This is a genomic window from Bradyrhizobium sp. 132 (genome assembly GCF_023074185.1).
GTDB lineage: Bacteria > Pseudomonadota > Alphaproteobacteria > Rhizobiales > Xanthobacteraceae > Bradyrhizobium.
Map to the genome: position 1 here is coordinate 1 of NZ_JADPKY010000143.1, position 57,129 is coordinate 57,129.

Annotated in this window: 51 protein-coding genes and 2 pseudogenes (1 of these 53 only partly in view); 31 read left to right on the forward strand and 22 right to left on the reverse strand. The window is 64.3% G+C overall.

Going from position 1 to position 57,129, the window contains the following annotated elements; genetic code table 11:
• Positions 1-413 precede the first annotated feature (413 nt).
• Positions 414-1,703, forward strand: coding sequence for an MFS transporter (locus IVA74_RS31455; protein WP_247350757.1), 1,290 nt, complete (start codon positions 414-416; stop codon positions 1,701-1,703).
• Between the two features lie 101 nt (positions 1,704-1,804).
• Complete coding sequence (locus IVA74_RS31460) at positions 1,805-2,692, forward strand: dienelactone hydrolase family protein (protein WP_247350758.1); 888 nt, start codon at positions 1,805-1,807, stop codon at positions 2,690-2,692.
• 112 nt (positions 2,693-2,804) lie between these two features.
• Here IVA74_RS31460 and IVA74_RS31465 read toward each other — a convergent pair whose 3' ends face one another.
• Entirely contained in the window at positions 2,805-4,067 is a 1,263-nt protein-coding gene (locus IVA74_RS31465; protein WP_247350759.1) for a serine hydrolase domain-containing protein, read from the reverse strand.
• A gap of 120 nt (positions 4,068-4,187) precedes the next feature.
• On the reverse strand, positions 4,188-5,036 hold the full coding sequence (locus IVA74_RS31470; RefSeq protein ID WP_247350760.1) for an SDR family oxidoreductase: 849 nt from the start codon (positions 5,034-5,036) through the stop codon (positions 4,188-4,190).
• 148 nt (positions 5,037-5,184) lie between these two features.
• Between IVA74_RS31470 and IVA74_RS31475 the strand changes: the two genes are divergently transcribed.
• Positions 5,185-5,901 carry an HAD family hydrolase gene (locus tag IVA74_RS31475; protein ID WP_247350761.1) on the forward strand — a complete coding sequence of 239 codons (717 nt, stop codon included), beginning with the start codon at positions 5,185-5,187 and terminating at the stop codon, positions 5,899-5,901.
• A gap of 68 nt (positions 5,902-5,969) precedes the next feature.
• On the opposite strand, the gene IVA74_RS31480 is transcribed toward IVA74_RS31475, so the two are convergent.
• Together IVA74_RS31480 and IVA74_RS31485 are read right to left on the reverse strand one after the other, a co-directional pair.
• On the reverse strand, positions 5,970-6,377 hold the full coding sequence (locus tag IVA74_RS31480) for a nuclear transport factor 2 family protein (protein WP_247350762.1): 408 nt from the start codon (positions 6,375-6,377) through the stop codon (positions 5,970-5,972).
• A gap of 96 nt (positions 6,378-6,473) precedes the next feature.
• A complete protein-coding gene (locus IVA74_RS31485; protein ID WP_247350763.1) occupies positions 6,474-7,958 on the reverse strand; it encodes a mannitol dehydrogenase family protein in 1,485 nt (494 codons plus the stop codon).
• A 129-nt stretch (positions 7,959-8,087) separates the two neighbouring features.
• Here IVA74_RS31485 and IVA74_RS31490 point away from each other — a divergent pair, with 129 nt between their 5' ends.
• The 12 genes from IVA74_RS31490 to IVA74_RS31545 all read left to right on the forward strand — a co-directional run bounded on the left by IVA74_RS31490 (position 8,088) and on the right by IVA74_RS31545 (position 20,347).
• A complete protein-coding gene (locus tag IVA74_RS31490) occupies positions 8,088-8,897 on the forward strand; it encodes a FadR/GntR family transcriptional regulator (RefSeq protein WP_247350764.1) in 810 nt (269 codons plus the stop codon).
• A gap of 69 nt (positions 8,898-8,966) precedes the next feature.
• On the forward strand, positions 8,967-9,944 hold the full coding sequence (locus IVA74_RS31495; protein ID WP_247350766.1) for a sialic acid TRAP transporter substrate-binding protein SiaP: 978 nt from the start codon (positions 8,967-8,969) through the stop codon (positions 9,942-9,944).
• A 71-nt stretch (positions 9,945-10,015) separates the two neighbouring features.
• On the forward strand, positions 10,016-10,594 hold the full coding sequence (locus tag IVA74_RS31500; protein WP_247350768.1) for a TRAP transporter small permease: 579 nt from the start codon (positions 10,016-10,018) through the stop codon (positions 10,592-10,594).
• A 4-nt stretch (positions 10,595-10,598) separates the two neighbouring features.
• The gene (locus IVA74_RS31505) at positions 10,599-12,005 is read left to right on the forward strand and encodes a TRAP transporter large permease (protein WP_247350770.1); all 1,407 of its coding nucleotides are present in this window, start codon (positions 10,599-10,601) and stop codon (positions 12,003-12,005) included.
• Positions 12,002-13,051, forward strand: coding sequence for an L-idonate 5-dehydrogenase (locus tag IVA74_RS31510; RefSeq protein WP_247350772.1), 1,050 nt, complete (start codon positions 12,002-12,004; stop codon positions 13,049-13,051). The genes IVA74_RS31505 and IVA74_RS31510 overlap by 4 nt, the downstream gene beginning before the upstream one ends.
• 14 nt (positions 13,052-13,065) lie before the next feature.
• A complete protein-coding gene (uxuA, locus tag IVA74_RS31515; RefSeq protein ID WP_247350774.1) occupies positions 13,066-14,256 on the forward strand; it encodes a mannonate dehydratase in 1,191 nt (396 codons plus the stop codon).
• A 238-nt stretch (positions 14,257-14,494) separates the two neighbouring features.
• Positions 14,495-16,156, forward strand: a complete 1,662-nt coding sequence (locus IVA74_RS31520) for a thiamine pyrophosphate-binding protein (protein WP_247350776.1) — start codon at positions 14,495-14,497, stop codon at positions 16,154-16,156.
• Positions 16,157-16,159: 3 nt separating this feature from the next.
• Positions 16,160-17,425, forward strand: coding sequence for an FAD-binding oxidoreductase (locus tag IVA74_RS31525; protein ID WP_247350778.1), 1,266 nt, complete (start codon positions 16,160-16,162; stop codon positions 17,423-17,425).
• Positions 17,426-17,434: 9 nt separating this feature from the next.
• Positions 17,435-18,178: an aspartate/glutamate racemase family protein gene (locus IVA74_RS31530; RefSeq protein WP_247350779.1), complete on the forward strand. Its 744-nt coding sequence runs from the start codon at positions 17,435-17,437 to the stop codon at positions 18,176-18,178.
• Between the two features lie 208 nt (positions 18,179-18,386).
• A complete protein-coding gene (locus tag IVA74_RS31535; protein ID WP_247350781.1) occupies positions 18,387-18,929 on the forward strand; it encodes a thiamine pyrophosphate-binding protein in 543 nt (180 codons plus the stop codon).
• Positions 18,929-19,519, forward strand: a complete 591-nt coding sequence (locus tag IVA74_RS31540) for a thiamine pyrophosphate-dependent enzyme (protein ID WP_247350783.1) — start codon at positions 18,929-18,931, stop codon at positions 19,517-19,519. Before IVA74_RS31535 ends, IVA74_RS31540 begins: the two co-directional genes overlap by 1 nt.
• Positions 19,520-19,573: 54 nt before the next feature.
• A complete protein-coding gene (locus tag IVA74_RS31545) occupies positions 19,574-20,347 on the forward strand; it encodes an SDR family oxidoreductase (RefSeq protein ID WP_247350786.1) in 774 nt (257 codons plus the stop codon).
• Position 20,348: 1 nt separating this feature from the next.
• Here IVA74_RS31545 and IVA74_RS31550 read toward each other — a convergent pair whose 3' ends face one another.
• The 4 genes and pseudogenes from IVA74_RS31550 to IVA74_RS31565 all read right to left on the reverse strand — a co-directional run bounded on the left by IVA74_RS31550 (position 20,349) and on the right by IVA74_RS31565 (position 25,775).
• Positions 20,349-21,143 carry an IclR family transcriptional regulator gene (locus tag IVA74_RS31550; RefSeq protein ID WP_247350787.1) on the reverse strand — a complete coding sequence of 265 codons (795 nt, stop codon included), beginning with the start codon at positions 21,141-21,143 and terminating at the stop codon, positions 20,349-20,351.
• 19 nt (positions 21,144-21,162) lie between these two features.
• The gene (locus IVA74_RS31555) at positions 21,163-22,896 is read right to left on the reverse strand and encodes an FAD-dependent oxidoreductase (RefSeq protein WP_247350789.1); all 1,734 of its coding nucleotides are present in this window, start codon (positions 22,894-22,896) and stop codon (positions 21,163-21,165) included.
• Between the two features lie 7 nt (positions 22,897-22,903).
• Positions 22,904-24,118, reverse strand: coding sequence for an ABC transporter substrate-binding protein (locus tag IVA74_RS31560; protein WP_247350791.1), 1,215 nt, complete (start codon positions 24,116-24,118; stop codon positions 22,904-22,906).
• 207 nt (positions 24,119-24,325) lie between these two features.
• A pseudogene (locus IVA74_RS31565) lies at positions 24,326-25,775 on the reverse strand (IS66 family transposase).
• Between the two features lie 263 nt (positions 25,776-26,038).
• On the opposite strand from IVA74_RS31565, the gene IVA74_RS31570 reads away from it, so the two are divergent.
• Positions 26,039-27,340, forward strand: a complete 1,302-nt coding sequence (locus tag IVA74_RS31570) for an MFS transporter (protein ID WP_247350793.1) — start codon at positions 26,039-26,041, stop codon at positions 27,338-27,340.
• 6 nt (positions 27,341-27,346) lie between these two features.
• On the opposite strand, the gene IVA74_RS31575 is transcribed toward IVA74_RS31570, so the two are convergent.
• Positions 27,347-29,623, reverse strand: a complete 2,277-nt coding sequence (locus IVA74_RS31575) for a hypothetical protein (protein ID WP_247350794.1) — start codon at positions 29,621-29,623, stop codon at positions 27,347-27,349.
• On the opposite strand from IVA74_RS31575, the gene IVA74_RS31580 reads away from it, so the two are divergent.
• From IVA74_RS31580 to IVA74_RS31590, 3 genes are all read left to right on the forward strand, one after another.
• On the forward strand, positions 29,535-30,284 hold the full coding sequence (locus IVA74_RS31580) for a fumarylacetoacetate hydrolase family protein (protein WP_346730990.1): 750 nt from the start codon (positions 29,535-29,537) through the stop codon (positions 30,282-30,284). The genes IVA74_RS31575 and IVA74_RS31580 overlap by 89 nt on opposite strands.
• Positions 30,285-30,312: 28 nt before the next feature.
• Positions 30,313-31,104, forward strand: a complete 792-nt coding sequence (locus IVA74_RS31585; RefSeq protein ID WP_247350798.1) for a transporter substrate-binding domain-containing protein — start codon at positions 30,313-30,315, stop codon at positions 31,102-31,104.
• Between the two features lie 151 nt (positions 31,105-31,255).
• Positions 31,256-31,672: a hypothetical protein gene (locus tag IVA74_RS31590; RefSeq protein WP_247350800.1), complete on the forward strand. Its 417-nt coding sequence runs from the start codon at positions 31,256-31,258 to the stop codon at positions 31,670-31,672.
• Positions 31,673-31,679: 7 nt separating this feature from the next.
• Here IVA74_RS31590 and IVA74_RS31595 read toward each other — a convergent pair whose 3' ends face one another.
• The 4 genes and pseudogenes from IVA74_RS31595 to IVA74_RS31610 all read right to left on the reverse strand — a co-directional run bounded on the left by IVA74_RS31595 (position 31,680) and on the right by IVA74_RS31610 (position 34,991).
• The gene (locus IVA74_RS31595) at positions 31,680-32,420 is read right to left on the reverse strand and encodes an IclR family transcriptional regulator (protein ID WP_247350802.1); all 741 of its coding nucleotides are present in this window, start codon (positions 32,418-32,420) and stop codon (positions 31,680-31,682) included.
• A 20-nt stretch (positions 32,421-32,440) separates the two neighbouring features.
• Positions 32,441-33,292: a CoA ester lyase gene (locus IVA74_RS31600; protein WP_247350804.1), complete on the reverse strand. Its 852-nt coding sequence runs from the start codon at positions 33,290-33,292 to the stop codon at positions 32,441-32,443.
• A pseudogene (locus tag IVA74_RS31605) lies at positions 33,292-33,759 on the reverse strand (MaoC family dehydratase); the annotation flags it as partial. The pseudogene IVA74_RS31605 and the gene IVA74_RS31600, both read right to left, overlap by 1 nt.
• A gap of 29 nt (positions 33,760-33,788) precedes the next feature.
• Positions 33,789-34,991, reverse strand: coding sequence for a CoA transferase (locus IVA74_RS31610; RefSeq protein WP_247350808.1), 1,203 nt, complete (start codon positions 34,989-34,991; stop codon positions 33,789-33,791).
• A gap of 226 nt (positions 34,992-35,217) precedes the next feature.
• Between IVA74_RS31610 and dctP the strand changes: the two genes are divergently transcribed.
• From dctP to IVA74_RS31640, 6 genes are read left to right on the forward strand one after another with little or no spacing between them, the layout of a single operon-like run.
• Positions 35,218-36,252 carry a TRAP transporter substrate-binding protein DctP gene (dctP, locus tag IVA74_RS31615; protein ID WP_247350886.1) on the forward strand — a complete coding sequence of 345 codons (1,035 nt, stop codon included), beginning with the start codon at positions 35,218-35,220 and terminating at the stop codon, positions 36,250-36,252.
• 52 nt (positions 36,253-36,304) lie between these two features.
• Positions 36,305-36,859, forward strand: coding sequence for a TRAP transporter small permease (locus tag IVA74_RS31620; RefSeq protein ID WP_247350810.1), 555 nt, complete (start codon positions 36,305-36,307; stop codon positions 36,857-36,859).
• Positions 36,860-36,871: 12 nt separating this feature from the next.
• Positions 36,872-38,161, forward strand: coding sequence for a TRAP transporter large permease (locus IVA74_RS31625; RefSeq protein WP_247350811.1), 1,290 nt, complete (start codon positions 36,872-36,874; stop codon positions 38,159-38,161).
• A 29-nt stretch (positions 38,162-38,190) separates the two neighbouring features.
• On the forward strand, positions 38,191-39,357 hold the full coding sequence (locus IVA74_RS31630) for an acyl-CoA dehydrogenase family protein (RefSeq protein ID WP_247350814.1): 1,167 nt from the start codon (positions 38,191-38,193) through the stop codon (positions 39,355-39,357).
• A gap of 32 nt (positions 39,358-39,389) precedes the next feature.
• On the forward strand, positions 39,390-40,943 hold the full coding sequence (locus IVA74_RS31635; RefSeq protein ID WP_247350816.1) for an AMP-binding protein: 1,554 nt from the start codon (positions 39,390-39,392) through the stop codon (positions 40,941-40,943).
• A gap of 7 nt (positions 40,944-40,950) precedes the next feature.
• The gene (locus tag IVA74_RS31640) at positions 40,951-42,189 is read left to right on the forward strand and encodes an acetyl-CoA hydrolase/transferase C-terminal domain-containing protein (protein ID WP_247350817.1); all 1,239 of its coding nucleotides are present in this window, start codon (positions 40,951-40,953) and stop codon (positions 42,187-42,189) included.
• A 17-nt stretch (positions 42,190-42,206) separates the two neighbouring features.
• Here the strand turns inward: IVA74_RS31640 and IVA74_RS31645 are convergent, their stop codons facing one another.
• From IVA74_RS31645 to IVA74_RS31675, 8 genes are all read right to left on the reverse strand, one after another.
• Positions 42,207-43,793 (reverse strand): AMP-binding protein, encoded by a 1,587-nt coding sequence (locus tag IVA74_RS31645; RefSeq protein ID WP_247350819.1) that lies wholly within the window; start codon positions 43,791-43,793, stop codon positions 42,207-42,209.
• Between the two features lie 33 nt (positions 43,794-43,826).
• Positions 43,827-44,462, reverse strand: a complete 636-nt coding sequence (gene upp / locus IVA74_RS31650) for a uracil phosphoribosyltransferase (RefSeq protein ID WP_247350823.1) — start codon at positions 44,460-44,462, stop codon at positions 43,827-43,829.
• Positions 44,463-44,630: 168 nt separating this feature from the next.
• On the reverse strand, positions 44,631-44,759 hold the full coding sequence (locus tag IVA74_RS41025; protein WP_256467627.1) for a hypothetical protein: 129 nt from the start codon (positions 44,757-44,759) through the stop codon (positions 44,631-44,633).
• A gap of 90 nt (positions 44,760-44,849) precedes the next feature.
• On the reverse strand, positions 44,850-45,251 hold the full coding sequence (locus tag IVA74_RS31655; RefSeq protein WP_247350825.1) for a hypothetical protein: 402 nt from the start codon (positions 45,249-45,251) through the stop codon (positions 44,850-44,852).
• An 18-nt stretch (positions 45,252-45,269) separates the two neighbouring features.
• Positions 45,270-45,461, reverse strand: a complete 192-nt coding sequence (locus IVA74_RS31660; RefSeq protein WP_247350829.1) for a hypothetical protein — start codon at positions 45,459-45,461, stop codon at positions 45,270-45,272.
• Between the two features lie 128 nt (positions 45,462-45,589).
• The gene (gene dapA / locus IVA74_RS31665) at positions 45,590-46,507 is read right to left on the reverse strand and encodes a 4-hydroxy-tetrahydrodipicolinate synthase (protein WP_247350830.1); all 918 of its coding nucleotides are present in this window, start codon (positions 46,505-46,507) and stop codon (positions 45,590-45,592) included.
• Positions 46,508-46,531: 24 nt separating this feature from the next.
• Entirely contained in the window at positions 46,532-46,786 is a 255-nt protein-coding gene (locus IVA74_RS31670) for a hypothetical protein (protein ID WP_247350831.1), read from the reverse strand.
• A gap of 155 nt (positions 46,787-46,941) precedes the next feature.
• Complete coding sequence (locus IVA74_RS31675; RefSeq protein ID WP_247350832.1) at positions 46,942-47,409, reverse strand: hypothetical protein; 468 nt, start codon at positions 47,407-47,409, stop codon at positions 46,942-46,944.
• A gap of 623 nt (positions 47,410-48,032) precedes the next feature.
• Between IVA74_RS31675 and IVA74_RS31680 the strand changes: the two genes are divergently transcribed.
• The 6 genes from IVA74_RS31680 (at position 48,033) to IVA74_RS31705 (ending at position 56,234) form a co-directional block, all read left to right on the forward strand.
• Entirely contained in the window at positions 48,033-48,122 is a 90-nt protein-coding gene (locus tag IVA74_RS31680) for a K(+)-transporting ATPase subunit F (RefSeq protein ID WP_008133410.1), read from the forward strand.
• A 112-nt stretch (positions 48,123-48,234) separates the two neighbouring features.
• Positions 48,235-49,938, forward strand: a complete 1,704-nt coding sequence (kdpA, locus tag IVA74_RS31685; protein ID WP_247350833.1) for a potassium-transporting ATPase subunit KdpA — start codon at positions 48,235-48,237, stop codon at positions 49,936-49,938.
• 17 nt (positions 49,939-49,955) lie between these two features.
• Positions 49,956-52,070, forward strand: a complete 2,115-nt coding sequence (kdpB, locus tag IVA74_RS31690; RefSeq protein ID WP_247350834.1) for a potassium-transporting ATPase subunit KdpB — start codon at positions 49,956-49,958, stop codon at positions 52,068-52,070.
• Positions 52,071-52,178: 108 nt separating this feature from the next.
• Positions 52,179-52,784 (forward strand): K(+)-transporting ATPase subunit C, encoded by a 606-nt coding sequence (locus tag IVA74_RS31695; RefSeq protein ID WP_247350835.1) that lies wholly within the window; start codon positions 52,179-52,181, stop codon positions 52,782-52,784.
• A 40-nt stretch (positions 52,785-52,824) separates the two neighbouring features.
• A complete protein-coding gene (locus IVA74_RS31700) occupies positions 52,825-55,548 on the forward strand; it encodes a sensor histidine kinase KdpD (protein ID WP_247350836.1) in 2,724 nt (907 codons plus the stop codon).
• Positions 55,545-56,234, forward strand: a complete 690-nt coding sequence (locus IVA74_RS31705; protein ID WP_247350837.1) for a response regulator transcription factor — start codon at positions 55,545-55,547, stop codon at positions 56,232-56,234. The genes IVA74_RS31700 and IVA74_RS31705 overlap by 4 nt, the downstream gene beginning before the upstream one ends.
• A gap of 142 nt (positions 56,235-56,376) precedes the next feature.
• Here the strand turns inward: IVA74_RS31705 and IVA74_RS31710 are convergent, their stop codons facing one another.
• Positions 56,377-57,129: the 3' portion of a Ku protein gene (locus IVA74_RS31710; RefSeq protein WP_247350839.1), read on the reverse strand. It continues 132 nt past the right edge of the window; 753 of the gene's 885 nt are visible here — the last part of the coding sequence; its start codon lies off the right edge, out of view; it ends in the stop codon at positions 56,377-56,379.

The following is a 57,129-nucleotide window of genomic DNA, read 5'->3' on the forward strand; positions in this document are numbered from 1 at the left end:
CGCAATGCGCGCCGACAAGACCGACCAGAGCTTCACTTCAATGATCTATCTGGCCGCGGCCGCGATAAACTCCAGATGAATCCCAACAGACCCTAGAGCGTCACGAAGAAAGTTCGAGTAAATCGCCCGGCTCAACTGTTCTGAAAATTTCAGTCAAATAACTGCGATTCGCCTGCAGAATCCCGATAGCGTACGACGGGGAGCAACATGATGTGCCCTTGCGACCACAGCAGAGCCCATTTGTTGCGGCGACGCGGTTCGAATTGCGCGAGCAGGCAGTTGCGCTGCAACTCGTGGCGGCGAAAGTGGAGGCGAGAGAACCACCGTTTTCGGTTAATGGATGTTGCGTCGCAATGCAGGCAGGCGGTTAAGTCCCAAATACGATCGAGCCCGGGAATTCCAGAGTATCGTCTGTGATCGAGCAAGCGAAGCCGTTCAACGTCAAGCGCGCAGCATTGGCCGCCACCGTCGGCAACATGCTCGAATTCTACGACTTCATCACCTACAGCTTCTTCGCCATCCAGATCGGCCATACCTTCTTCCCGACGGGAAGCGAGTACGGCAGCCTGATGTTGTCGCTGGCGACCTTCGGCGCCGGCTTCGTGACGCGGCCGATCGGCGGAATCGTGCTCGGGATCTATTCCGACCGCATCGGCCGGCGCCCCGCCATGCTGCTGAGCTTCGCGCTCATGGGGCTATCCATCCTGACCATCGCGCTCACGCCGTCCTATCAAGCGATCGGTCTTGCCGCGCCCATCATCGTGATCGCGGCGCGTATGACGCAAGGCTTTGCCCTCGGCGGCGAGGTTGGGCCGACCACCGCCTATCTGATCGAGATTGCCCCGCCCGAGCATCGGGCGCTGGTGGTGGCATGGCAGCCGGCGAGCCAGGAGATCGCCGCGACCGCGGGCGCGCTCGTCGGCGTCATCCTGAGCCGGACGATGGCGCCGGAAATGCTCGACGCCTATGGCTGGCGGGTGGCGTTTCTGATCGGGGCGGTCTGCATACCGTTCGGGTTCTGGATGCGCCGAACGCTGCCCGAGACGATCCCGCAGGCCAAAGCCGGTGCCCGCACCGTCGAACACGTCAGTCATCTTTCGCAGGCGAGGCGCCACCTTGGCATCATCGGACTTGCGCTGATGATCCTGGCAAGCGGCACCATCTCGACCTACGTCACCCAGTACATGACGACCTATGCGCAGAACACGTTGCATGTGTCGTCCACACTGGCTTTCGCCGTGTCGCTGGTCAGCAACGGCATTCAGTTTGTCGGCGCACTGGTCGGGGGCTGGCTGGCAGATCGTCTTGGTCGCAAGCCGGTGATGATCTGGCCGCAGCTCGCAACGCTGCTGCTGACTTACCCGACCTTCCTGTGGATCGTCCATGCGCCGGGCGCGTTGTCGCTCCTGGCCGGTTTCGGTGTCTTGTCCGTCATCGGGTCGCTGCCATTCACTGCGTTCTACGCGACCTTCGTCGAGGCGCTGCCCCAGAACATTCGCGGTGGCGTGTTCGCGACCGTCTATGCGGTCGCGATCGCCAGCTTCGGCGGCACGGCGCAGCTCGTGGTCACCTGGCTCCTCCACCTCACCGGCAATCCGCTGGCGCCGGCCTGGTACCTGCTGCTTGCGGCAATCGTTGGACTTGTTGCGATGAGTCTGATGCCCGAGACTGCCCCGGGGAAGCAGCGTCGGGGCAAGGCCTGAAAGCGGCGTGCTCGCAGGCTGGTGATTTGCGTTTCGCCGGCAATTATCGGCGAATGCATCGCCTTGGGGATCAGGGCCAGGCATCAGGAAGGGATGAACCGATGAGCATTGAAACCACCATGACATCCGACGTCGTCGGGCTGACCAAGGCCGCCCCGGTCTCGCGGCGCGGATTCATGAGCGCCACCGCGGCGGTTGCCGCCGGCTACACGCTTGCGGCCGGGCCCGTGCGCGCCGAGGCGATCACGACAGACACCAGCGGTCTCCAGGCCGGCGACGCCAAGATCAAGGTCGGCTCCGAAGAGATGCCTGCCTATTTCGCCCGCCCGGCCGGCAACACCAAGGCGCCGGTGATCATCGTGGCCATGGAGATCTTCGGCCTGCACGAATACATCAAGGACGTGACGCGGCGCCTCGCCAAGCTCGGCGCGTTCGCAGTCGCGCCTGACTATTACTTCCGCAAGGGTACCGATCTGACCAAGATCGCCGAGATCAAGGACCTGCTGCCGATCGTCAATGCCAAGCCGGACGCGGAACTGCTGTCCGATCTCGATGCGACGGTGGCGTGGGCGGGATCGCAAGGCGGCGACACCGCGAAGCTCGGCATCATCGGCTTTTGCCGCGGTGGACGCACCGTCTGGGAATATGCCGCCCACAACGGCACGCTCAAGGCTGGCGTCGCCTTCTACGGTCCGCCGGTCGATGCTCCCAATCCGCTGTGGCCGAAAAGCCCGATGCAGCTGGCGCCCGAGATGAAGGCGCCGGTGCTCGGCCTCTATGGCGGCGCCGATACCGGCATTCCCGTCACCCAGGTCGAGCAGATGAAGGCTGCGCTCGAGCAGAACAAGAAGACGGCCGAATTCAAGATCTATCCGGAAGCGCCGCACGGCTTCCATGCCGACTACCGCGGCAGCTACCGCAAGGACGCCGCGGAAGATGCCTGGAAGCGGGCGCAGGCCTGGTTCAAGAAATACGGCGTTCTGAGCTGACGTCGCAGCATGATCCGGAAAAGCGTGTAGCGGTTTTCCGACAAGATCATGCTCAAACAATTCAAGAGGGCGATCCAATCGGCCGCCCTCTTTCCAATGCGGCGTGCCGATCTCATTTCACCATCGCGCCATAGACGATGTCCTGGACCTGCTCGCGATAAAATTTCCGCAGCTCGCCCGGCGCCGCCGTTCCGACAACCACGACGAGACGCTCCTTGGGATCGCAGAAGAACTGTGTCCCGTACGCGCCATTCCACGTGAACTCGCCGGGATTGCCGGGGACCGACGACAATCCTTCGCCGGTGCGGACAGCGACCGCGAGGCCAAAGCCGAAGCCGGCGCGGTGCGGCTCGATGTTCGCCACGTTGTTCTTGATCTCGGGGCCGAGATGATTGGTCGTCATGTGATGCACGGTCTTGGGACCGAGGACGCGCTGGCCGTCGAGTTCGCCGCCGTTGAGCAGCATCTGCCCGAAGCGGATGTAATCGCCGACGGTTGCGAACGAGCAGGCGCCGCCGCAGTCGGATTTTGTCGGCGTGTCCAAAAGTTTGATGGCTTGCGGCTTGCCGGTCAGCGGATCGTTGGCGAACGGGCGGGCGAGGCGAGGGCGCTGTGCGTCGGTCGGATGGAAGGTCGCGTCCTTCATGCCGAGCGGTTGCCAGACATTGGCGGCGAGATAGTCGCCGAGCTTCTGCTCGCTCACCTTCTCGACCACAGCACCAAGTACGTCGATCGAAAAACCGTATTCGAACTCGGTCGAGGGCTGATGCGCCAGCGGCAGCTTTGTGATGCGGTCGATGAACGCCTGGGTGTCGCCTTCGATCGCCGGCGCGGTGCCTTCAGGATATTGTCGCGCAAGCGTGCTTGAGCTGTCCGGCCGGCCGCCATACATCAGGCCGGACGTGTGCCGGTAGAGATCGTGAATGAAAATCGGCGATGCCTGCGGTTCGAGCTTCAATGAACCGTCGGCCTGCTGAACGCCGACCTTCATGTCGGCAAAGCCAGGATAATAATCGGACAGCTTGGCCTGGAGCGGCAGCTTGCCCTGCTCCATCAATGTCAATCCCGCGACTGCCGCCATCGGCTTGGTCATCGATGCCAGCGCGAAGATCGCGTCAATAGGCATCGGCGTGCCCTTGTCCGGATCCAGCATGCCATAGGCCTTGTAGTGCACAAGCTTTCCGTCACGGGCGATCGCGACGACCGCGCCGGGGACGCGCTTGGCGGCGATCTCACGCGCGAAGAAATTGTCGAGCCGTGCAAGGCCCTGTTTCGAGAAGCCGGCGTCGTCGGGACTGGCTTCGGGCAGCGGCGCGGCGCGCGCTGCAGCAAGCGTGACGACGGCAGCCGCCGCGACCATGGCGATCGTCTTCATTGTATCCTCCCAAGCGCGGGCTCGTTATGCAGTGGCCCGCTGAGTGGTTAGATCACGACCGCACCGGCGCGAAGTCAAGCGCGGGCAGGGCATGTCTGGGACGCCGGGAATGCCGGAACCCTATCGTCCCTCTCCCGCGTGCCATAACGCATCCAGAGCGTGGCGGTAGGTCGGATAAGCAAGTGTGACGCCGAGCTCGCGCTTCAATTTCGCGTTGGAGACACGGGCGCTGCTGGCATAGAAGCTGCGCGCCATCGGCGACATTCCCGCGGTCTCAAAGGCCTCTTCGGGCGGCGGCGCAACGTTCATCAGCTTCGCCGCATGGGCGATCACGTCCTGCGGCGGCGCCGGCTCGTCGTCGCAGACGTTCCAGGTGCCGCCGCTCGGGTGATGAACCGCGGCCGTGATCGTGCTTGCGATGTCGTCGACATGGATGCGGTTGAACAATTGTCCCGGCTTGATGATGCACCGGGCCGTTCCCGCGCGCAGCGTCACCAGCGCGTTACGGCCGGGGCCGTAGATGCCCGCAAGCCGCAGGATCGCGGCGTTGCCGCGCGTTATGTCCGTCCAGGCCTGCTCGGCAGCGACCCGCATACGGGTGCGATCGAGGATGGCCTGCGGCGGTGTGCTCTCGTCGACCCATCCGCCGCCGTGATCGCCATACACGCCGATGGTCGAGAGATAGATGACCTTGCGCCGGCCCGCCGCCAGCACGTCGCCGAACGTGGCGATGGCGGGATCGCCGACGCTGCCGGGCGGGATCGATACGAGAAGGACGTCGGCGTCGCCGATACGTTCGACCGTCTCGCGCGCGGGGCTGCCGCCGGAAAAGGCCTGCATCTCGATGCCGGCGGGGTCATCTCGCTTCGCGGGATCGCGCACGGTGGCGGCGATATGTGAGAAGGTGCCGCCAAACCTGCGGACGAAATGCCCGGCGCTGTAGCCAAGGCCAAGGATGAAGAGCCGCATGTGTCCGCCGTGCTGGTTCCGTTCGCGCCGTTGCGCGCGTCTCCGCTCATAAGGGATTTTTGGGTCCGGCAAAAGATATTGCAATTTTACTCGCACGCTGCCTCGGGCGATGCTCACTTGTCACAGCGGCAGGAGGGACGGATCGATCATGCAGGCAGAAGCGCCCGCCATAGTGCCATGTGACGCCGCTGAGCTGATCCGGCGCGCCGCAGCGCTGATCTTCGATATCGACGGCACCTTGGCCGAAACCGAGGAACTGCATCGGCAGGCCTTCAATTATGCCTTCGTTCGCCACGGTCTCGGCTGGCAGTGGGACCGGGCCGTCTACAAGGACCTGCTGCGGGTCACCGGTGGCAAGGAGCGCATTCGCGTCTTCCATGGACGGCTGAAGATTGCTGCGCCATTGTCGGACGCGAACATCGCGGAACTCCACCGCATCAAGACCGCGCATTACGCCGAACTGGTCGAGACCGGCTGCTGCCCCTTACGGCCCGGCGTGACCGGTCTCCTCATTGCTGCCAAGGCGCGCGGCCAGCGGCTCGCGATCGCGACCACGACGTCCCACGGCAACATCGATGCGCTGCTGTCGCGGGCGCTGGGGACGCGCTGGTCCGCGGATTTTGAGGCGATCGTGGCCGGGGATGATGTGGAGCACAAGAAACCTGCGCCGGACGTCTATTTCGAAATCCTGGCGCGGCTGAAGCTCAAGGCGTCCGACTGCGTCGCGATCGAGGATTCCGCCAACGGCCTGATCGCGGCCTCGCGGGCGAAGATTCCCGTGCTCATCACCCGCAGCATGTTCTTCCGGGACGACGATTTCAGCGCGGCGCGGGTCGTGCTGGATGATTTGTCGGAGCTCGGATGAGGCCGCAGAACAAAAAAACTGAAAAACAACCCCATGCACAGTAGAAAGTGCCTGCGGGCCGGCCGCGTTCAGTGGACGCGGTGGCTCGTTCTATCATCCTCAGCCTGCTCGACAATCTGCGCGATTGGGCTCGACTGATGATGCACCAGCCGCCATCCGTCGCCGACGCGCCGAAAATGGTTGGCAGCAGCCAAAGCGGTGCCGTCAACGATCTCGATGCAGAGCACGCGCGCGCTGTCGCCGTCGACGATGGCCTGCGGTTCGGCGCAGACGATCTGCGGCCGCTGCGGATTTTGCAGGATATCGCGCCAGCTTCCGATCACCGTGGCGCGCCCGATAATCGCCGGCCAGCCGGGATGGATGCAGGAAATGGCGTCGTCATCTGCCCACATCTGTTCCATACCGTCGAAGTCGCCGGTTGAAAAGGCGGCGTAAAAGGCCGCGTTGGCGGCGATGATCTTGCTGTCCTTTGCCATGCCTCTCGGGTGGGGCAATGACAGGCAAAAATCAAGCGCGACTTCCGTCGGCTTTCTGTTCGATCTGGACCGCAGTGCAGCATGCCTGCTTTGTGGTCACGCGGAGAGGTGCGTCTCCACCGCCCGCCGCGCGCCATCCTTAAAGAGACGGCCAAGCGCCGCGGTCACGGCCTCGCGCAGGCGCGGCTCGGCACCCAGCGGCCCGAACACTTTTCCGACGCCGAGCAGTGCGGGCGCCAATCGCTCGGCGACGGGACCTGCCTCGCGCGCCAAGCCAGCGAACTCGGCGGCGAGCGGATCGCGCACGTCGATGGCGCGGCCCTGCTCGTCGAGGCCGGTGACGTAGCGCATCCAGCCGGCCACCGCGAGCGCATGCGTCGCGACCGGTAAATTCTTAAGCAGGCGATCCTGCATCGCGCCAAGCAGCCGCTGCGGCAGCTTTTGCGAGCCATCCATCGCGATCTGCCAGGTACGATGATGCAGCGCCGGATTTGCGAAGCGCTTGAGCAGCGAGGCGCGATAGGCGGCCAGATCGGCACCGGCAGGCATTGTCAGCGTCACCGCGGCCTCCTCCATCACCTGCGCGGCAAAACGCGCGAAATGCGGATCCAGCATGGTGTCGGCGATGGTCTCGTAGCCGGCGAGATAGCCGAGATAGGCGAGCGCGGAATGGCTGGCGTTGAGCAGCCGCAGCTTCATCAGCTCGAACGGCTTGACATCAGTGACGAGCTCGACGCCCGCGGCGGCAAGGTCAGGCCGGCCCGCCGTGAAGCGATCTTCGACCACCCATTGCGTGAACGGCTCGGTCATGACCGGCCATGCGTCGCGCAAGCCGAGCGCGGATGAAACCGTATCGCGGTCGCTATCCGTCGTCTCCGGCACGATGCGGTCGACCATGGTCGAGGGGAAGGCCGCTGTATCCGTAATCCACTTGCCGAGGTCCTTCGAGCGCAGCGCTGCGAACTGCGTCACGATCCGCTGCACGGTGTCGCCATTGGCGGCGAGGTTGTCGCAGCTCAGGACGGTGAAGGGCGGGGCACCCAGCGCTCGCCGCCGCGCCAGTGCCGCAACGATGAAGCCGGGCGCCGAACGCGGCGCGTCGAAACTGTTGAGATCGTGCACGACATCAGGATGCCGCTCGTCGAGATCGCCGGTCTGCGGCGTATGGCAATAGCCCTTTTCGGTGACGGTGAGGGAGACGATACGAATGGCGGGATCGGCCATCCGCTCGATCAGCCGCGCCGGGCTCTCGCGCGCGACCACGCTGTCGAGCAGCGCGCCGATCACCCGGTGCTGGGTGCCTTCGGCCGCACGGACCGCAACCGTATAGAGATGGTCCTGCGGGGCGAGGGCGTCGCGCGCGTCAGGGCTGCGCAGGCTCGCGCCGACGATGCCCCACGACGCGGCGCCGGCGGCAAGGCAATCGTCGATGACGACGGCCTGATGGGCGCGATGAAAGGCGCCGAGGCCGAGATGCACGATGCCGGGCGTGACCCGCGAACGGTCATAGGCCGGGCGGCGGATGCCAGGTGGCAGCCGGTCGAGATTGGCGCGGCCAAGGCGCGTTGAACCAAGGCGCATGGACGTGTCTCCCCTTGCTTTGCTGCTGCTTGACATGACGTCCGTCCTCGGTCAATTGGTAAGACCAATTTTCCAAAATTGGCGGGCCGCCGGGATCAACCCGGTGCCGACCTTTGAGGGAGGGCCAGCGTGCCGCTGGAAGCTGTAGAGGCGAGACGGCTTTATCGCCAGGTCGCCGATCAATTGCGAAGCCTGATCGACAGCGGTGAATACGCGGTCGGCAGCCGCTTGCCGACCGAGCGCGAGCTCGCCGAGCAGCTCAAGATATCGCGGCCGACTGTGCGCGAAGCCCTGATCGCGCTCGAGGTCGAAGGCCGCCTCCGCATCCGTGTCGGCTCCGGCATCTACGTGATCGAGCCCGCCGCCGTTGCGGCGCCCGCGCCTGCTTCCGTCATCGAGGGCCCGTTCGAGCTGCTGCGCGCCCGCGAATTCCTGGAGAGCGCGATCGCCGAAGAAGCCGCGCGCGTGGCGACGAAGGGCGACATTGCCCGCATCGATGCGTCTCTTGTCGCGATGGAGAATGTAGAACACCCCGGCGAAGCCTCGATGGTTCACGACCGCGCCTTCCACGTCGCGACCGCCGGAAGCCTCGGCAATGCCGTCCTCGTGCGCGTGGTCGGCGAGCTGTTCGACCAACGCCTCAATCCCTATTTCGCGCAGCTTGCGCATTATTTCGAGAGCCCTGGCACCTGGCGCAATGCGCTCGACGAGCATCGCGCGGTGCGCGACGCGATCGTGGCGCATGATCCCGGGGCCGCGCGCGATGCGATGCGCGATCATCTCGCGCGATCCCAGGAGCGCTTTGCGCAGAACTTTGGCGCCGAGAACGAGGCAGGACCGTCGTCCGGGCGCGCGGCGCGATCGACGGCAAAGCCGTCAAAGCCGGAACATGCGCCGAAGAAAAAACGGGCTGCGAGCAGCAGCGCGCGGCGGCGATGAGATTGGGCGGTCCGCATCCAGGTCGGGGCGGGCGGACAGAAGCAGACTTAGAAGATGGAGGAAAAATCAGTGTTGAAAAAGATCACAACGGTGCTGGCGGTCTCGGCCGCGGCCATGTTTGCTACGACCAATGCCGGCATGGCGCAGACCAAGCTCAAATGGGCTCATGTCTATGAGACCTCGGAGCCGTTCCATACCGCCTCGGTCTGGGCTGCGCAGGAGATCGGAAAGCGCACCAACGGGCGTTATGCGATCGACGTCTATCCGGCGTCGCAGCTCGGCAAGGAAGCCGACATCAACCAGGGCCTCTCGCTCGGCTCGGTCGACATCATCATTTCCGGATCGAGCTTCGCGGCCAAGAGCTTTCCGCCGATCGGCGTGACCTACTATCCCTACACCTTCCGCGACGCCGATCATCTGCTCGCCTACACCAAGAGCGACATCTTCAAGGAACTCGCCAAGGGCTATGAGGACAAGAGCGGCCACCACATCATCGCGGTGACCTATTACGGCGTGCGCCAGACCTCGTCGAACAAGCCGATCAAGACCTGTGCCGACCTCAAGGGCCTGAAGATGCGCGTGCCCGACGTTCCGGCCTATCTGGCGATGCCGCGCGCCTGTGGTGCCAACACTGCGCCGATCGCGTTCGCCGAAGTCTATCTCGCGCTCCAGAACGGCACCGTTGAAGCCCAGGAGAACCCGCTGACCACGATCGAAGCCAAGAAGTTCTACGAGGTGCAGAAGCACATCGTGCTGACCGGCCACATCGTCGATCACCTCAACACGGTGGTGGCGGGCGCGCTGTGGAAGAAGCTCAGCGACGAGGACAAGAAAATCTTCACGGACGTGGCGCAGGAAGCCGCCGCCAAGGCGACCGAGGAGATCAAGCAGAACGAAGCCAAGCTGGTCGCCTTCTTCAAGAAGAAGGGCCTGACCGTGACCGAGGTCGACAAGAAAGAGTTCCGCGACACCGTGCTGAAGAACGTCGCGTTCGAGACCTTCGGCTATCGCAAGGCCGACTGGGAGCGGATCCAGGACGTGAAATAACAATAGGTCGTCATTCCGGGCGCGCGCTTCGCGAGGCCCGGAATGACGCTCGGTACTTGAGGAGTAACCCCATGTCCACAGTCGAAACGCACCGGCAGATCACCGGGGACGAGATCGCCCACACCTTCGAGGAGGAGGCGGCACCCAAGGTCGATCTCGGCGTCTACGCTTTCGAGGACTGGGTCGCGCTGGCGATCTTCTGGGTGATGGCGCTCGCCGTCTTCCTCCAGTTCTTCACCCGCTACGTGCTCAACGACAGCTACGCCTGGACCGAGGAGATTGCGACCTACTGCCTGATCGGCGTGGTCTTCATCGGCTCCTCGATGTGCGTGCGGCTGTCGCGGCACATCCAGGTCGACCTCGTCTACCGCTATTTGCCGCACCTCGTGGCGCGCGCGCTGTCGACGGTGATCGACCTGATTCGGATCGCTTTCTTCGGCTACGCCATCAAGCTGGTCTGGGTCTACATCCAGATCATCGGCGACGAGTCCATGACCACGATCAATTTTCCCAAGGACTACGTCTACTACGCGGTGCTGCTCGGCTTCGTGCTGATGTTCGTGCGGTCGTTGCAGGTCGCAGTGCAGCATTTGCGACAGGGCTATTCGATCCTCGAACGTCCCGGCGCCTACGACGGTTTTGAAGGGTAGTTCCATGTTGCTGTTGCTTGGAGGCTTTCTCATCCTGATGCTGCTCGGCGTTCCCGTGGCGATCGCCATGGCCGCGTCGTCGCTGCTCTACATCCTGGTCAGCGGCGTGACGCCCGACGTCACGCTGGCGCAGCGCATGATCGCCGGCGTTGAGAGCTTTCCGCTGCTGGCCGTGCCGTTCTTCATCCTGGCCGGCAATCTCATGAACATCGCCGGCGTCACCGGGCGCATCTACAAGTTCGCCGTCGCGCTGGTCGGCTGGATGCGCGGCGGTCTCGGCCACGTCAACATCATCGGCTCGGTGATCTTCTCCGGCATGTCCGGCACCGCGATCGCGGATGCCGCCGGCCTCGGCACCATCGAGATCAAGGCGATGAAGGACCACGGCTATTCCACGGAATTCTCCGTCGGCGTCACCGCGGCCTCGGCCACGCTCGGGCCCATCATCCCGCCGTCGCTGCCGTTTGTGATCTACGGCATGATGGCGAATGTCTCGATCGGCGCGCTGTTTCTGGGAGGCGTCATTCCAGGCGTCGTCCTGACGCTGCTGATGATGGCCACCGTCACCTATTTCGCGCACAAGAACAAATGGGGCAGCGATACGCCGTTCTCATGGCCGCAATTGGGATCGGCGGGGCTCGAGATCGTCGTCGTACTGAGCTTTCCGATGGCTGTCTGGCTTCTGACGGTCGCCGGTCTCTCCACCAATTGGGCGGTTGGGCTTGGCCTAGTCGTGCTGCTCGCGATCGACTGGTACTTCGACTTCTCGGCGGTGATGGCGCTGATGGCGCCGGTGATCCTGATCGGTGGCATGACGCTCGGCTGGTTCACGCCGACGGAAGCCGCGGTCGCCGCCGTGATCTGGTCGCTGTTTCTCGGCCTGGTGCGCTACCGCACCATGACGATGAAGACGGTCGCGAAAGCGACCTTCGACACCATCGAGACCACGGCGTCGGTGCTGTTCATCGTCACGGCAGCCTCGATCTTCGCCTGGTTGCTCACGGTGTCGCAGGCGGCCCAGATGCTGTCGGACTGGATGCTCAGCATTACCCACAACAAATGGGTGTTCCTGGCACTCGCCAACGTCCTGATCCTGTTCGTCGGCTGCTTCATCGACACCACGGCGGCGATCACCATTCTGGTGCCGATCCTGCTGCCGATCGTGCTCAAGCTCGGCATCGACCCGATCCATTTCGGTCTGATCATGACGTTGAACCTGATGATCGGCCTGCTGCATCCGCCGCTCGGCATGGTCCTCTTCGTGCTCGCCCGCGTCGCCAAACTCTCGGTCGAGCGCACGACGATTGCGATCCTGCCATGGCTGGTGCCGCTGATGATCGCGCTGATCGCAATCACCTACATTCCTGAATTGACCCTCTGGCTGCCGAAATACATGGGACTTTCCAAATGACATCCACTTCTCTCGCCGCAACCCTGTTCGGTCCCGAAGATCTGCGCATGATCGAGCACCCGCTCGACAAGCTCGCTGATGGCATGGTGCGCATCCGCTTCGGCGCCGGCGGCATCTGTGGCTCGGACATGCATTATTTCCGTCATGCCCGGACCGGCGATTTCGTCGTGAAGTCGCCGCTGGTGCTCGGCCACGAGATCTCCGGCGAGGTCGTGGAGATCGCGGGCGCCGCGGCGAACCTGAAGGCCGGCGACCGTGTCGCCGTCAACCCGTCGCGCTGGTGCGGCCATTGCGTCGCTTGCCGCGAAGGCCGGCAAAACCTCTGCGAAAATATCTACTTCATGGGCTCGGCCTCGAAGACGCCGCACATGCAGGGCGGTTTTGCCGATTACTTCGATGCGATCCCGGCGCAATGCGTGAAGATCCCCGATCACGTGTCCTATCAGGCTGCGGCGCTGGCCGAGCCGCTCGCGGTCTGCCTGCACGCGGTCGCGCGTGCCGGCAACATCGAAGGCAAGCGCGGCATCATCTTCGGTGCCGGCCCGATCGGGCTTCTGACCATGCTCGCCGCGCGCCGCGCCGGCATGACCGACATCACGGTTGCGGACATCGCGCCGGCGCCGCTGGCCTTTGCAAGCCGCCTCGGCGCCTCTCACGCCGAAAACGTCGCGGGCGGTGAGGAAGGCCTGAAGGCACAAGCCGCGTCGCGTCCCTACGATGTCGTCTTCGAGGTCTCGGGCACGGCTGCTGGCCTCGCCAGCGCGATCGGCATCGTCAGGCGCGGCGGCATTGTCGTGCAGATCGGCAACCTTCCGGGCGGCCAGATTCCAGTGCCGGCCAATGCGGTGATGGCGAAGGAGATCGACCTTCGCGGCTCGTTCCGCTTCGGGCTCGAGTTCATGACCGCGGTGGAACTGATTTCTGCCGGCAGCGTCGACGTGCTGTCACTGGTCACGGCCGAGCGGCCGCTGTCCACCGCGCCGGAGGCGCTGCGGCTGGCGCTCGACCGCTCGCAGAGCGTCAAGGTCGTGCTGACCGCGAATTGATCGGAGAAAAGGGCATGATGCTAGAGGGATGGCGCTGGTACGGGCCCGATGATCCCGTCTCGCTGGATGACGTCAGGCAGGCCGGCGCGACCGATATCGTCTCGGCGCTGCATCAGGTGCCGATCGGCGAGGCCTGGACACGCAAGGCGGTCGAGGAGCGCAAGAACTTCATCGAGCGCGGCCAGCCCGGCCGCTCGCAACTGACCTGGTCGGTGGTGGAATCGATCCCAATCCCCGACGACGTCAAGCGTCTTGGCGCCAAGGCGACGCGCTCGATCGAGACGTGGATCGCGAGCCTGGAGGCGGTTGCCGCCGCCGGTATCAGGATTGTCTGCTACAACTTCATGCCGGTGGTTGACTGGTGTCGCACCGATCTCGAATGGGAGCTGCCGAACGGCGCCCGCGCCATGCGCTTCGACCAGGACCGCTTTGCCGCGTTCGAGCTGCATATCCTGAAGCGGCCGGCCGCAACCGCCGAATACTCACCCGAGCAGCAGGCCGGCGCGAAAAAGCTGTTCGACCAGATGAGCCAGGCCGATATCGACTATCTCGTCATGGTCATCGCCAGCGCGTTGCCGGGGTCGACCACCGAGCCGATGACGATCCCGCAATTCCGCGATCGACTCGAAACATATCGCGACATCACGCCGAAAATCCTGCGGCAACATCTTGCCGAATTTTTGGGCCGCGTCACGCCCGTCGCCGAGCAGCTCGGGGTCTCGCTGACACTGCATCCCGACGATCCGCCGCGCCCGCTGTTCGGCCTGCCGCGCATTGCCTCGTCCGCCGATGACTATCAGGCGCTGTTCGATGCCGTTCCGTCCAAGGCCAACGGCATCTGCCTGTGCACGGGTTCGCTCGGCGTGCGCGCCGAGAACAACCTCCCCGCAATGGCCGAGCGCTTCGGCCCGCGCGTCGCATTTGCACATCTGCGCGCGACCAAGCGCGAGGCCGATGGCCTGTCGTTCTACGAGTCCGATCACCTCGACGGCGATGTCGACATGATCGCGGTGCTGAAGGCGCTCCTGAAGGAGAACGCGCGGCGTTCGCCCGACAAGAGAATCGTGTTCCGGCCTGACCACGGCCACCGCATGCTCGACGATCTCGCGGCCACCAAGCGCACCAATCCCGGCTACACCGCGATCGGCCGTCTCCGCGGCCTCGCCGAGCTCCGCGGCGCGATCCGCGCGATCGAGCATCAATAGAAGGCAGCTGCGCCGAGCTTCGGATCGAGCCGGTCGATCATTGGCGCGGCGCTCGATCATGGCCGCCGCGTCCTCGCGAATGGGCCGGATGTGCAAAGACCAGGGGCCGGCATGACGCCTGCGCAGGGTGCGAAAAGCCATTCGATCTTGCGCGCCCTGCCGGCCTGTCCTACGCCAGCTCTGAACAAGATTTTCGCGAAGCCATGAAGCGCATCGCCAAAGCCTCGAGGGAGCCGTCATGACCATTCGCAACACCCGCACCGGGGGCCAGATCCTGATCGATCAGCTGGTCGCGCAAGGCGTCGAGCGCGTCACCTGCGTGCCGGGCGAGAGCTACCTCGCGGCGCTCGATGCGCTGCATGACAGCCCGATCGACGTCATGATCTGCCGCGCCGAGGGCGGCGCCGCGATGATGGCGGAGGCCTACGGCAAGCTCACGGGCCGCCCCGGAATCTGCTTCGTCACCCGCGGCCCCGGCGCCACCAATGCCAGCCACGGCGTCCACATCGCGATGCAGGATTCGACGCCGATGATCCTGTTCGTCGGCCAGGTCGACACCGGCATGCGCGAGCGCGAGGCGTTTCAGGAGCTCGACTACAAGGCTGTGTTCGGCACCATGGCAAAATGGGCGGTCGAGATCGATCGTCCCGACCGCATTCCGGAGCTGGTCGCGCGCGCCTTCCGCGTCGCCATGCAGGGTCGTCCCGGTCCCGTCGTGATCTCGCTGCCGGAGAACATGCTGACCGAGACCGCGGCCGTTGCGGACGCGATGCGGATCGAGCCGGCGGTGAGCTGGCCCGCGCCTTCTGATATCGAGCGCGTTGGCGCCATGCTTGCCAGCGCCAAGGCGCCGCTCGTCATTCTCGGCGGTTCGCGCTGGACAGACGAGGCGACCAAGAGCATCGCGCGGTTTGCCGAGCGGTTCGACTTGCCGGTCGCGACCTCGTTCCGCCGAGCGTCGCTGATCGACGCGGACCATTCGCACTATGCCGGCGACCTCGGCATTGGGCCGAGCCCGGGGCTGAAGGCGCGCATCGACGGCGCCGATGTCATTCTGCTCATCGGCGGCCGCATGTCGGAAATGCCGTCCTCGTCCTACACACTGTTCGATATTCCGACCCCGCGACAGAAGCTGATCCACGTGCATCCGGGCTCGGAAGAGCTCGGCCGCGTCTATCAGCCGGAGCTGGCGATCCAGGCGACGCCCGCCGCGTTCGCCGAAGCGGTCGAGACGCTAAAGCCCGCCGGGGCGCTCGCATGGAAGGGTGAAGCGGCCAAGGCGCATGCCGATTATCTGGCCTGGACCGACAAAGCGCGCGAGCTGCCCGGCACGTTCCAGTACGGCCAGGTCATGACCTGGCTACGCGACCGACTCCCGAAGGACGCGATCGTCTGCAACGGCGCCGGCAACTATGCTGGCTGGATCCACCGCCATCACCGCTTCCACAGCTTTGCGGCCCAGCTTGCGCCGACCTCAGGCTCGATGGGCTATGGGGTGCCGGCGGCGGTGCTCGCCAAGCGGCAATATCCAGATCGCACCGTCATCGCCTTCGCGGGCGACGGCTGCTTCCTGATGAACGGCCAGGAGTTCGCGACCGCCGTGCAATACGACGCGCCGCTCGTCGTCATCGTCGTCGACAATTCGCAATACGGCACCATCCGCATGCACCAGGAGCGCGACTATCCCGGCCGCATAGTCGGCACCCAGCTGAAGAACCCGGATTTTGCGATGTACGCAAAAGCGTTCGGCGGCCATGGCGAGCGCGTCGAGCGTACTGAAGAGTTCGCGCCGGCGTTCGAGCGTGCGCTCGCCTCGGGCAAGCCGTCGATCCTCCACTGCATCATCGATCCGCGCGCGATGTCGGTCGGCAAGGACTTTGCCCCTGCGGTGAAGGCTTAAGCCATGTCCAAGGGCCGCCACGTCGCCATCATCGGTGCCGGCGCGGTCGGCGTGATCAGCGCAATCGAAGCGCTGCGCGAGGGACATCGCGTCACGCTGATCGACGCAGGCGAGCCCGGTGGCGAACAGGCGGCGAGCTACGGCAATGCCGGCTGGCTCTCCTCGCATTCGGTGATCCCGCCGGCCGAGCCCGGCGTCTGGAAGAAGGTGCCGTTCTATCTGATGGACCCGCTCGGGCCGCTCGCGATCCGCTGGTCTTACTTGCCGAAGGCGCTGCCCTGGCTGATCAGATATCTGCTCTCGGGCTGGACCGAGGCGCGGGTCGAGAAGACGGCCTTTGCGCTGCGCGACCTCCTGAAGGACGCGCCGCTGTTGCACAGGAAGCTCGCGGAGGAGGCGGGCGTTCCTGAGCTGGTGGAACGCAACGGCGTGATGCATGTGTTTCCGTCACGCGGGAACTTCGACAACGATCTCGGCTGGCGCCTGCGCAGAAAGGTCGGCGTCGAATGGATGGAGCTTAACGCCGACGAGATTCGTCAGCGCGAGCCGGATCTGCATCCGCGCTACACCTTCGGCGTGGTGGTGGAAGAGGCCGGGCGCTGCCGCGATCCCGGTGCCTATGTCGCAGCCCTCGCGCAACATGCGCTGGCAAGTGGCGCGCAGCTTGTGCGGGCCAAGGCGACGGGGCTCAAGCTTTCCGGCAACAAGCTCGTTGCAGTGATCACCGAGACCGGCGAGATTCCCTGCGATGCCGCGGTGATTGCCGCCGGCGCGCATTCGAAGCGGCTCACCGCATCCATTGGTGATCCGCTGCCGCTGGAGACCGAGCGCGGCTATCACGTCATGATCGAGAATCCGGAATCGGGCCCGCGCAGCTCGATGATGGCATCGGATGCGAAGATGGTGGTGAACTGGACCGACAAGGGTTTGCGCGCCGCCGGCACGGTCGAGATCGCAGGCCTCGAGGCCGAACCGAACTGGAAGCGCGCCGAGATCCTGCGCGACAACCTCCTCGGCATGTTCCCGAAACTGCCGACGGACATTCCGTCTTCCCGTATCAAGACCTGGTTTGGCCATCGGCCGAGCATGCCGGACGGACGTCCCTGCATCGGCTACGCGCGCGCCTCGCGCGACATCGTCTATGCCTTCGGCCACGGCCATATCGGCCTGGTCGGTTCGGCCCGCACTGGCCGTCTCGTCGCCCAGCTTCTGAGCGGCAAGCCACCGGAGATTCCGCTCGCACCGTTCGCGCCCGATCGTTTCCTCTGAGATCGCACCATGACCACTTCAGCCAACTCGTCTTCCCGTGTCGCCCGTGGCGGCAAGGCCATCTACGGCGCGCCGCTCGGCATCTTGATGCTGGAGGCGCGCTTTCCTCGCATTCCCGGCGACATGGGCAACGGCACGACCTGGCCTTTCCCCGTGCTCTATCGCGTGGTGAGTGGCGCTTCGCCGGAGAAGGTGGTGCTGAAGGGCGCGGCCGGCCTGCTGCCTGCTTTCATCGATGCGGCGAAGGATCTGGTGCGGCTCGGGGCCGAAGCCATCACCACCAATTGCGGCTTCCTCTCGCTGTTCCAGAAGGAGATCGCAACCGCGGCCGGCGTTCCCGTCGCGACCTCGTCACTGATGCAGGTGCCGTGGGTGCAGGCGACCTTGCCGCCGGGCAAGCGCGTCGGTCTCGTCACGGTCTCCGGCTCGACCTTGACGCCCGCCCATCTCGAAGGCGCCGGCGCGCCGCTCGACACGCCGCTGGTGGGGACCGAGCACGGCAAGGAATTCTTCCGCGTTCTGATCAAGGCCGAGAAGGACGACATGGACATCGCGCAGGCCGAGCGTGACGTGGTCGAGGCCGGCAAGGAGCTGGTCGCCAGGAATCCTGATGTCGGCGCGATCGTGCTGGAATGCACCAACATGCCGCCTTATGCGGCGGCGCTTCAGGCCGAAGTCGGATTGCCCGTCTATGATATCTATTCCATGATTACGTGGTTTCATGCCGGACTGCGGCCGCGTCGGTTTGGTTAGAGGTCGAGAAGCTGGGAGAAGGTGGCGCGAAGCGCCGGATGAGGGGTACCTCTCGTTGGGGGAGAGGGCTGGAAGGCCCATCGCGCTTCTGGCCTCGAGTGGAGAGAGCAAGCCAGCTATACAATCCCTCGATATCTGGTCATACTAGACGGTCAGCGCTTTCGTGTCGGAACATCGTTAGTGTGCCTCGCATTCACGGAGACACACGGTGCATAATCCTCATCCCACTTCCGAAGCGCACGCCGGTGGCGACTGGCCATCCGAACTCTACCGCATCCTGAAAGCCGCCGACGTGCGGCAGATGTCGTACGTCCCCGATGCCGGCCACAGCCAGCTCATCCGCCTGTTCTCAGCCGACCGCGACGTCACCACCAACGTGCTGACGACGGAGGAAGAGGGCATCGCCATTGCCGCGGGCGCCTGGCTCGGCGGGCAGCGCAGCGTGCTGCTGATGCAGTCGAGCGGGGTCGGCAACTGCATCAACATGCTGTCGCTGTCGGCGATCGGACGATTTCCACTGCTGATGCTGGTGACGATGCGCGGCGAGTGGGCCGAGTTCAATCCCTGGCAGGTGCCGATGAGCCGGGCGACGCAGCCCTCGTTGGAAGCAATCGGCCTGAAGGTGATGCGCGCGGAGACGCCGGACGATCTGGTCGAGACGGTCGAATCGGCCGCAGCGCTCGCCTACCAATCCGATCAGCAGGTCGCAGTCCTGATCGGACAGCGCCTGATCGGCAAGAAGAAGTGGTGATGCCAATGCAAGCTCAACTCGACCGCCGCGCCGCCGTGGCCGCACTCCTGAAGAATCGCAAAGACACGCTGGTCGTCTCCGGCCTGGGCTCGCCGACCTACGACCTTCATTCGGTCGGCGACCACAACGGCAATTTTTATCTCTGGGGCGCCATGGGCGGCGCCGCGCTGATCGGGCTTGGCCTCGCTCAGGCCCAGCCGGAAAAGCGCGTGCTGGCCCTCACTGGTGATGGCGAGCAGCTCATGGGCCTCGGCGGTCTCGCCACCATCGGCGTTGCGCGCCCGCGCAATCTCGACATCGCCGTGATCGACAACCAGCATTTTGGCGAGACCGGAATGCAGGCAAGCCACACCGGGCGCGGGGTCGATCTCACCGCCATCGCCACGGCCTGCGGCTTTGTTGCGACCGGGACGGTGCGGACGCTCGAGGAAGTGGAGCGCCTCACGCGGCAGATCGCCGAGCCGGCTGATGGCCCGCGGCTTTTTGTCATCAAGGTTCTGGCCGAAAATCCGCCACGATCGCTGCCCTCGCGCGATGCCGTCTTTATCAAGAACCGGTTCCGTGCTCATCTGGGTTTCGCGGCTGCGTAAGCCGGGTCTCACCCGGCAACAGCTTGCCTCAAGCAGCTCTTCTGGAGTGGGACCATGAAACTAACCGGCAAGGTCGCCGCCATCACCGGCGCGGCGCGCGGCATCGGCAAGGCTTGCGCGAAACGATTCCTGGACGACGGCGTCAAAGTCGTCATCTCGGATGTCGATGCCGACGGCCTTGCCGCGACGGCTGCTGAACTGGGGCGGCCCCACGCCTTGCGCACCATCGTCGGCAATGTTGCCAGGCGCGCTGACGTCGACCAGCTCGTGGCTACCGCCGTGGAGGAGTTCGGCCGGCTCGACATCATGGTCAACAACGCCGGCGTTGCCCGCAACCAGGACATTCTGGAGATCTCCGAACAGGATTTCGATGACGTCATCGCCATCAACTTGAAGGGTGCGTTCTTCGGGGTGCAGGCGGCGGCCAAGCAGATGATCGCGCAAGGCGGCGGCGGGGTGATCATCAACATGTCTTCGGTCAACGCGCTGCTGGCGATCCCGACGCTCGCGACCTACGCCATCTCCAAGGGCGGCATGAAGCAGCTAACGAGTGTCGCCGCCGTCGCGCTTGCCCCGCACAACATCCGCGTCGTCGCGGTCGGACCGGGTACGATTCTGACCGACATGGTGGCGTCCGCCATCTACACATCCGAAGATGCCCGCAAGACCGTGCTGTCGCGCACGCCGGCGGGCCGCGGCGGCGAGCCGGGCGAGGTGGCTTCCGTCGTGGCGTTCCTGGCGAGCGACGATGCGTCCTACATCACTGGGCAGACCATCTACCCAGACGGCGGCCGGCTGATCCTGAACTATACGGTGCCGGTGAAGTAGATCACTCCGCCGCAACCGTCATCCCGTGGCCCAGCCGTTTCGAAATGCTGCCGGCACAGTCGCGCAAGGCATGGGCGGTCGGGCTGTCCCAGCGCGCATCAAAAGTGCCTTCCGGTCCCATTGCAGTGATGACCAGGACGACATGGCCGGAATGGTCGAACACCGGCGCCGAGAATGCGTTGACGCCGGGCAGGGGATCGCCGAGCGCGCGGGCGAGACCGTGCTTGCGGACCTCTGTGAGCATCTCGGTGATCTTCGCGCCTTTTACCGCGCGCTTCGGATTATATCCGACGCCGTGGCGATCGAGGCCGCTTTCGAGTGCGGCGTTGATTGTCTTCTCCGGCAGGAAGGCCGCAAAGGCCCGCCCTGTAGCGGTCTCCAGCAGCGCCATGACCGAGCCGGCCCGCATCACGATGTGCACGGGCTGGCCAGGCTCTTCGAGCTGCACCACGGTCGGGCCGTGCGTGCCCCAGACCGCCAGCGAGACCGCGTGCCCAATGTGACTTGCGAGCGCCGCGATCTTCGGCCTCGCGATGCGTACGCCGGACAGGCGGCGCAGGCTGATCAGGCCGAGTTCCAGCGCCAGTGCGCCGATCTCGTAGCGGCCAGTGGTCTCGTCCTGCTCGATCAGCCCGATGCGGGAGAAGCTGGCCAGATAAGGATGCGCCTTGGCCGGCGTCATACCGGCCTCGCGCGCGAGATCGCGCAGCATCATCGGCTCACCGCATCTCGCCAGCGCGCGGAGCAATTCTCCGCCGACCTCGATCGACTGGATGCCGCGGCTTTCTCTCTTCATGCGCCTCCTGGCGTGTGGCTTACGCCGCGTCGCGCTTGGTAGCGCGGTCGGCGAGATGACGGCCGGCAATGTAGCCGAAGGTCAGCGCCGGCCCAAGCGTAATGCCGGCACCGGGATAATTGCCGCCCATGATGCTCGCCATGTCGTTGCCGGCGGCATAGAGCCCGGGAATCACCCGTCCCTCCGCATCGAGCGCTCGCGCGTTCTCGTCAGTGACGATGCCGGCATAGGTGCCGAGATCGCCGACCACCATCTTGATCGCGTAGAACGGGCCGTTCTCGATCGGCGCGACGCAGGGGTTGGGGCCGTGCAGCGCATCGCCCTGGTAGCGGTTATAGGCCTTTGATCCCTTGCCGAAGGCCGCGTCATGACCTAGTGGTGCGGTCGCATTGAACTGCTTGACGGTCTCGGTGAACGCGGTGGCATCAATACCCGCTTTTGCCGCAAGCGCCTCCAGCGTCTCGCTGCGCAAGAGATAACCCGTGTTGAGGTGATGACCTGTTGGCATCGGGAACGGCGGCACGCAGCCGAGGCCGTATTTGCGCAGGGTCGGGTGATCGCAGACGAGGTACGCCGCGATCTCCTCGCCGGGCTTCGCCGCCTTGACCATGGCCTGGACGAAGTCGTGATAGGAATTGCCCTCGTTGGCAAAGCGCTTGCCGTCGCGCATCACCGCGATCACGCCGGGTTTTGCGCGGTCGATGAAATGCGGCATCACGCCGTTTGAACCGTCCTTGCGCTTGGTGACCGAGACCGGGACCCAGGCTGCCGCGTTCGGCAGGCGGTCCTCGACACGCCCGCCGGCGCTTTCCGCAAGGCGCAGGCCGTCGCCGGTGTTGCCGGTCGGTCCCGGCGAAAAATGCTCGTTGCCGGTCGGCGCGTGCGGGAACATCTTCTTGCGCCGTTCCACATCGTGCGGGAAACCGCCGCAGGCGAGTACGACGCCTTGTCTGGCACGAATGCGGACATCGCGTCCCTCGCGGGTGACAATGGCGCCGATGACAGTGCCGTTCTCGACCGTCAGCTCACGCACCGGCGAGGACAGCCACATCGGAATCTTCAGGTCTTGCGCGGATTTTGCCAGGCGCCCGGCGAGCGCATTGCCGTTGGTCAGGGTCATGCCGCGGCCGTAGCGCAGCACGTCCATCAAATGGCGCGACAGGCGCTTTGCGACATAGACGGCCGAGGTCAGCGACTTCGTCGCGCGCATGAAATGGACGATGTCCTTGCCGGATCCGAGCATCATGCCGAATACGGTCAGCTCCGGCAGGGGCATGCCGAGGGTCTTGATCTGGTCGCCGAGCTCGCGGCCGTCGAACGGGCGCGCCACCATCGAACGGCCACCCTGGGTGCCTCCGGGCGCCTCGGCGTGGTAGTCCGGGAACACCAGCGGCATGTCGAAACGGAGCGCGGTCTTGCTGGTGAAGAAATCGACCGCCTCGGGACCGGCGCTCAGGAATGCATCGACGCGCGCGGCGTCATAATTGTTGCCGGCTTCGTGCCGCAGATAGGTGCGGGCCTGCTCCGGCGTCTCCTCGATGCCGTAAGCCTTCGCCAGCGACGTGCCGGGAATCCACAACCAACCGCCGGAGCGGGCGGTAGTGCCGCCGAAGCGTGGCTCCTTCTCGACGATCAGGACGTCGAGGCCGCGATAGCGCGCGGTGATCGCGGCCGACATCCCGGAGGCGCCAGATCCGGCCACGAGCACATCGCACTCGTAAGTCTCAATTGCGTTGCGCTCGTTGCCGGTCATGCGGGCCTCACTTCTTGAGCAGCGGACATTTGGACTCGGAGACCGGGCGGAAGGCGTCCTCGCCCTTTACCGTCTTGATGATCTCCAGGTAATCCCACGGTTCCTTGGACTGCTCGGGCGATTTTACCTTGGCAAGATACATGTCGCGAATGACGCGGCCGTCCTCGCGCAAGCGTCCGCCATGAACGAATGTATCCTCGATTGGCAGTTCGCGCATCTTGGCCATCGCCTTTGCGGGGTCATCGGTGCCGGCAGCCTTGATGGCCTTGAGATAATGCAACACCGAGCCATAGACGCCGGTCTGGATCATGGTCGGCATCACCTTGGTGCGCTCGTAGAATTTCCGCGACCATGCGCGGGTCGCCTCGTCCATGTTCCAATACGACGCCGTGGTCATGTAGGTGCCCTGCGCGGATTTGAGGCCGATCGCATGCACGTCGGTGTCGAACATCAAGAGGCCGACCAGCTTCTGGCCGCCCTGGACCAGGCCGAACTCGCCGGACTGCTTGATGGCGTTGTCGGTGTCCTGGCCGGCATTGGCGAAGGCCACCACATCGGCCTTCGAGCTTTGCGCCTGCAGCGCGAAGGAGGAGAAGTCCGCCGTGTTGGTCGGGTGCTTCACGCCGCCCAAAACCTTGCCGCCCATCTCGTTGATGAAGCGCGTGGCGTCCTTCTCGAGCTGTTGGCCAAAGGCGTAGTCCGCGGTGATGAAGTACCAGGATTTTCCGCCTTCCTTGATCACCGCAGAGGCCGTCACCTTGGACAGCGCATAGGTGTCATAGGTGAAGTGCACGGTGTTCGGGCTGCACAGCTCGTCGGTCAGCGAGCTCGCGCCGGGGCCGGAGAGCAGCGCGATCTTGTTGCGCTCGCGCACCATGTTGTGCACGGCGATCGCGATGCCGGAATTGGGGATGTCGACGACGGCATCGACCTTGCCGTTGTCGAACCAACCGCGCACGATCTGCACGCCGACGTCGGTCTTCATCTGATGGTCGGCGCTGATGATCTCGATCGGCTTGCCGAGCACGGTGGGCCCGAATTCCTCCACCGCCATCTTCGCGGCTTCGACCGAGCCAGGCCCGCTGTTGTCGCGGCCCCAGCTCGATAGATCCGTGAGCACGCCGATCCGCACCGCGTCGTCGGAGACTTGCGCGGTCGCGACGGTGGTCATGGCAGCCGAAGACATGGCCGCGAGCATGGCGCAGGCCAAAAACCCTCTCATCGTCATTCCCTCTCTTTTATGGGCCGCTTGGCGCGGCTGGTTGTTCTGGGAGCTAATTAGATAATGACGAACGAATTTGTCAATGACGAATAGCGGTCTTGGGTGGATTCCGCTATCCCGCGGACGGCGCCGCCAAAGTGAGCGCGCAACTGCTCCCACGACCGTCATTGCGAGCGGAGCGGTAACTGCCCAGGTCCGTTTGCTCGGTTAGGCGACGCTGAGTTTGTGGATGAGTTGTGTGGGGCATCGGGACAACGAGCATGTTCCATCCGCGCTTTCGAGCGGTACCGATCAGGGTGCGAAGCGTGGCGAAATTGTCTGCGCCTTGTGAGGTGCGGAAGCCGGCAGAGATCTTCTGCCGCAATTTCATCATCCGAGCATCGCGCTCGGCCTCGTTGTTGGTAAACGGCACCGCCGAGTTGTGCAGGAACAGCAGCACCGCCGCTTTATGTAACTTGAGGCGCAACAGGAGATTATGGCCCGTGCGCCGTCTGATCCGCCCGCGCTTGATGTCGCGAGGCAGCGCGGGTAGCGCCTCGTGCCAGGCGATACCGGCGCGGATAATGCGGTCATAAAGTCGCTCGGCGGCGCGGATTCTGTTGGGACGCAGCGCGCCTGTCTGGTCGGTTGGATGCTCTGACGCCAGATTGACCTCGTGGCACAGGCAGCGGAGCAACCCGCGCATGCGCCGGGCCCAGGCCTCGCCATCGATGTCCACCAGCGCCGTCAACTCGCGCAGGTGATGCGCATTGCACAGCGCATGCGTGACACCGGACATCTGAAAATAGGATGTCCAATGGTCGTGCACAACGATATGCGCCGCTTGCGTCAGCACCTCGCCGCGCCTGGGTGAGACGCGATAATGCACCAGCCCATTGATCCCGGCGGTGCCCGCGACATGCAGCCATTGCGGCGTGGCGCCCACCCAAAACCCGGTCTCATCCAAATGCTTGACCGGTGCCCGGCGGATTTGCTCGCAGACTGCCGCAGCGAAATCCTGCGTCCGGCTGGCAGCCCGGGCGATCATTTGTCCGATCGTGCCGGCCGAGATGGTCACGCCAAACAGATCGGAGAGGATTTGCCCGAGCCGATCTTCAGGCAGAAACTGTCCCGCCGACAGATAGGTCACCACAGCGGCCAACCGGACGCCATATTGCGCCGGCGCCCTTACCTCGGGTGGAAACGATCCTGTCGTGACCGCGCCACAGCCGCTGCATTTGCAACGATAAAGCTGATGCTCCGTGACGAGCAGCGGCGCCGGCGCCGGCAGATCGAACACCTGACGGCTGCCGACAAGTTCCAGCAGTTCACCCTCCAGCGCCATTCGGCAGCGCCCGCATCTAACAGGGCAATGCATGATCGTATGATCGACCCGTTCGGACCGCTTCAAGTGTTTGCCTGCATGGCCGGGCTGGCCGCCGGGCTTCTTCAACCCTCGCTCACGCAGGCTCTGTGTCCGGCGAGAAGCCTGGCCCGGTCCATCGCTCGAAGGCGGCTTGCTGCTATTGGAGCTATCCAGACCAAGCCGACGCTCCAGATCGGCCACACGCACCGTCAGCAATGCGTTCTGCTGCTCCAACATCAGGTTGCGCTCCTGCAACTCCCCAATCAGGGCCAGCAGGGCATCCACAGACAATGAGGAATTTGGCGGCGTCACCCATACCTTGACTCACAAACACATGTGGTCAGTCAAGAGAATACAAACGGCCACCTGGGCTGTTACGCGGAGCGAAGCAATCCAGAATCCTTCCGCGGGGCACTCTGCATTGCTTCGTCGCAAGGGCTCCTCGCAATGACGGGTGTTGAAGCAGCGACGCGCAAAATTTCGCACCGTAATCCCGGGCAAGCCAACACGCCCGCAGGTTGCAACCGCCATTATGATTGGCCATGATGCCGCCCAGGAATTTTGGGGCGCATGGCATGACGGCAGCATCGGGGGTCTCCGCGGCGGCGGAGAAATCGACGACGGCACATGTGGTGTGGGCGAGCGCGCTCGGCACCGCGATCGAGTGGTACGACTTCCTGATCTACGGCACGGCCGCCGCCCTCGTGTTCAACAAGTTGTTCTTCCCGAGCTTCGATCCCTTCGTCGGCACGCTGGCGGCGTTCTCGACCTATGCGGTCGGCTTTGTGGCGCGGCCGATCGGCGGCGCGATCATCGGGCATTATGGCGACCGGCTCGGCCGCAAGAAGATGCTGGTCGCGACCATGATCGCGATGGGGCTCGGCACGTTCCTGATCGGCTGCCTGCCGACCTACAGCCAGATCGGCGTCTGGGCGCCGATCTTCCTTGTCATCTTGCGCTTCATCCAGGGCATCGGGCTCGGTGGCGAGTGGAGCGGCGCGGTGGTCATGGTGGCCGAGCACGCCGGCAATCGCCGCGGTTTCTATGGCAGTCTGGTGCAGATCGGTTTTCCCGTCGGCGTCGCCGCCTCCACCGGCATTTTTGGTCTGATGACGAAACTGCCCGAAGCCGATTTCCTCAGTTGGGGCTGGCGCGTGCCGTTCCTGATCAGCATCCTGCTCGTCGGGGTCGGCTTCATCGTGCGGCTGAAACTCGCGGAGACGCCGCACTTCAAGGAGGTGGTCGAGCGCAACGAGGTGCTGGCACAGCCGGTGATGGAAGTCCTGCGCCGCGACTGGCGCAGTTTCCTGCTCGCGATCGGCATCACCGTCTCTGAAGTCGGGCTCGCTTATCTCCTCACCGTCTTCACCGTGGTCTATGCCACGACGCAGCTCGGCCTGCCGCGGCAGGTGATCCTGGATGCGGTGGTCTATGCCGCGCTGGTCGAGCTCGCGACGCTGCCGCTCGCCGGCTGGCTGTCCGACATCTTCGGCCGCAAGGCACTGTATCTCGCCGGCGGCGTGTTCACGGTGGCGCTGGCGTTTCCGTTGTTCTGGTTCCTCGACACCAGGGAGCCGGCGCTGATCACGCTCGCGCTCGTCGTCACGATGACCCTGACGCATGCGCTGCTGTTCGGGCCGAAGGCCGCCTTCATGCCGGAGCTGTTCCGCACCCAGGTGCGCTACAGCGGTGCGTCGCTGGGCGCCAACGTCGCGGCCGCGCTCAGTGGCGGCTTCTCGCCGCTGATTGCGACGGCACTGCTTGCATGGGCCGGCTCGTACTGGGCGGTGTCAGTCTACATCATCGGGCTCTCGATCATCACGATCATCGCAACGCTGATGGCGCCGGAGACCGCGCGGAGCTCGCTGAGATCCTGAGGGCGGCTAACGGCAGGCAGGATTCGCGACTGCTGGAAATACCAGGAAGGTGATGGTCGCTGGCGCAAGCCGGATCGTGCCCGCCGATGCTGCGCGCGGCTCAAGCCGGGGTAGCTCGTCATCGGCATTCAGCGCGAGCGACTTGCCGTTCAGCTGCACGGTCGCGTCTTGCAGCCGCTTCGCATGCAACGTGTAACGCTCGGCGGGATGTGACAGCGTCAGGGTGGATGATGCATACCGCGACGCGTTGATCGCGAGCACGGACACCGCGCCCCGCATGGCCGGATGGCAATGCGCATGGAGATGGAGATCTGGCGCGGCGACCGAGCTCGTGTCGAGCACGACCGTTCCCATCAGCCGGTGCCAGAGCAGCGCAGCCCAGTAGTTCGGCCGCGGACGGAACGTCCCTTCGTCGAGCAGGCCGTAGTCGCTGGCGGCCAGCGTGTTGTGCATCACGACCTGGACGCCAGCTCTTGCCAGCCGTCCGAGCTGGTCGAGATAGCGGAACGCGTCGAGAAAAGTCTTGTCCCAGCGATTGCCTCCGCAGGCGGCATCCGCGGTCTCCGTCAGCCAGATCGGTTTGCCCGGCTCGAACATGTCGCGCAGCGCGCTGTAGATCGCGAGACTCGCGTCGGTGCGCGCCAGCCATTGCTCCGAAAGCGCCTGCGCCGGATCGTCGCTGCCGCCGCAGCGCGGCGAGAGCGTGTTGTAGTGATGATAGGAGAAGCGATCGAGACCGGGGCCGGATGCGGCGAGCAGGTCGCGCGTGGCGATGCCGGACCCGGATGGCGACGGCGCATCGCCGATTGAACCCGGACCGACGATCAGCGTCTCAGGCGCCGCCCGTTGCATCCATTCGCGAAAAATCCTGAAGTCGCGGCCATAAGCCTTCGCATCATATCGAGGCGGCGCGCCGTTCGTCGCGGCGAGGTTTGGTTCGTTCATGAATTCCACCGCCGCGATGTGGCCGCCCAGCGAACGCGTCGTGTCGATCAGGTGCTCCGCCTGATCGGTCTTCCACGCGCCATCCGCATCGCGGCTGCCCGGACTGATCGCAAAGGAGGTGACAATCTGCGCATCAACCGCGCGGGCGAAGTCGATAACGCCACGCCATGGCGCGCGGCTGAGCACGGTGTTGAAGCCGGCAGGCGGTGCCGCCGGCGCGTCGTCGCCGTCCGCGAAATAGGTTGCATTCGCCCAGGTGCCGCTCACGCGCAGATAGGCCGGCGCCAAGGCGGCGGCGAGCTTGCGGAGACGCCGGTTGGCAAGATCGATTGGCGGCCTGTCGCTGTAGCCATCACGCTGCATCTGATGTTGCGCATAAGGTCTCCAAAAGCGACCGCCGGTCACCTCGACCATCTCGACATTGTAGGATTGAAAGCGCGCGTCGATGATGTCGATCACCTTCATGCGCGACGGTGCGATCGCAGGCTCGCTTGCACTTGCCGCGCGACTTATCGCAGCGACGAGCAATGCGGCGCCGATCACGCGCGCGATGCGCAGGCGGCTGTGTCGCTCCATTGCCGGCCTTGTATACACGTCCTGACGCCTTCTTATGCTGGGCGAGCCATTAACCGCTTTTATGCGGCGAATTTTTACTTCCAATTTTACTTCGCAACATCCCGCCCATAGCCTCGCCCGCAATTGATCAGATCCGCAGCCGGTCAATGGCGATCGGTGCGCAGCAGTCATTGTAGCCAACGAGGGTTGCCATGCTTGACGGGGACGAAGTGACATCCGCTGCCAATCCGGCGGGGGCGAACGACAAATCGACAAAAAAGCTGAGCCGGCGCACGCTGGGGGGCGGCCGCAGTTGCGGGCGCAGCCGCAGGAGTGGACGCGATCCGCGGCTTCCCGACCGATGCGCCAGCGCAGGTTTGCACGCTCCAGCGTATCAATGGCGTAATCGCGATAGAGGCGCTCCTGGTGGGCGGCGGATTGCTCGCCGGTCATCCAGACCAACTGCTCGCGCCGCACCACCTGGCCGCCGGTGTGGACGGCTGGGTGAGGCCCCGCCGCCGCACGCGACCTGTTCTCATCAATTAGAGGACGTGCCAGTCCAGTGTTGCTGGCATACTGAATATTGATTATCAGGTGGGCCGGCGCGCATGATGCGCCCAACGAACATAAAAAGGGAGCACAAAACATGAAAGAGATCTCAGCAACGCGACGAGAGCTGCTCGCAGTTGCCGCGGTGGCAAGTGCTGCTTCAATCGCGGAAGTTGCGCCGGCTGCGGCGCAGGCCGGGCAAAGGCCGATCTTTCCGGTGCCGATGGTCACCATCCCGATCGTCGGCGAGACCAGCGTGTTCCAGGTCCGCCGCATCTACTGCATCGGGCGTAACTATGCGGCGCACGCGATCGAGCGGGGTTCGGATCCGAGCCGCGAGCCGCCGTTCTTCTTCCAGAAACCGACCGACGCGATCCAGAACGTCGCGATCGGCGAGGTCGCGGATCATCCCTATCCGTCGCTGACCAAGAACTATCATCACGAGGTCGAGCTGGTCGCTGCGCTGAAATCCGGCGGCAGCAACATTCCGGCCGAGAAGGCGCTCGATCATGTCTATGGCTACGCGCTCGGCCTCGACATGACCCGGCGCGATCTCCAGAACGGCATGGCCGCGGAGAAGAAGCCCTGGGAGATCGGCAAGAGCTTTGACCACGCTGCGGTGATCGGCCCGATCCATCCGGCCAGCAAGACCGGGCATTTCGAGAAGGGCGCCATTTCACTGGCGATCAACGGGACGGTGAAGCAGAGCTCGGATCTCAGCAAGATGATCTGGAGTGTCGCCGAGCAGATCGCAAAGCTCTCGGAAGCGTTCGAGCTCAAGGCCGGCGACATCATCTATTCCGGCACGCCGGAGAATGTCGGCCCCGTGGTGAAGGGCGACGTGCTGCTGTGCAAGCTCGATGGCTTGCCGGACATGTCGATCAAGATCGCCTGACTGATCCAGCCCGGGTCGGGAGTGCAATATGTTGCGTTATGCCGTAGTCGTCATGTTGGGGTTGGCCTTCGCTGTCACCGGCGCTGTAACGGGGAATGCTGAAGGCGCGAGCGACATCGCGCCGACGGGAGCGTTGCGCGTGGCGGTGGCCGTCGGCCCCGCCGCGTCGGCGTTCTGGACGACGCGTGATCCCGCAGGCGGAAAGCCGCGCGGCGTCACCGTAGAACTCGCCAAGGCTGCCGCCGACAAGTTGCACGTTCCTCTGCATCTGGTCGAATACCAGAGCTCCGACGAGATCGCCGCCGCCAGCAGCAAGGACGTCTGGGATCTCTCCTTCATGCCGGCCGACGTCAAGCGCGAGCAGTTCGTGGATCAGGGCCCAGCTTACGTCGCCTATATGAGCGGCTATCTCATTCGCGCCGGTTCGGACATCCGCGCCGTCGCGGATGTTGATCGTGCGGGAATGCGGGTCGGTTGCATCGAGGGGACCTCGACGTCGCGGACGGTCGAGAAGTCGCTGAAGCAGGCGAAGCTGACGAAGTTCGTGAAGCCGGAACAGGCGGCCGAATTAATCGGCAAGGGGGAGCTGGATGCCCTCGCGATGGGTATGGGGGCGTTGGAAGACCTCTCGCGTAAGCTGCCGGGAACGAAGGTGCTGGACGAGGTGATCCAGTCGACCGGCGTGGTCGTGGTCGTGCCCAAGGGCAAGGCGGTGGCGAAGGCCTGGGCCGCGCATTTCCTGGATGAGGCCAAGTCGGATGGCACGGTGCGCCGCGCGCTCGACGGCAACGGATTTACCAGCGACAAGGTCGCGCCGTAGTTGCCGATCTGCCCTCCGCTGCGACCACAATCTGAAGGCAGAGGCCTTTGAATTGCCGGAGTTCCATCGGCGATTGCCCTGTGTTGGGCAACGAACAAACCTCGTGCAGCCATATTTAAGTATGAGTCACTCCCGCGAGGGAGACGCTCCGATGAACAAAGCTCTGATCACTGCCGTCGTGATGCTGGCTAGCGTGCCTGCAAGCGCCGCCGCGCAGGAGCGCGCTGGTGCTGCGGCGTTGGGAGCCGTGTCAGGCGCCGTCGTGCTGGGTCCGATCGGTGCCGTCGCGGGCGCGGTGGTCGGTTATACCGCCGGACCTGCAATCGCCCGGTCCTGGGGCGTGAGAGGTTCACGCTCGGCGAGACATCGGCAACCGCCGCGTCGCGAGGCGTACCGCGCGGCGGCGACCGGGGGTCCGCCGCGCACACGCGAGTCGATGGATGCCAATGGCCAGATGAGAGCTGCCAGCAATCCGCCGGTTCAAGCCGCGCCTGCGGTGCAGCCTGTTCAAGCTGCTCCTGTGGTGCCCGCGCAGACCACGACGCCGCCGGTTCAAGGATTCGACTGAGGTCAGCTTACGCCGCCGCCTTCGGCCGCAGCCGATCGACGGTCCGCGCGATCAGCGCCGCGACTTCCCCGACCTTCGGCCCGATCCGGAACTCAGGGCCGGCGACGACAACCGAGAGTCTGCGATCGCTGATCGGCAGCGGGATCGCGGCGCCCGCGAGGTCGCGGCTATAGTCGGCGAAGCTCTGGCAGTAACCGCGCGCGATCGAATTGCGCAGCTCGGTCTCGACCGCGTCTATGCTGATCGGCGTTGACGGACCGTACTGCTTGAATTCGATCTTGCGATAGACGGAGTCGCGCTCCTCCGGCGAATATTGCAGAAGCAGGGCGCGGCCGCTGGCGGTGGCGTGAATCGGCACGCGGTGGCCGATGGTCGCGAAATAGCGGATCGCGGCCTGGGACTCGACGACGTCAATGAACACGGCCATCACGCCGGCCGGCGCCACGATGGAGGCGGTCTCGCCGGTCTCGGCCGAGAGGTCGGCGATCAGCGTGTGTGTCCACGGCGGCAGCGGCTCGACCTCGGAGATCATCCGCGCCATCGCCAGCCAGCGCGGCGTCGGGTAGAAGCCGGCCCGCGGCCGCGGTTCGTAGAGATAGCCTTTCTCCGACAGCGTCGCGAGCAGGTTGAAGGTCGACGAGCGCGGCCAGCCGAAATGATCGGCGATCTCGGCAAGCGTCGCCGGTTTCCTCGTTTGCGCGAAGAACTCCATGATCTCCAGGACGTTTGCGGCTTGGCGAACGATCATGGTGAGACTTGCATCCTGATCTAGGGCTGGCCGAGGATTTTCTTCGCGGCGCGAAGATGCGGCTTGTCGATCATCTGGCCGTCGAGACGCAGAGTACCGGAGTTCGGATTGTTCGCGAATGCCGCGATCACCTTCTCTGCCCAATTACGCTCGGCCTCGGTCGGCTCGAACGCCGCGTTGACGACGTCGACATGCTTTGGATGGATCAGCGCCTTCGCCGAAAAACCGTCGCGCCGCGCGGCGCGCGTTTCCTGCTCGAGTCCTGCCAGATTGTCGATGTCGGTATAGACGGTGTCGATCGGCGCGACTTCGGCCGCCGCCGCCGCCATCAGACAGAGATCGCGTGCCAGACGATAAGGGCTGTGGAACACGCCACCTGACGCCTTTTCAGTAGCGCCGAGCGAAGCGGAGAGATCTTCCGCGCCCCACATCAAGCCGGCAAGGCGCGCGGAGCAGCCCTTGTAGCTGCCCAGCCCGAAGATCGAGCCGGCGGTTTCGGTCGCGACGCAGACGATGCGCGTCGTGCCGACCGCGATTCCGGCCGCAGCCTCCAAGGCTTCGAGCCAGGTTGCGACCTGGCGCACGTCGTCGCCGCCTTGCGATTTCGGCAGCACGATGCCGTCGGGTTTGCCTGGCATCACCGCGGCGAGGTCGGCGAGCGTCATGCCGGTGTCGAGCGCGTTGACGCGGACATAGAGCTGATGGGGGCCGCGAGAGCCCTTCAGCATCGCCAGCGTCAACCCGCGCGCTTCCGGCTTCTTGTCGGTGACGACAGAGTCCTCGAGATCGATGATCAACGCGTCGGCGTTGCCTTCGCTGGCCTTCTCGAATTTTCGCGGGGAGTCGCCCGGCACGAACAGCATCGAACGCATCAGGCCGGCCTCTTGTGCATCATCGCCATGCGGCGGCATTTACCGACGATCTCGTCGTTCTGGTTCAAGGCGTGGTGCTCGAACTCGACGATGCCCGCCTTGGGGCGCGATTTGGATTCCCGCAACGAAAGCACCTTTGTCGTCGCCCGCAAAGTGTCGCCATGGAAGACCGGCTTTGGAAAAGTGACGTCGGTCATGCCGAGATTGGCGACGGTGGTGCCCATGGTCGTATCATAGACCGTCATGCCGATCATGATGCCGAGGGTGTAAAGGCTGTTGAAAATGCGCTGGCCGAACTCGGTCTGGGCCGAAAAATGCGCGTCGATGTGCAGCGGCTGCGGGTTGAGCGTCAGCAGGCTGAACATGGTGTTGTCCATCTCCGTGACGGTCCGGCTCAGGGGATGCCTGAACTCCTGGCCCACGGAAAAATCCTCGAAATAGAGTCCGGCCATCGTGGTTTCCTCCCTGTGTCTCGATTTTTGCCGGCGCCCGCTGCTTACGGCGGCGCCGCCAGGTGAACTGCTTCTTGCTCTGCAAGCTGCTCGATTTCGTCCACCGAGAAGCCGGCCTCGGCCAGGATGTCGCGGCCGTGCTGGCCGAGTGTCGGCGCGGGGCCGGCGGGCTCGGGCTGGGTCACGCTCCAGGTCGAGGGCACGCGCATCTGGCGGATGCGGCCTTCCACGGGGTGATCTACAGTCTGGAAGAAGTCGATCGCATTGAGATGCGGATCGTCCAAAATCGTCTCCAGCGTGTGCATCGGCATCACCGGAATGTCGGCGCGCTCCAGCAGCTCGCGCCATTCCGCGGTGGTGCGCGTGACGAAGATGTGGCCGATCTCCTCGTAGATATCGTCAATATGATTCGTGCGCGCAGCGTGGTTGGCAAAACGCGGCTGATCGAGGAAATGCGGTTGCCCGATCGCCTCGAAGAAGCTGCGCCAGTGCTTGTCGTTGTAGATGAGGACGCAGAGATAGCCGTCGCTGGTCTTGTAGGGTTTTCGATAGCGCGAGAGCAGGCGGGCGTAGCCGCCGTGGTCGAGCGGCGGATCGTAGGTCAGTCCGCCCAGATGATCGACCAGCACGAACTCCGTCATGGACTCGAACATCGGCACGTCGATGCGTTGGCCGATGCCGGTGCGCTGCTGGTGCATCAGTCCGCCCATGATGGCATTGACCATCATCAGTCCGACGATGCGGTCGGCGATGGTGACGGGAACGTAACGCGGCGTGCCGTCGCCGGCGGCCGCGAGAAGTGTCGGAATGGTGGCCGCGCCCTGAATGAGATCGTCATAGGCGGGCTTGGCGGCATAGGGGCCGGACTGGCCGTAGCCGAACGCGCCGACATAGACGAGGGAAGGGTTGATCTCGCGAAGCGTCTCGTAGTCGAGGCCGAGCCGCGTCATCGCCTGCGGGCGCACATTATAGACCAGCGCGTTGGCACGCTTCGCCAGTCGCAGCAGTGTGGCGCGCCCTTCCTTCTTCTTGAGGTCGAGGACGATGCTGCGCTTGCCGCGGTTGGCGTTGAGAAACATCCCGCCCATGCCGGGTGTGCGGCCGGGACCGATCTGGCGAACGATGTCGCCCTCGGGGCTCTCGACCTTGATGATTTCAGCGCCCATGTCCGCCAGCACTTGGGTGCCATAGGGGCCCATCAGCACGGAAGTCAGGTCGAGAATAGTGAAGCCGGCGAGCGGTCCCATAGGGCCTCGTTCATTACATTCATATACGTGGAGTTAGAATTCATAAATCTCCGGTGTCAATCCGGAGAACTCTGAGCTAGGCGCATAGACCCATGCACTATTCATACGCTTGACATATAAATTCACCTATATGTATTTTTATCTCAAGCAAGAACTGGAGCGGGGCCAAGTGGTCGGCAGCGAGATGCTGCCGCCGCCGGCATGGGGACGCGTCAAGGAGAACGAGATGAAGAAGGTTTTGCCCTGGGCTGCCGCAGCGCTCGCGCTCTCGCTGCCGGTCTCGACGCGACAGGCGCAGGCGCAGGCGCTGGAGCTGAAGGTCGCCGACTCCTTCCCCGCGGGGCACTATCTCGTCCGCCTGATGCTCAAGCCGTGGATGGACGACGTCACCAAGCGCACCAATGGCGCGGTGACCTTCACCTATTATCCGAACCAGCAGATCGGCAAGGCCGCGGACATGCTGCGGCTCACCCAGTCGGGCGTGGTCGACATCGGCTACATCGGGCCGTCTTATGTCTCCGACAAGATGCCGCTATCGGAAGTTGCACAATTGCCAGGCGCGTTCGAAACCGCCTGCCAGGGTACGCTCGCCTACTGGAAGACCGCGCGCGAAGGCGTTTTGGCCAAGCAGGAATACGCGCCCAACAAGATCAAGCTGCTGTTCGAGGTGGTGCTGCCGCCCTACCAGGTGTGGACCGCCAAGCAAAAGGTCGACACGACCAAGGACATGAGTGGCCTGAAGCTGCGTACCACCGGCGGCGCGCAAGACCTGACCTTGCGCGCGCTCGGCGCGGTGCCGGTGCGCATGGCTGCACCCGATGCCTATGAATCGCTGTCGCGCGGCACAATGGACGGCCTGCTGTTCCCGATGGAGAGCGTCGTTGCCTATGGGCTCGACAAGCTGGTCAAGCACGCAACGGAAGGCGTCAGCTTCGGCAGCTTCATCGTCGCCTATTCGATCAATCAGTCGGTTTGGGACAAGCTTCCGGACGACGTGAAGAAGGCGATGAACGACGCGTCGGAGGCGATCGAGCCTCTGGCCTGCGCCCAGGTCGACAAGGAAACGGAGGCGACCAAGAAGCACCTTCAGGACCAGGGCGTCAGCTTCGAGCCGCTGCCGGAGGCGACGCGCACCGAGATGAAGGACAAGCTGAAGGGCGTCGGCCAGGAATGGGCGGCTGGGCTCGACAGCCGTGGCAAGCAGGCGTCCGCCGCGCTGAAGGAGTTTGAAGGCCTGCTCGCAGCTGGCGGCGCCAAATAAGGCGCGAAGTAAGGCGCGAAGTCATCCGACAGGGAAGAAGGAGACGCGAGAGGTGATCAAGCGGGCGGGATATGTGCTCGGCGTGCTGGAACGCGCGCTGACGGTGATCGCGGTGGTGTTCCTGTTCGTGATCATGCTGCTTGTCGTAACCGACGTGTTCATGCGCTACGCGCTGAACCGTCCGTTCTCCTTCACCTACGATCTGATCGGGCTTTATCTGCTCGCCGGCGTGTTCTTCTTCACGGTCTCGGACGCTCTGCGCGAGCACGCCCATGTCGGCGTCGATATCCTGCTGTCGCGCTTCTCGCCGGCGGGACGGCGGCTCTCGGAGATCATCACCGCGCTTGTGGGCCTGTTCGTCTTCGTCCTGATCTGCAAGGTCGGCCTCGAGCGTGCGGTGGAAAATTACGAGCAGCATGACGTGCTGGCTGGCGCGATTGCCTGGCCGACCTGGATATCGGCGGCGCTGGTGCCGCTCGGCTGCGGCGTGCTGGTGCTGCGATTGCTGCTCCAGCTCGTCGGCAATCTGCTGAGCCTCGTCAGCGGCCGTGACCTCTATCCGCTGCCGCCGGTGACCGGCGTTGGCGAAGCACGATCCTTTGAGTAACGGCAGGCATTCATGACACCCTTCATCGTTCTCGCCCTGCTGTTCGGCCTGCTCGCACTCGGCACGCCCGTCGGCTTCGCGATGGCCTTTTCCGGTTCGGTCGGCCTCGTGATGGTCGGCGGCTGGAGCACACTGTTCGGCATTTTGCAAACCGCGCCGCTCTCGACCGTCTCCTCCTACGAGCTGATCACCATCCCGATGTTCCTGCTGATGGCGGACCTCGTGCTGCTGTCGGGTGTCGCGGACGATCTATTCAAAACGGCCTCGGCCTGGGTCGGCCGCATCCCCGGCGGGCTCGGCATGGCCACCGCGCTGGCCGGCGCCGGTTTTGGCGCGATCTGCGGCACATCGACGGCCTCGGCCGCAACCCTGTCCTCGACCAGCCTGCCGGCGATGATCCGCCAGGGCTATGAGCCGAAGATGGCCGCAGGCGTGGTCGCGATATCAGGCACGCTGTCGATGCTGCTGCCGACCAGCGTCGCACTCGTCATCTTCGGTCTCCTTGCCGAGGTAAATATCGGCAAGCTGCTCGTCAGCGGCATCATCCCCGCGATCCTCGTCACCATCACCATCATGGCCACGATCTACTTCCTGGTCTGGCAGGATCCATCGCGCGCGCCGCCCGCCAAGTCGGTGCCGTGGCGCGAAAAATTCGCGCTGCTGTGGCAGGTCTCGCCAATGGTGGTGCTGTTCTCTATTGTCACAGGCACGATCTATCTCGGCGTCGCCACGCCGACGGAGGCCTCCGCGTTCGGTGCGTTCGGCGCCTTCCTGCTCGCGATCGTCAAGGGCAAGATCACGCCGTCGTCGCTTTACGCGACGCTGCTGCGTGCCTGCCATGGCACCTGCATGATCATCATGATCCTGGTCGGTGCGTCGATCTTTGGCTACTTCTTCACGCTCACCCACGTGACCCAGGACCTCGTCGCCTGGGTCGGCTCGCTGCCGGCCTCGCGCTGGGTCATCATCACGCTGATCCTGTGCGGCTACATCGTGCTCGGATCCTTCATGGACCAGATCGCGATCCTGGTGCTGACCGTGCCGATCGTGCTGCCGCTGATCAAGACGCTCGGCTTCGATCCGATCTGGTTCGGCGTCATCAAGATCGTCACCGCCGAGGTCGGCATGATCACGCCCCCGGTCGGGCTCAACTGTTTCATCGTCGCCCGCTATGCCAAGCGGCCGGTCGCGGAGGTGTTCCACGGTACCTTCCCGCATTTCATTGCGCACCTGATTGTCATTGCGATCCTGGTGGCGTTTCCGTCTATCATCCTCTGGCTGCCCTCGCAGATGGGGCGCTAGAACTAACGAGCCTCCACAAGGAGACCAACATGGATTTCGCGCTCACCGATCAGCAAGAGGCCATCCGCGGCGCCATCGCAAAGATCTGCGAAGGCTTTCCCGATGCGTACTGGCTGAAGAAAGACCATGACGGCGGCTTTCCGCACGACTTCCACAAGGCGCTGGCCGACGCCGGCTGGCTCGGCATCTGCGTGCCGGAAGCCTATGGCGGCTCCGGGCTCGGCATCACCGAAGCCGCGATCATGATGCGCGCGATCGCGGAATCCGGCGCAGGGATGTCCGGCGCATCTGCGGTGCACATCAACGTCTTCGGCCTCAATCCCGTCGTCGTGTTCGGCACTGAGGAGCAGCGCAAGCGCATGCTGCCGCCGATGGTCGAAGGCCGCGAGAAGGCGTGCTTCGCCGTCACCGAGCCCAACACCGGCCTCAACACCACGCAGCTCAAGACCCGCGCCGTCGCCAAGAACGACCGCTACATCGTCAATGGCCAGAAGGTGTGGATCTCGACCGCGCAGGTCGCGCACAAGATCCTGCTGCTGGCGCGCACCACGCCGCTGGAGGAAGTGCGCTCGCCGACGCATGGTCTCAGCCTGTTCTATACGGACTTCGATCGCAACAAGATCAAGGTCCACGAGATCGAGAAGATGGGCCGCAAGATCGTCGATTCCAACGAGCTGTTCTTCGAGGATTTCGAGATTCCGATGGAGGATCGCATCGGCGAAGAAGGCAAAGGCTTCCAGTACATCCTCGAAGGCATGAACCCGGAACGCATCCTGATCGCGGCGGAAGCTGTCGGCCTCGGAAAGCTCGCGCTGTCGCGCGCGACCGAATACGCCAAGACGCGCGTGGTGTTCAACCGGCCTATCGGCAAGAACCAGGGCATCCAGCATCCGCTGGCCATAAACTGGGTCGAGCTCGAAGCGGCGTGGCTGATGGTGATGTCGGCGGCGTGGCAATACGACAAGGGCATGCCCTGCGGCGGCGCCGCCAATGCCGCGAAATACATTGCGGGTGAGGCCGGATACCATGCCTGCGAGCAGGCGGTGATGACCCATGGCGGCTTCGGCTATGCCAAGGAGTTCCACGTCGAGCGGTACTTGCGCGAAGTTCTGATCCCGCGCATCGCGCCGGTCAGCCCGCAGCTTGCGCTCAGTTTTATCGCGGAAAAGGTGCTTGGACTGGCCAAGTCATACTAGGCTTTCCCGCGGACTTTTCGGCAGGGCCGCCAATGAACCTCGCTCACCATCTCCTGCGTGCCGCCAAAGCCGATGCGTCCGCGCCGGCGCTGCTCAAAGGGTTGACGCCGGTTGCCGATTACGGCCGGCTCGCCGCGACGGTGGCGTCGCTGGCGGCATCGCTGCAGCAGCGCTTTGGTTTGGCCAAGGGCGACCGCGTTGCGCTGCTGATGAAGAACGTGCCCGATTACGTCGCCTGTCTCTATGCCTGCTGGCATGCCGGGCTGGTTGCCGTTCCCATCAACGCAAAGCTGCATCCGCGCGAGGTCGCGTTCATTCTCGACAACTCGGGTGCGGCGGTCGTCTTCGTGACCGAGGCCATGGCGAGCGTTGCCTCCGAAGCGTCGGCGCTTGTTGCGGCCAAGCCGCGCATCGTCGAGATCGGCTCGGCCGAGCATCGTGGTCTCGAAAAGACTGACGGCATTGCCATCGCCGATGTCGTGAGCACAGATCCCGCCTGGATCTTCTACACCAGCGGCACCACCGGGCGTCCGAAGGGCGCGGTGTTGAGCCACCGCAATCTGCTTGCGATGGCGCTGAACTATCTCGCCGAGATCAATCCGGTCGCGCCAGGCGAGGCGCTGCTGCACGCCGCACCGATGTCGCACGGTTCAGGCCTCTACATGGTGCCGCACGTGCTCGGCATGGGCGCACAGATCATTCCGGAGAGTGGCCGCTTCGAGCCGGACGAGATCCTTGAGCTGACGGCAAAGCGCGACGGCATCTCCTTCTTTGCCGCGCCGACCATGGTGCGGCGCCTGACCGTCGCGGCTGAAGCAGCTGGCGCGACCGCGCCGGGGCTGAAGACGATCATTTATGGCGGCGGCCCGATGTATGTCGCCGATTGCAAGGCCGCGCTCAACGTGTTCGGGCCAAAGCTTGCGCAGATCTACGGTCAGGGCGAAACGCCGATGACCATCACGTACCTGCCGAAGTCAATGCATGTCGATGCCGGGCATCCGCGTCATGCCGAGCGGCTGGCGTCGGTTGGCATCGCGCAGGGCGTCGTACAGGTACGCACCGTGAATGAGGCGGGCGGCGACGTCGCACCGGGCGAGGTCGGCGAGATCATCGTGCGCGGCGATACTGTCATGTCGGGCTACTGGCAAAATTCCAAGGCGACTGCGAACACACTGCGCGACGGTTGGCTCTATACCGGCGACATGGGGGCCCTCGACACCGACGGCTTCCTCACGCTGAAGGACCGCTCCAAGGACGTCATCATCTCCGGCGGCACCAACATCTATCCGCGCGAGGTCGAGGAGGTCCTGTTGCGGCATGAGGCCGTCGCCGAAGTCTCTGTGATCGGCCGTCCCCATCCGGAATGGGGCGAGGAGGTGGTGGCCGTCGTCGTTCCCGTCGCGAATAGGGCGGTCACGCGGGACGAGCTCGACCAGATGTGCAATGCCTGGATCGCGCACTTCAAGCGGCCGAAGCACTATTATCTCACCGGCGAGCTACCGAAGAACAGCTACGGCAAGATCGTGAAGACGGAATTGCGCACGCTGCTCGGCGAGTCCTCCGCGCGCCTCAAACCGATGGATTGAGGTGGCGATGCTCGAGCCCGCGTCGCCGATCGACTTTTCCGGCCTGGTCCGTGAGGGTGATCTCGTCGTGTGCGGGCAGGCGACTGCGGAGCCGGTCACGCTGACAGAAGTGCTGATGGCACAGGCGGAACATCTTCCACCGTTTCGCATGATGGTCGGACCGGTGTTCTCGGAGACGTTTCCCGCAGGCCCCGCGCCCAACGTGTCGTTCCTGAGCTATGGCGTGATCGGCAATGCCCGGCGGCTCGCTAAGGCCGGACGGCTCGATCTGATTCCGAGCAACTACAGCGCGTTCTGCGCCGACTTCGCCGCGCGCCGCCACAAGGCCGATGTCGTTCTGGTGCAGCTTGCGGAGTCCAAGGGGCGGCTCAGCGCCAGTCTGTCCAACGACTATGTCATCGATGCCGCGCGCGGTGCGCGCCTGGTCATCGCCGAGATCAACCCGGATGCGCCTTTTACGTTCGGAGCGGAGTGGCCTGAGGACGTGACGATCCATGTGCGCGTCCCGGCCCGCTGTGCGCCAGTCGAGCTGGCGTCGCCGCCGCTGGACGATGTTTCGCGGCGCATTGCGGCGCATGCGGCGGGGCTGATCGACGATGGCAGCACGCTGCAGTTCGGCGTCGGTCGAATTCCGGACGCAATTCTCTCCTCGCTCTCGCATGTACGCAATCTCGGAATCCATTCCGGCCTGATCAACGACGCCGTCGTCGATCTGATCGAACGCGGTGCGGTGACGAATGCGGAGAAGGGTTTCGATGCCGGGATCACGGTTACCAACCAGGTGATCGGGACGCAGCGGCTCTATCGCTTCGTGCACGAGAACAACGCTGTTTCGGTGCGGCCGACGTCATACACACACGGCCAGGACGTGCTGGCCCGCATCAACCGGCTGGTCGCGATCAACTCGGCGCTCCAGGTCGGGCTCGATGGCAGCGTCAATTCCGAGACGCTGAATGGCGTTGCGATCGGTGCGATCGGCGGGCAGCTCGATTTCGTGCGCGGCGCCAATGCCTCACCTCGGGGAAGGGCGATCATCGCGCTGCCGGCGACGGCTTCGGATGGCACGAGCCGGATCGTCGCCCATGTCGAGACAGTGACGACCCCCCGCGCCGATGTCGATGCCATCATCACCGAATGGGGCGTTGCCGAGCTGCGCGGCTGCGGCCTTGCCGAGCGTGCGCGCCGGATGATCGCGATCGCGGCGCCCGGGCACCGCGACGCGCTATCGGCGCAGCTTCGTCGATGAAGCGAAGCCCGTAGACGCTATTCGGCAGCGATCCGATCCATCGCCATGGCCCGAAGCCGGGCGCGCTGGATCTTGATGCCGTTCGCGCTGTCGGTGACGGGGAAGGCCTCCACGACATAGATCCGCGCCGGGACCTTGTAGCCGGCGAGCCGCTCGCGCAGGCGCGTGATCAACGCTTCCTGCCGCGGCGGCTCGTGGTGAGGTTCTTGAGCTGGGATCACGAAGGCAACGCAGCGCGCCTGTCCCTTCAGATCGACCGCGACGACCTGGGCGTCGGCAACGCCGGGGCACGATTTGAGCTCGTCCTCGATCTCGCCGGGCGCGACAAGGAAGCCGCCGAGCCGCATGGCGTCGCCCGCGCGGGTTTCGTAGACGAAGGAGCCGTCGCCGCGCAGCCGGCCGATATCGCCGGTGCGGAAGAAGCCGTCCGCGGTGATGGCGTCGCGTGTCGCCTCGGGATTGTTGTAGTAACCGAGGAAGCGCGACGGCGCGCTGATCTCGATCTCGCCGGAGACACCTTGAGCCGCGAGCTCGCCGGTCTCGGTGTCGCGCACGCGCACCCTCGTGTCGGGTGATATCGGCCAGCCGCCGCCCTCGATGCGATTAGCAAAGCCATCACTGGAGCGTGCGATCGAGAACAGCGCCTGCACCTCGCTCGAGCCGTAGAGGCCGAACAGGGGCATGCCGCGGGCCTCGGCGTCCGCGGCGAGCTCGCGCCAGCCGGGCTGGAACGCGGCGAAGCCGCAGACCTCGAGATGCGGAAACGGACGCGGTGCATCGGTGAGGGCGAGGATGCGGCGGAACATCTCGTCCGAGCCGAATGCGTGCGTGATCCTGCACTCGCCGAGAATCCTCAGCGCCGGCGCCGCCTCGAAGGCGTCGAGCACGTGGACGGTCGCGCCCGCTGCGACGAAGCCGAGCAGGCTCGTCATGCCAAAGGTGCCGCAGAACGGCAGCATGGCCAGCAGCGAATGGCGCCGCGGTGAGAGCTTTAGCGCCTTGGCAACTGAGACGGCGTGGCTCGCCAGCGTCCGCTGCGAATGCGCGACGAGTTTTGGTCCTTTGGTCGTGCCTGACGTCGTGTAGAGCAAAACCGGCAGATCGAAATCATCCTGAGCCGGCGGGGCAGACGGATAGGATCTGTCGAAGGCATCGAAGCGCACGCACGGCCAGTGTGCGGGAATCGCATCCGCGCCGACAACCGCGAGCTCTCGTAGCGCAGGCACCTCGCCCCTGACGACGTCGGCGAGAATAGCGGCAAAGTTGATCGAGCGGAATTCGGCTTCGACCACCATCAGCCTGGCGCCGGACAGCTTCAGGAGATGGGCGACCTCGGCGCTGCGGTAGCGCGTATTGACGGCGGCGACGACCGCGCCAAGGCGTGCGGCGGCGAACAGCAGCGCGATCCATTCGATCCGGTTGACCAGCCAGACCGCGACGACGTCGCCCTTGCCGATACCGTGCGCGGCAAGCCAGGCGGCGGTCTGCTCGATCTTTTCTGAGAACTCCGCGCGCGAGACTGGCGTGCCGTCGAATACGAAGGCCGGATCGGCGGCGGCCTCGGTCCGGATCAGGGATTGCAGCGAAAAATCATTGGCGTTCATGGCAACCGGACTAACCCGATCGCGCAAAGCTGTCTACTTGGTGCCGAACATCCGGTCGCCGGCGTCGCCCAGGCCCGGCACAATGTAGCCGTGGTCGTTGAGCCGCTCGTCGATTGCGGCGGTCCAGACCGGCACGTCGGGATGCTCGCTCCGGAACTGCGCGATGCCTTCGGGCGCAGCCAGAAGACAGACGAAGCGGATATCGCGGGCGCCGCGCGCCTTGAGCAGGGAGGCGCCGGCGCAGGCCGAGTTGCCGGTCGCCAGCATCGGATCCATCAGGATCACGGTGCGGTCCGACAGATCCTGCGGCGCCTTGAAGTAATATTCCACGGCCTGCAACGTCTCGGGGTCGCGGTAGAGCCCGATATGGGCGATGCGCGCCGAGGGCATCAGCGCCAGCATGCCGTCGAGGAAGCCGACGCCCGCGCGCAGAATCGGCGCCAGCGTGAGCTTCTTTCCGGCGATCTTGGGCGCCTGCATCGGCGCGATCGGCGTCTCGATCGCGACCAGCTCCAGCGGCAGGTCGCGCGTCACCTCGTAGCCGAGCAGCATCCCGATCTCGTTCAGGATCTCGCGAAAGCTCTTGGTCGAGCGGTCCTTCTCCCGCATCAGGGAGAGCTTGTGCTGGACCAGGGGATGGGCGACGACATTGACGTTGCTGATGCTCATGAAATCGCTCTACACGGTTCCGTGAAATTGCGCCAGATCGGACGAGCGTTTTTGGCGGGATACGCAGCCTCAAGCAAGGATCGCCACCGCCGTTCGCGCCCGGTTGCTTGCCTCGCAGGCAACCATAGTCAATTCCCGCTCGATTGCCGTACGCGTGGCGACGAGAGGCTAGATCCCAAGCCCCCGCGCCACGAGCGTGATCACGATCGTCAGGATCGCGCCCCAGACCAGGCTCAGCGTCATGGTCAGGATCGTCGTGGCGACCACCTGCTCGAGATTTCCCTTGAGGAGCTGCATGCTAGCCGTCCGAAGTCGGGGCTGCGGTGAGACGCATGCCGAGGAGCAGCAGTCCTATCAGGGCGATCAGCATGATGATCTTGAGCTCGATCATGTCTGTCGCCTTGCGGCGACGAGCGCCGCGAGCCGCTTGGCCCCCTCCAGCAATCGTGCGGCGAGCACGATCAGCGGATTGCCGCGGTTCTCGATGTCGAGCTCAAAAATCCCGGTGGGAAACACCAGCGCGCACCTGGCCAGCTTGCTCTGCCGGTTGGCGAAATCGACCGCCGAACTCTTTAACAGGAACAGGCCGCCGATGCGCCCGTTCGCTTCCCGGACAACCCAGAGGCCGGCCGCGTTGCGCCCGATGAAGAACGCGGGAATGGAGGCGCTGACGACATCGGGATCGAGCGGCTTGAGCAACACTGGAGTCTGCCGGGCCTCGGGCGCGCGACGGGCAGCTTGAAGCGCGATTGCCGCCATCGCGGCCTCCTCACACATCTGCAAGGTCATGATGGTCTGCCATTCTGGTCAGGCGTGCAGGTGCCAGACATGGATCGCTGTCTTCAACGCGATGAGCGCGGTGAGCACGCTGCCCATCGAGAGCACGCCCAGCGCGCGTAGTGCCAGGCGCTTGAGCTGGGCCTTGCGCGCCATCGAGATCCGTACCGGGCGTTCGACCTTCCCAAAGTGCCGGTCAAAGCCATGTGTCAGCATCGACATGTTGGAAGTCCTTATGCGTGGTGCGGCGATATGGCCGCTCCGATCCTGGCTCGTATGATGGATGTCGAAGCATAGGAATGCGAGACGACTGTCCGTGCAGCGATATAGGAACGTCATAAGTGCCGTGCCTACGCTCCGACGCTGTCGTTCAGCTCCTCGTCGGCGATCGCGGCGATTGCTCGGGCGACCTCCGCTCGCGCAACGTCGTTCAGCGGCACGATCGGCAGCCTAGTATCCGGCCGCATCAGATCGAAGATGCTCAAGGCGCATTTCAGCGCCGCCGGGCTCTCCCGAGAGAGACAGGCGATAAGCGGGATGAGGCGCTTGTGCAGGTAGCGCGCCGATTGCAGGCGGCCCTGCCTCGCCTGTAAGAAGAGCGTCCGGCAGAGATCCGGGGCGACATTGGCAATCTCCGAAATCGCGCCATCGCCGCCGCTCGCGATGAAGCTGAAGGCGGTGGTATCGTCGCCGGACAGCAGGCGAAAGCTGGCCGGCAGGAGCCGACCCAAGCGCATCGGGCGACTGATATCGCCGCTGCCGTCGCGTAAGCCGGCGAATTGCCGGGATTCCGCGAGACGCACGATGGTCTCGTCCGCCAGCGGACGCAGCGTGCGCGAGGGAACATCGTGCAGGATCATCGGCAAACCGGTCGAACCGGCAATGGCGCGAAAATGCGCGAGCATCCCCTCCTGCATCGGCTTGTTATAGGCGGGCACGACCGACATGATGGCATCGGCACCCGCAGCCTCCGCGCGCCGCGCGAGTTCGATGGCGTGGCCGGTCGCATTCGACATCGCGCCGGCGATAATTCGCGCGCGACCGCGGACGACGTCGACAGCAGTGCGAATGACGAGCTCCTGCTCGGCGGGCGAGAGCGTTGGCGCCTCGCCGACCGTCTCGCAGATCACTAGAGCGGCGACGCCAACCGCAACCTGGCGCTCGCAGAGCGCGGCGAACGCCTCGAGATCGATGGCGTCAGCCGCGTCGAACGGGGTCGGTACGTCCGGAATGAAGCCGGTGAACCAAGCTGAGGGAGGGATGAACATGGCTTTTCGCTCGAAGGCGCCGGCTCAGGCAACGTGCCGCGAGATACTGCTGTTGCCGCTCTTGCCCATGTCGAGTTCGATCTCGCGTGGCAGCTCGACGATGGTCTCGGGATGCTGTCCGTTTTCGAATAGCGCATATTTGATGGCCTGCGCGCGGCTGACGAACAGGCCGCCATAGAGGCCGTTCTGCTCCTGCGCGATCCAATGGCCGCGACTGTTCCTGCCAATGAAGACGATGGTGGAAGGCGCGCTGCACGAGGGAGGTTCGATGAGTTTCACTTCGATATTCCTTCTGATCGCTACAGGTGGCGGCAGCATTGACCGCGCCTGCAGACTCAATATCTTTCCTTGCGAATATGATTTCGAGGGAGCCCACGCGACGATCTCATAAGAAGGTCAGAAAGGCGTGAGCCCGCCGAACCCGTCAGGCCGCTCTAGCCGAAATTGTCACAGACGACAGGTTCGTAAAGCGGATCCAGCGGCGCACGAACAGAAGGAACGCTGGGCCGTGACATCTCCGCGGCCAATGCCTGGGCCTCGACGAAGGCCGACAGCAGGGCCAACGAAAGATCCGCGTGGCGCGCTTCGACCGCGGCGTCCAGCCAGTCCGGCAGCTCGCGCTCGCGCGAGAGCGCGCAGTGCCACTCGCCCTCGTCATAGGCGATGCGGCGGACCTGCCACGTCGGCAGCTCGAGCTCCATCAGTGCCAGTGCGGCATCGGCCCAGGCTTCCGCGTCGAGCAGTCGCATGACGCGCGCGGTGCGGCCGTTTTGTCCAAGCGAGGGGAAGTGCCGACAGGCGTGGTCGATGATCTCGAGCATCAACGGTCGCGTCATTGCGTGCGCATCGCGCAGGCGTTCGCTGAACGAAGATGGATCGTAATGTCGGAGTGCGGCGGTCATGTTCAGGCCTCCTGGAATTGGTGTCGGTCAGTCGGCCGGCATGCCCAAGATGGCTGGAAGCACGTTTGAAAACGAGATGAGGAGCGGGCGAGAGATATAAGCATTTCATAAGTGTGCGTATGCCTCCGGGTAAGAGGCAAAAGACAGCGCTCATTCTCGACTGTCATCTCCACCGAAGGTGAAGGCTTATAGAAACCAGCATTTTGAAAAGACCTTCCCCACAGTCTGCCTTAAGGATCGGTAGCGATGGTGACAGTGGATCGCGTCGCTGCGCCACCTGCCCGGAAAGACCGCCTGGAATGCGTTGTCAGTGTCGCATGGCCGCTGGCGAAGACGTGCCGGCCTTTATGAGATTCCTATAACTTCGCCATAGGCTTCATCTCGAAAATCTATGTACGCGGTGGCACTTCAGCACGGTGAAAGTCCCGGCCGGGCGCAGACACCCGTTGCATTCGCGCGGAGCAAGCAGCCTGCCGGCATCCAGAGATTGGTTACGCCGGATATCGTCTAGCAATAAGGAGTATCGCCATGATGGACATTCTGATGCTGGGGCTGGGCTTCGCCTTCTTCGCCCTCGCGATCGGTTACACCTACGCCTGCGAACGGCTGTGAGGGAGCGGACCATGATTTTCGATTATGCGCTCGCCGGCACCGTCTCGTTTGGTCTCCTGATCTACCTCACTTACGCGCTGCTTCGGCCTGAACGGTTCTGACCGTACTGCTTCTCCTCGAATTGCTACTGGCGGACGCCGTGCTCGTCGCCTGCCTGCTCTCGGTGCTCCTGCCGCTTATGCGCCGGGCACCAAGCCTGAAGGGTTGATTTCCATGACTATGATCGGTTGGCTCCAGATCATTCTCTTCTGCGTCATTATCGTCGCGCTCGCAAAGCCGCTCGGCTGGTACATGACGCGCGTGTTCAATGGCGAGCGGACGTTCCTGTCGCCGGTGCTGCGCCCCATCGAGGCCGGCATCTACTGGTTCTCCGGCGTTGACGAGAAGCGCGAGCAGCATTGGCTGACTTACACGGTCGCCATATTGCTGTTCCACGTCGGCGGATTCCTCATCATCTACGGCGTGATGCGGCTTCAGGCCGTGCTGCCGTTCAATCCGGCGGGACAGGGGGCGGTGGCCGAGGATCTGTCCTTCAACACCGCAATCTCGTTCATCACCAACACCAACTGGCAGAACTACGGCGGCGAAAGCACGCTGTCCTATCTCGTACAGATGCTCGGCCTGACGCACCAGAACTTCCTGTCGGCGGCAACCGGCATCGCGCTGGCGGTGGCTTTGATCCGCGGCTTCTCACGCGCCTCGGCGCGCACTGTCGGCAATTTCTGGGTCGACGTTACCCGCACGACACTCTACGTATTGCTGCCAATCTGTGTCGTCTACACGCTGTTCCTGGTGTGGCAGGGCATGCCGCAGACGCTCGGCGATTATGTCGAGGCGACCACGCTCGAAGGCGCCAAGCAGACCATCGCGGTCGGGCCGGTCGCCTCGCAGGTCGCGATCAAGATGCTGGGCACCAATGGCGGCGGCTTCTTCAACGCCAATGCCGCGCATCCCTTCGAGAATCCGACCGCGCTGTCGAACTTCATCCAGATGCTGTCGATTTTCGCGCTCGGCGCTGCGCTCACCAACGTGTTCGGTCGCATGGTCGGCAACCAGCGCCAGGGCTGGGCGATTCTCTCCGTGATGGGCGTGCTGTTCCTCGCCGGTGTCGCCGTCACCTATTGGGCCGAAGCCAACGGTACCTCGACGCTGCATGCGCTCGGCCTGACCGGGGGCAACATGGAGGGCAAGGAGGTGCGCTTCGGCATCGTCGCGTCCTCGCTGTTCGCCGTGATCACGACGGCGGCGTCCTGCGGGGCGGTCAACGCGATGCATGACAGCTTCACCGCGCTCGGCGGCATGATTCCGTTGATCAACATGCAGCTCGGCGAGATCATCGTCGGCGGCGTCGGCGCTGGCCTTTACGGCATGCTGCTGTTTGTGGTGCTCGCGATCTTCGTGGCGGGCCTGATGGTCGGCCGCACGCCGGAATATGTCGGCAAGAAGATCGAGGCGCGTGAGGTCAAGATGGCGATGCTCGCGATCCTGGTGCTGCCGCTGATGTATCTCGGCTGGACCGCGGTCGGCGTGGTCTATCCGGCGGCGGTCGCCTCGATGGCGAATGCCGGACCGCACGGCTTCACCGAAGTGCTCTACGCCTTCACCTCGGCGACCGGCAACAACGGCTCGGCCTTCGCGGGCCTCACCGGCAACACGTTATTCTACAACCTTACGCTGGCAAGCGCGATGTTCGTCGGCCGCTTCTTCATGATCGTCCCTGCGATGGCGATTGCGGGCTCGCTGGCCGCCAAGAAATCGATCGCGCCGTCGGCGGGCACATTCCCGACCACGGGCGGACTGTTTGTCGGGCTTGTCGTCGGCGTGATCCTGATCATCGGCGGCCTGACTTTTTTCCCGGCGCTCGCGCTCGGCCCGATCGTCGAGCATCTGGCGATGAACGCCGGTAACCTGTTCTGATTGTTGGAGCGACCTCCATGGATACGATGAAACTGCATAAGCGCGCGTCAATGTCGGCGATGCTCGACCCGAACATCGTGGTGCCCGCGATTAGCGCCTCTTTCACCAAGCTCGATCCGCGGCTGATGGTGAAGAACCCGGTGATGTTCGTGGTCGAGATCGTGGCCGCGCTCACCACCGTGATCTTTCTGCGCGATGTCCTTACGGGAGGTGCGGGCCTGGGCTTTACCTTCCAGATCATCCTTTGGCTCTGGTTCACGGTGCTGTTCGCCAATTTCGCCGAAGCGGTTGCCGAAGGCCGCGGCAAGGCACAGGCCGAATCGCTGCGCAAGACACGCACCGAGAGCCAGGCCAAGCTCCTGAGTGGTGCCGGCCGGGCCTTCAATCTCGTGCCGGGCACGAGCCTCAAGGTCGATGACATCGTGCTGGTCGAGGCCGGCGATACCATTCCCTCCGATGGCGAGGTGATCGAGGGCGTCGCCTCCGTCAACGAGGCCGCGATCACCGGCGAATCCGCGCCTGTCATCCGCGAATCCGGCGGCGACCGGTCGGCGGTGACCGGCGGCACGCAGGTGCTGTCCGACTGGATCCGCGTGCGGATCACGGCAGCTCAAGGTTCGACCTTCATCGACCGCATGATCAAGCTGGTCGAGGGCGCCGAGCGGCAGAAGACGCCAAACGAGATCGCGCTCAACATCCTGCTGGCCGGCCTCACCATCATCTTCGTGTTCGCCACCGTCACCATTCCGAGCTATGCGGCCTATGCCGGCGGCTCGATCTCGGTGATTGTGCTGGTCGCGCTGTTCGTGACCCTGATCCCGACCACGATCGGTGCGCTGTTGTCGGCAATCGGCATCGCCGGGATGGATCGCCTGGTCCGCTTCAACGTGCTGGCGATGTCCGGCCGCGCGGTCGAGGCGGCCGGCGATGTCGACACGCTGTTGCTGGACAAGACCGGCACCATCACGCTCGGCAACCGCCAAGCGACCTCCTTCCGCCCGGTGCGCGGCGTGACCGAGCAGGAGCTCGCGGACGCGGCCCAGCTCGCATCGCTCGCCGACGAGACCCCGGAAGGCCGTTCGATCGTCGTGCTGGCCAAGGAAAAACACGGCATCCGCGGCCGCGACATGGCCGAGCTGGGCGCCACCTTCATCCCGTTTACGGCGCAGACCCGCATGAGCGGCGTGGATGCCGGCGGCTCATCAGTGCGCAAGGGCGCGGTCGATGCCATGCTCAACTATGTCGGTGGCGGCGCGGCGCTGGCGGTTGCTTCAGGCAACACGGTCCGCGCCATCCAGCCTGCGGTGCTTTCGGATATCGGCCGGGAGGTGCAGACGATTGCGGACGAGATCTCCAAGGCTGGTGGTACGCCGCTGGCGGTTGCCAGGGACGGCAAGCTGCTCGGCGTCATCCAGCTCAAGGACATCGTCAAGGGTGGCATCCGCGAGCGCTTTGCCGAGCTGCGCCGCATGGGCATTCGCACCGTCATGGTCACCGGCGACAATCCGATGACGGCCGCGGCAATCGCGGCGGAAGCCGGCGTCGATGATTTCCTGGCGCAGGCAACCCCCGAGGACAAGCTCAAGCTGATCCGCGACGAGCAGGCCAAGGGCAAGCTGGTGGCCATGTGCGGCGATGGCACCAACGACGCGCCGGCCCTCGCGCAGGCCGACGTCGGTGTCGCCATGAACACCGGCACCCAGGCCGCGCGAGAGGCCGGCAACATGGTCGACCTCGATTCCAACCCGACCAAGCTGATCGAGGTGGTCGAGATCGGCAAGCAGTTGCTGATGACACGAGGCGCGCTGACGACATTCTCGATCGCCAACGACGTCGCCAAGTATTTCGCGATCATCCCGGCGATGTTTTTGGCGTTCTACCCGCAGCTCAACGTGCTCAACGTCATGAACCTGTCGAGCCCGCAGAGCGCCATCCTGTCGGCAATCATCTTCAACGCGTTGATCATTGTTGCGCTGATCCCGTTGGCGTTGAAGGGCGCTGCCTACCGTGCGGTCGGTGCCGGCGCGCTGCTACGGCGCAACCTGTTGATCTACGGGCTCGGCGGCATCGTCATTCCCTTCATCGGCATCAAGGCGATCGACCTCGTCGTCACCGCCTTGCATTTGGCATAACCCCGTCATTGCGAGGAGCGAAGCGACGAAGCAATCCAGACTGCCTCTGCGGAAAGACTCTGGATTGCTTCGCTTCGCTCGCAATGACGGAAGAAATAGGAGAAACACATGCTCAGAGAAATACGCCCCGCCATCGTCCTCCTGCTGGTGCTCACCGTCATCACGGGTCTGGCCTATCCGCTCGCAATGACGCCTATTGCCGGCGCGCTCTTCCCCGCACGGGCGCAGGGCAGCCTGATCGAGAAGGACGGCAAGGTCGTTGGCTCCGCCCTGATCGGGCAGGAGTTCAAGGACGACAAGTACTTCCACGGCCGTCCCTCGGCGACGTTGGCGCCAGACCCGAATGATTCGACCAAGACGGTGCCGGCACCCTACAACGCGGCCAATTCGGGCGGATCCAATCTCGGTCCGACCAGCAAGGCGTTGGCGGACCGGCTGAAGGAAGACGTGGACAAGCTCAGGGGCGAGAATTCCAACGCCGCGGTGCCGGTGGACCTGGTGACCACTTCGGCCAGCGGTCTCGACCCGGACATCTCGCCGGAGGCGGCACAATTCCAGGTACCGCGCGTCGCCAAGGCCCGAAATATGCCGGAGGACACGTTGAAGCAGCTGGTGGCCTCCGCGACCCAAGGTCGTTTGCTCGGCCTGCTTGGCGAACCCCGCGTTAACGTATTGGCGCTGAACCTCGCGCTCGATCGCGTGGCCGCGAAGTAGCCGTCTAGGCTCGTGGCATCAGGGTGATTATACTGGCACCATGGTCCGAGAGCGCCGCGATCCCGAACAACGTCCGTCGCCCGAGGCGCTGCTGGAAGCAGCGCGCAGGGAGGAGAGTGCGAGCGGCAAGCTGAAGATCTTCGTCGGCGCCGCTCCCGGCGTCGGAAAGACCTATGAGATGCTGCAAAGCGCACATGCCAGGCGCAAGGCTGGCATCGATGTCGTGGTCGGCTTCGTCGAGACCCATGGCCGCGCCGAGACCGAGGCGCTGGTGCGCGGACTGGAGGTGATCCCGCGCAAGAAGCTCGACTATCGCGGCCAGATGGTCGAGGAGATGGACCTCGATGCCGTGATCGAGCGCCGGCCGAAAATCGCGCTGGTCGACGAGCTCGCCCACACCAACGGTCCCCTTTGCCGCCATCCCAAGCGCTATCTCGACGTCGAGGAGCTGCTGTCACACGGCATCGACGTCTATACCGCCGTCAACATCCAGCACATCGAGAGCCTGAACGACGTCGTTGCCCAGATCACCCATGTGCGGGTGCGCGAGACAGTGCCGGATTCCATATTCGACCGCGCCGACGCGATCGAGCTGATCGACCTCACGCCCGACGATTTGATCCAGCGCCTGAAGGAAGGCAAGGTCTATGTTCCCAAGCAGGCGGAGCGGGCGCTGGAGCATTATTTCTCGCCGGGCAACCTCACCGCGCTGCGCGAGCTCGCTTTGCGGCGCACGGCCGAACGGGTCGACGAGCAACTTCTCAGTCACATGCAGGCGAATGCGATCTCGGGCCCCTGGGCCGCCAGCGAGCGCATCCTCGTCTGCGTCAGCGAAGATCCGCGCGCGGCTGGCCTCGTGCGTTACACCAAACGGCTCGCCGACCGGCTGCACGCGCCGTTCACCGCGGTTTCGATCGAGACGCGGCGGTCCCTGCAATTGTCGGATGAGCAGCGCGATCGGCTGGCCGACACGCTCCGGCTCGCGGAATCGCTCGGTGGCGAGGCGCTGACGATTCCAGGCGTCGGCCGCCGCCTCGCGGACGACGTCGTCAACTTCGCGCAGGGCAACAACGTCACCCAGATCGTGATCGGCAAGTCGACGCGCTCGCGCTGGTTCGAGATGACGCGCGGCTCCGTCGTGCATGATCTGGTGCGCCGGTCCGGCAATATCAGCGTTCACGTTATTCCCGGCGACGAGCTCACGAGCGAGCCGGCGCCGAAGACGGCGGTGCAGACGGCAGCGCGATCAGACCCGTTCGATGCCCGGCCCTATCTGAAGGCGCTCGGGATCACCGCGCTTGGTCTTGCTGCCGCCGTCGCCATCAAGCCGTATGTCGGTATCGAAAACGTTGACCTGATGTTCCTCAGCGCCGTGGTGACCGTTGCCGTGCGCCACGGATTGTGGCCGTCGTTGCTTGCGAGTGTCGCGGCGTCGCTTTCCTACAATTTCTTCTTTCTGCCGCCGGTCTATACCTTCACGATCACCGATCCGACCAATGTCGCGGCGTTCTTCTTCTTCATGCTGATTGCGTTCGTGGTGTCGAATGTCGCCGGGCGGGTCCGCACCCAGGCTGACACCGCGATCGGCCGCATCAGGACCACCGAGCAGCTCTACGCTTTCAGCCGCAAGCTCGCCGGCACCGGCACGCTCGACGACGTGCTGTGGGCGACCGCCTACCAGATCGCGCTGATGCTGAAAGTCCGTGTGGTGCTGCTGCTGCCGGAGGAAGGCCTGCTCACGGTGAAATCAGGCTATCCGCCCGAGGACGATCTCGATCAGGCTGACCTTGCCGCCGCCAACTGGGCCTGCAGCAACGACCGCCCCGCAGGCCGCGGCTCGGACACGTTGCCGGGCGCAAAACGGCTGTTCCTGCCGATGCGCACCGGGCGCGGCCCGATCGGCGTCATCGGCATCGACAACGACCGCACCGGCCCGTTGCTGACCCCGGACCAGCGCCGCCTGCTCGATGCGCTGGTCGACCAGGGTGCGCTGGCGATCGAGCGCGTGCTGCTGGTTGAGGACGTCGATCGCGTCAAGCGCACCGTCGAATCCGAGCGGTTGCGTTCTGCATTGTTGACCTCGATCTCGCATGATTTGAAGACGCCGCTCGCATCCGTGCTAGGTGCGGCCTCGACCATGCGCGATCTCGCCAGCGCGCTCTCCGACACCGAGAAGCGCGACCTGCTTGCCACGGTGATCGACGAATCCGAACGGCTCAACCGCTTCATCGCCAACCTGCTCGACATGACCAAGCTTGAATCCGGCGCCATCGTGCCCAACACCGCGTTGCACGATCTCGGCGAGATCGTCGGCAGCGCGCTGCGGCGTGCAGCCAAGATCCTCACCGCCCACAAGGTCGAACTGGTGTTGGCCGCAGACCTTCCCATGCTCCAGCTCGATGCGGTGCTGTTCGAGCAGGTGCTGTTCAACTTGCTCGACAACGCCGCCAAATATTCGCCGCCCGACACGACGGTCTCGATCCGCAGCCGGCGCGGCGGCGATCACGTGATTCTCCAGATTGCCGACGAGGGCGACGGCATTCCGCCCGAGGAGCTCGAGAGCGTGTTCGACAAGTTCTATCGCGCGCAGAAGGGGGATCATGTCCGTCCCGGCACCGGGCTCGGGCTCGCCATCTCCCGCGGCTTCGTCGAGGCGATGCGGGGCACGATCTCGGCCGCGAATCGCAGCGACCGGAACGGTGCGGTACTGACCATCCGTCTGCCGATTCCGGTCCAGACCCAGGCATTGGACACCGCTGCATGAGTGCTGCCCCGATCAAGGTGCTGGTCATCGACGACGAGCCGCCGATCCGCAAATTGCTGCGGATGGGACTCTCGACGCAAGGCTATGAGATCCTGGAGGCGTCGAACGGCAAGATGGCGCTGGAAAAGCTGGTCGAAGAACCCGCGCTGATCATTCTTGATCTCGGCCTTCCCGACATCCAGGGCCATGAGCTGCTGCGCACCATCCGGGCCCGCGATGAAGCTGTGCCGATCGTGGTGCTGTCGAGCCGCGGCGACGAGGCCGGCAAGGTGCAGGCGCTCGATCTCGGCGCCGACGATTACCTGACCAAACCGTTCGGTATGGACGAACTCCTGGCACGTCTGCGCGCCGCGCTGCGGCACCAGCTTCAGGTCCAGGGCGAGCGCCCGGTGTTCCGCACTGCTGACCTCTCCGTCGATCTGGTGCGCCGCATCGTCAAGGTCGGCGAGCGGGACGTCAAACTGTCGCCGAAAGAATACGATCTCCTGCGCGTGCTGGTGCAGCACGCCGGCAAGGTACTAACCCATCGCTTCCTGCTTAGGGAGCTCTGGGACGAATTGACGGATGCGCAATACCTGCGCGTCTATGTCCGCCAGCTCCGCCAGAAGATCGAGGCCGATCCGGAACGGCCGCAATATGTGCTGACGGAGACCGGGATCGGATATCGGCTAAGGGCGGGGGATTGACTTTCTATCCTCTTCCTGAGGAGCGCGGAACGCGCGTCTCGAAGAATGAAGGCCTGACTGCAACAGCGAGGCCTGCATGGTTCGAGACGGCGCTTCGCGCCTCCTCACCATGAGGGGAGAGAGTGAGGCGCGCGGCGAAGAGCTAACCCGCTCTTCTCTGCCGCGACGTCGACCGGTTCGCCTTCTTCGCTGCTCGCGCTCGCCCCGACGCACGGCGCGCGTGGGACTTCGCCGTCTTTTTTTCCCCGCCGCGTCCCTTCAAGCTCTGCTTCAGCGCATCCATCAGGTTGACGACGTTGCTCGGCTTCTCCTCAGGCTCCGGCAGTTCGATTGTCTTGCCGCTGGCCTTGCGCTTCACCAGTGCCTTTAGCGCGTTCTCGTATTCGTCCTTGAACTTGCTGGGGTCGAAATGCGCCGCCTTGGTCTGGAGGATATGGCCGGCGAGCTCCACCATGTCCTTGGTGATCTTCGGGCTCTTGATGTCGTCGAAGAACTGGTCCTCGTCGCGCAGCTCGTACGGGAAGCGCAGCGTGGTGCCGAGCAGGCCCTTGCCAAGCGGCTCGATCGCGATGATATGCTCGCGATTGGTGAGCACGATCTTGGCGAGCGCCACGCGGTCCTGGTCCTTCATGGCATCGCGGATCACGGCAAAGGCGTCGATCGCAGCCTTTCCGTCGGGCGCGACATAATAGGGATGGTTGAGATAGCGCTGGTCGATCTCGTCGCTCGGCACGAAGCTTTCGATGTCGATGGTGTGGTTGCTCTCGATCTGGACCGCTTCAAGCTCCTCCGGCTCGATCTCGACATATTTGCCCTTGCGTAGCTCGTAGCCGCGTCCTTTCTGATCGCTCTCGACGACGTCGCCGGTCTCGGCGTCGATCATCTGCTGCTTCAA

Bases quoted from the DNA above. Each gene is read 5' to 3' on its own strand.
- IVA74_RS31470 (WP_247350760.1), bottom strand. From the start codon at position 5,036: ATGCGGCTCTTCATCCTTGGCCTTGGCTACAGCGCCGGGCATTTCGTC.
- IVA74_RS31680 (WP_008133410.1), top strand. From the start codon at position 48,033: ATGATTTTCGATTATGCGCTCGCCGGCACCGTCTCGTTTGGTCTCCTG.
- IVA74_RS31510 (WP_247350772.1), top strand. From the start codon at position 12,002: ATGACATCCACTTCTCTCGCCGCAACCCTGTTCGGTCCCGAAGATCTG.
- kdpA (WP_247350833.1), top strand. From the start codon at position 48,235: ATGACTATGATCGGTTGGCTCCAGATCATTCTCTTCTGCGTCATTATC.
- IVA74_RS31465 (WP_247350759.1), bottom strand. From the start codon at position 4,067: ATGAAGACGATCGCCATGGTCGCGGCGGCTGCCGTCGTCACGCTTGCT.
- IVA74_RS31530 (WP_247350779.1), top strand. From the start codon at position 17,435: ATGACCACTTCAGCCAACTCGTCTTCCCGTGTCGCCCGTGGCGGCAAG.
- IVA74_RS31525 (WP_247350778.1), top strand. From the start codon at position 16,160: ATGTCCAAGGGCCGCCACGTCGCCATCATCGGTGCCGGCGCGGTCGGC.
- IVA74_RS31655 (WP_247350825.1), bottom strand. From the start codon at position 45,251: ATGACCTTGCAGATGTGTGAGGAGGCCGCGATGGCGGCAATCGCGCTT.
- IVA74_RS31475 (WP_247350761.1), top strand. From the start codon at position 5,185: ATGCAGGCAGAAGCGCCCGCCATAGTGCCATGTGACGCCGCTGAGCTG.
- IVA74_RS31630 (WP_247350814.1), top strand. From the start codon at position 38,191: ATGGATTTCGCGCTCACCGATCAGCAAGAGGCCATCCGCGGCGCCATC.
- IVA74_RS31600 (WP_247350804.1), bottom strand. From the start codon at position 33,292: ATGCGTTCGATGCTGTTCGTGCCGGGCGACTCCCCGCGAAAATTCGAG.
- IVA74_RS31675 (WP_247350832.1), bottom strand. From the start codon at position 47,409: ATGACCGCCGCACTCCGACATTACGATCCATCTTCGTTCAGCGAACGC.
- IVA74_RS31480 (WP_247350762.1), bottom strand. From the start codon at position 6,377: ATGGCAAAGGACAGCAAGATCATCGCCGCCAACGCGGCCTTTTACGCC.
- IVA74_RS31640 (WP_247350817.1), top strand. From the start codon at position 40,951: ATGCTCGAGCCCGCGTCGCCGATCGACTTTTCCGGCCTGGTCCGTGAG.
- IVA74_RS31700 (WP_247350836.1), top strand. From the start codon at position 52,825: ATGGTCCGAGAGCGCCGCGATCCCGAACAACGTCCGTCGCCCGAGGCG.
- IVA74_RS31705 (WP_247350837.1), top strand. From the start codon at position 55,545: ATGAGTGCTGCCCCGATCAAGGTGCTGGTCATCGACGACGAGCCGCCG.
- IVA74_RS31645 (WP_247350819.1), bottom strand. From the start codon at position 43,793: ATGAACGCCAATGATTTTTCGCTGCAATCCCTGATCCGGACCGAGGCC.
- IVA74_RS31540 (WP_247350783.1), top strand. From the start codon at position 18,929: ATGCCAATGCAAGCTCAACTCGACCGCCGCGCCGCCGTGGCCGCACTC.
- IVA74_RS31555 (WP_247350789.1), bottom strand. From the start codon at position 22,896: ATGACCGGCAACGAGCGCAACGCAATTGAGACTTACGAGTGCGATGTG.
- dctP (WP_247350886.1), top strand. From the start codon at position 35,218: ATGAAGAAGGTTTTGCCCTGGGCTGCCGCAGCGCTCGCGCTCTCGCTG.
- IVA74_RS31550 (WP_247350787.1), bottom strand. From the start codon at position 21,143: ATGAAGAGAGAAAGCCGCGGCATCCAGTCGATCGAGGTCGGCGGAGAA.
- IVA74_RS31625 (WP_247350811.1), top strand. From the start codon at position 36,872: ATGACACCCTTCATCGTTCTCGCCCTGCTGTTCGGCCTGCTCGCACTC.
- IVA74_RS31695 (WP_247350835.1), top strand. From the start codon at position 52,179: ATGCTCAGAGAAATACGCCCCGCCATCGTCCTCCTGCTGGTGCTCACC.
- IVA74_RS31590 (WP_247350800.1), top strand. From the start codon at position 31,256: ATGAACAAAGCTCTGATCACTGCCGTCGTGATGCTGGCTAGCGTGCCT.
- IVA74_RS41025 (WP_256467627.1), bottom strand. From the start codon at position 44,759: ATGCAGCTCCTCAAGGGAAATCTCGAGCAGGTGGTCGCCACGACGATC.
- upp (WP_247350823.1), bottom strand. From the start codon at position 44,462: ATGAGCATCAGCAACGTCAATGTCGTCGCCCATCCCCTGGTCCAGCAC.
- IVA74_RS31635 (WP_247350816.1), top strand. From the start codon at position 39,390: ATGAACCTCGCTCACCATCTCCTGCGTGCCGCCAAAGCCGATGCGTCC.
- IVA74_RS31485 (WP_247350763.1), bottom strand. From the start codon at position 7,958: ATGCGCCTTGGTTCAACGCGCCTTGGCCGCGCCAATCTCGACCGGCTG.
- kdpB (WP_247350834.1), top strand. From the start codon at position 49,956: ATGGATACGATGAAACTGCATAAGCGCGCGTCAATGTCGGCGATGCTC.
- dapA (WP_247350830.1), bottom strand. From the start codon at position 46,507: ATGTTCATCCCTCCCTCAGCTTGGTTCACCGGCTTCATTCCGGACGTA.
- IVA74_RS31500 (WP_247350768.1), top strand. From the start codon at position 10,016: ATGTCCACAGTCGAAACGCACCGGCAGATCACCGGGGACGAGATCGCC.
- IVA74_RS31505 (WP_247350770.1), top strand. From the start codon at position 10,599: ATGTTGCTGTTGCTTGGAGGCTTTCTCATCCTGATGCTGCTCGGCGTT.
- uxuA (WP_247350774.1), top strand. From the start codon at position 13,066: ATGATGCTAGAGGGATGGCGCTGGTACGGGCCCGATGATCCCGTCTCG.
- IVA74_RS31610 (WP_247350808.1), bottom strand. From the start codon at position 34,991: ATGGGACCGCTCGCCGGCTTCACTATTCTCGACCTGACTTCCGTGCTG.
- IVA74_RS31545 (WP_247350786.1), top strand. From the start codon at position 19,574: ATGAAACTAACCGGCAAGGTCGCCGCCATCACCGGCGCGGCGCGCGGC.
- IVA74_RS31575 (WP_247350794.1), bottom strand. From the start codon at position 29,623: ATGGTGACCATCGGCACCGGAAAGATCGGCCTTTGCCCGGCCTGCGCC.
- IVA74_RS31660 (WP_247350829.1), bottom strand. From the start codon at position 45,461: ATGTCGATGCTGACACATGGCTTTGACCGGCACTTTGGGAAGGTCGAA.
- IVA74_RS31560 (WP_247350791.1), bottom strand. From the start codon at position 24,118: ATGAGAGGGTTTTTGGCCTGCGCCATGCTCGCGGCCATGTCTTCGGCT.
- IVA74_RS31570 (WP_247350793.1), top strand. From the start codon at position 26,039: ATGACGGCAGCATCGGGGGTCTCCGCGGCGGCGGAGAAATCGACGACG.
- IVA74_RS31520 (WP_247350776.1), top strand. From the start codon at position 14,495: ATGACCATTCGCAACACCCGCACCGGGGGCCAGATCCTGATCGATCAG.
- IVA74_RS31460 (WP_247350758.1), top strand. From the start codon at position 1,805: ATGAGCATTGAAACCACCATGACATCCGACGTCGTCGGGCTGACCAAG.
- IVA74_RS31585 (WP_247350798.1), top strand. From the start codon at position 30,313: ATGTTGCGTTATGCCGTAGTCGTCATGTTGGGGTTGGCCTTCGCTGTC.
- IVA74_RS31595 (WP_247350802.1), bottom strand. From the start codon at position 32,420: ATGATCGTTCGCCAAGCCGCAAACGTCCTGGAGATCATGGAGTTCTTC.